At 37.5% G+C, this 57,671-nt stretch carries 45 protein-coding genes, 2 pseudogenes and 1 riboswitch (1 of these 48 running past the window's edge); of the genes and pseudogenes, 37 read left to right on the top strand and 10 right to left on the bottom strand.

Annotation, left to right across the window (positions count from 1 at the left end):
* From G8761_RS04975 to G8761_RS04860, 24 genes are all read left to right on the top strand, one after another.
* Positions 1-40, top strand: the final stretch of a protein-coding gene (locus tag G8761_RS04975) for an ATP-dependent helicase ComFA (protein ID WP_166024293.1). Its footprint begins 1,328 nt before the window's first position; the window shows 40 of its 1,368 coding nt (coding positions 1,329-1,368); the start codon falls outside the window, past its left edge; the stop codon is at positions 38-40.
* The gene (locus G8761_RS04970; RefSeq protein ID WP_166024291.1) at positions 37-738 is read left to right on the top strand and encodes a ComF family protein; all 702 of its coding nucleotides are present in this window, start codon (positions 37-39) and stop codon (positions 736-738) included. The genes G8761_RS04975 and G8761_RS04970 overlap by 4 nt, the downstream gene beginning before the upstream one ends.
* A 24-nt stretch (positions 739-762) precedes the next feature.
* Positions 763-1,176, top strand: coding sequence for a TIGR03826 family flagellar region protein (locus tag G8761_RS04965; protein ID WP_166024289.1), 414 nt, complete (start codon positions 763-765; stop codon positions 1,174-1,176).
* Positions 1,177-1,308: 132 nt separating this feature from the next.
* Positions 1,309-1,572 carry a flagellar biosynthesis anti-sigma factor FlgM gene (gene flgM, locus G8761_RS04960; RefSeq protein ID WP_166024287.1) on the top strand — a complete coding sequence of 88 codons (264 nt, stop codon included), beginning with the start codon at positions 1,309-1,311 and terminating at the stop codon, positions 1,570-1,572.
* A gap of 18 nt (positions 1,573-1,590) precedes the next feature.
* Entirely contained in the window at positions 1,591-2,067 is a 477-nt protein-coding gene (locus G8761_RS04955; RefSeq protein WP_166024285.1) for a flagellar protein FlgN, read from the top strand.
* Positions 2,068-2,088: 21 nt separating this feature from the next.
* Positions 2,089-3,630, top strand: coding sequence for a flagellar hook-associated protein FlgK (gene flgK, locus G8761_RS04950; protein ID WP_166024283.1), 1,542 nt, complete (start codon positions 2,089-2,091; stop codon positions 3,628-3,630).
* Positions 3,631-3,640: 10 nt separating this feature from the next.
* A complete protein-coding gene (gene flgL, locus G8761_RS04945; protein ID WP_166024282.1) occupies positions 3,641-4,531 on the top strand; it encodes a flagellar hook-associated protein FlgL in 891 nt (296 codons plus the stop codon).
* A 45-nt stretch (positions 4,532-4,576) separates the two neighbouring features.
* Positions 4,577-5,167 (top strand): DUF6470 family protein, encoded by a 591-nt coding sequence (locus G8761_RS04940; protein ID WP_166024280.1) that lies wholly within the window; start codon positions 4,577-4,579, stop codon positions 5,165-5,167.
* A gap of 12 nt (positions 5,168-5,179) precedes the next feature.
* Positions 5,180-5,608, top strand: coding sequence for a flagellar assembly protein FliW (gene fliW / locus G8761_RS04935; RefSeq protein WP_166024278.1), 429 nt, complete (start codon positions 5,180-5,182; stop codon positions 5,606-5,608).
* Between the two features lie 5 nt (positions 5,609-5,613).
* The gene (csrA, locus tag G8761_RS04930) at positions 5,614-5,832 is read left to right on the top strand and encodes a carbon storage regulator CsrA (RefSeq protein ID WP_166024276.1); all 219 of its coding nucleotides are present in this window, start codon (positions 5,614-5,616) and stop codon (positions 5,830-5,832) included.
* 133 nt (positions 5,833-5,965) lie between these two features.
* A riboswitch (cyclic di-GMP riboswitch) is annotated at positions 5,966-6,062 on the top strand.
* A gap of 163 nt (positions 6,063-6,225) precedes the next feature.
* Positions 6,226-11,526 (top strand): OmpL47-type beta-barrel domain-containing protein, encoded by a 5,301-nt coding sequence (locus tag G8761_RS04925; protein WP_243449895.1) that lies wholly within the window; start codon positions 6,226-6,228, stop codon positions 11,524-11,526.
* A 219-nt stretch (positions 11,527-11,745) separates the two neighbouring features.
* Positions 11,746-12,591 (top strand): flagellin N-terminal helical domain-containing protein, encoded by an 846-nt coding sequence (locus G8761_RS04920; RefSeq protein ID WP_166024273.1) that lies wholly within the window; start codon positions 11,746-11,748, stop codon positions 12,589-12,591.
* A gap of 68 nt (positions 12,592-12,659) precedes the next feature.
* Positions 12,660-14,528, top strand: a complete 1,869-nt coding sequence (locus tag G8761_RS04915) for a glycosyltransferase family 2 protein (protein ID WP_166024271.1) — start codon at positions 12,660-12,662, stop codon at positions 14,526-14,528.
* Between the two features lie 21 nt (positions 14,529-14,549).
* Positions 14,550-16,652 carry a glycosyltransferase gene (locus G8761_RS04910; protein WP_166024269.1) on the top strand — a complete coding sequence of 701 codons (2,103 nt, stop codon included), beginning with the start codon at positions 14,550-14,552 and terminating at the stop codon, positions 16,650-16,652.
* Positions 16,642-18,231: a glycosyltransferase gene (locus G8761_RS04905; protein ID WP_166024267.1), complete on the top strand. Its 1,590-nt coding sequence runs from the start codon at positions 16,642-16,644 to the stop codon at positions 18,229-18,231. Before G8761_RS04910 ends, G8761_RS04905 begins: the two co-directional genes overlap by 11 nt.
* Positions 18,232-18,274: 43 nt before the next feature.
* On the top strand, positions 18,275-19,345 hold the full coding sequence (locus tag G8761_RS04900; RefSeq protein WP_243449894.1) for a glycosyltransferase family 2 protein: 1,071 nt from the start codon (positions 18,275-18,277) through the stop codon (positions 19,343-19,345).
* Positions 19,346-19,424: 79 nt separating this feature from the next.
* The gene (gene fliD / locus G8761_RS04895; RefSeq protein WP_166024265.1) at positions 19,425-21,059 is read left to right on the top strand and encodes a flagellar filament capping protein FliD; all 1,635 of its coding nucleotides are present in this window, start codon (positions 19,425-19,427) and stop codon (positions 21,057-21,059) included.
* Between the two features lie 23 nt (positions 21,060-21,082).
* Positions 21,083-21,460, top strand: coding sequence for a flagellar export chaperone FliS (fliS, locus tag G8761_RS04890; RefSeq protein ID WP_166024263.1), 378 nt, complete (start codon positions 21,083-21,085; stop codon positions 21,458-21,460).
* Between the two features lie 6 nt (positions 21,461-21,466).
* Positions 21,467-21,811 carry a flagellar protein FliT gene (gene fliT / locus G8761_RS04885; RefSeq protein WP_166024261.1) on the top strand — a complete coding sequence of 115 codons (345 nt, stop codon included), beginning with the start codon at positions 21,467-21,469 and terminating at the stop codon, positions 21,809-21,811.
* A gap of 40 nt (positions 21,812-21,851) precedes the next feature.
* Positions 21,852-22,226 carry a flagellar protein FlaG gene (gene flaG, locus G8761_RS04880; RefSeq protein WP_420800227.1) on the top strand — a complete coding sequence of 125 codons (375 nt, stop codon included), beginning with the start codon at positions 21,852-21,854 and terminating at the stop codon, positions 22,224-22,226.
* A 177-nt stretch (positions 22,227-22,403) separates the two neighbouring features.
* The gene (gene hpf, locus G8761_RS04875) at positions 22,404-22,955 is read left to right on the top strand and encodes a ribosome hibernation-promoting factor, HPF/YfiA family (RefSeq protein ID WP_166024257.1); all 552 of its coding nucleotides are present in this window, start codon (positions 22,404-22,406) and stop codon (positions 22,953-22,955) included.
* Positions 22,956-23,121: 166 nt separating this feature from the next.
* On the top strand, positions 23,122-23,967 hold the full coding sequence (locus G8761_RS04870) for a DUF1028 domain-containing protein (RefSeq protein ID WP_166024255.1): 846 nt from the start codon (positions 23,122-23,124) through the stop codon (positions 23,965-23,967).
* Between the two features lie 104 nt (positions 23,968-24,071).
* The gene (locus G8761_RS04865; RefSeq protein WP_166024253.1) at positions 24,072-26,009 is read left to right on the top strand and encodes an SEC-C metal-binding domain-containing protein; all 1,938 of its coding nucleotides are present in this window, start codon (positions 24,072-24,074) and stop codon (positions 26,007-26,009) included.
* A gap of 805 nt (positions 26,010-26,814) precedes the next feature.
* Positions 26,815-27,282 carry a VanZ family protein gene (locus G8761_RS04860; RefSeq protein ID WP_166024251.1) on the top strand — a complete coding sequence of 156 codons (468 nt, stop codon included), beginning with the start codon at positions 26,815-26,817 and terminating at the stop codon, positions 27,280-27,282.
* Positions 27,283-27,394: 112 nt separating this feature from the next.
* Here the strand turns inward: G8761_RS04860 and G8761_RS04855 are convergent, their stop codons facing one another.
* The 7 genes from G8761_RS04855 to G8761_RS04825 all read right to left on the bottom strand — a co-directional run bounded on the left by G8761_RS04855 (position 27,395) and on the right by G8761_RS04825 (position 37,933).
* The gene (locus G8761_RS04855) at positions 27,395-28,717 is read right to left on the bottom strand and encodes a TIGR00366 family protein (protein ID WP_166024249.1); all 1,323 of its coding nucleotides are present in this window, start codon (positions 28,715-28,717) and stop codon (positions 27,395-27,397) included.
* Positions 28,718-29,166: 449 nt separating this feature from the next.
* Positions 29,167-31,380, bottom strand: coding sequence for a cytochrome c3 family protein (locus G8761_RS04850; RefSeq protein WP_166024247.1), 2,214 nt, complete (start codon positions 31,378-31,380; stop codon positions 29,167-29,169).
* A 356-nt stretch (positions 31,381-31,736) separates the two neighbouring features.
* Entirely contained in the window at positions 31,737-33,536 is a 1,800-nt protein-coding gene (locus tag G8761_RS04845; protein ID WP_166024245.1) for a cytochrome c3 family protein, read from the bottom strand.
* Between the two features lie 99 nt (positions 33,537-33,635).
* On the bottom strand, positions 33,636-34,607 hold the full coding sequence (locus tag G8761_RS04840; RefSeq protein ID WP_166024242.1) for a 6-bladed beta-propeller: 972 nt from the start codon (positions 34,605-34,607) through the stop codon (positions 33,636-33,638).
* Positions 34,608-34,624: 17 nt separating this feature from the next.
* Complete coding sequence (locus G8761_RS04835; protein WP_166024240.1) at positions 34,625-35,329, bottom strand: tetratricopeptide repeat protein; 705 nt, start codon at positions 35,327-35,329, stop codon at positions 34,625-34,627.
* A 26-nt stretch (positions 35,330-35,355) separates the two neighbouring features.
* A complete protein-coding gene (locus G8761_RS04830; protein WP_166024238.1) occupies positions 35,356-36,516 on the bottom strand; it encodes a cytochrome c3 family protein in 1,161 nt (386 codons plus the stop codon).
* Between the two features lie 34 nt (positions 36,517-36,550).
* Complete coding sequence (locus G8761_RS04825; protein WP_166024236.1) at positions 36,551-37,933, bottom strand: NapC/NirT family cytochrome c; 1,383 nt, start codon at positions 37,931-37,933, stop codon at positions 36,551-36,553.
* A gap of 917 nt (positions 37,934-38,850) precedes the next feature.
* On the opposite strand from G8761_RS04825, the gene secA reads away from it, so the two are divergent.
* Positions 38,851-41,361 carry a preprotein translocase subunit SecA gene (gene secA, locus G8761_RS04820; RefSeq protein ID WP_166024234.1) on the top strand — a complete coding sequence of 837 codons (2,511 nt, stop codon included), beginning with the start codon at positions 38,851-38,853 and terminating at the stop codon, positions 41,359-41,361.
* A 387-nt stretch (positions 41,362-41,748) separates the two neighbouring features.
* Positions 41,749-42,865 (top strand): peptide chain release factor 2 gene (gene prfB, locus G8761_RS04815; protein WP_166024232.1). Its coding sequence is split into 2 segments (ribosomal slippage): positions 41,749-41,820 and positions 41,822-42,865, totalling 1,116 coding nucleotides; the frame shifts between segments, so codons are not numbered across the junction.
* A gap of 511 nt (positions 42,866-43,376) precedes the next feature.
* On the opposite strand, the pseudogene G8761_RS04810 reads toward prfB, so the two are convergent.
* Positions 43,377-43,742, bottom strand: a pseudogene (locus G8761_RS04810) (DsrE/DsrF/DrsH-like family protein); the annotation flags it as partial.
* 191 nt (positions 43,743-43,933) lie between these two features.
* Between G8761_RS04810 and G8761_RS04805 the strand changes: the two are divergent.
* Positions 43,934-44,797 (top strand): YitT family protein, encoded by an 864-nt coding sequence (locus G8761_RS04805; RefSeq protein ID WP_166024228.1) that lies wholly within the window; start codon positions 43,934-43,936, stop codon positions 44,795-44,797.
* 50 nt (positions 44,798-44,847) lie between these two features.
* Positions 44,848-45,174, top strand: a complete 327-nt coding sequence (cccB, locus tag G8761_RS04800; protein WP_166024226.1) for a cytochrome c551 — start codon at positions 44,848-44,850, stop codon at positions 45,172-45,174.
* A 238-nt stretch (positions 45,175-45,412) separates the two neighbouring features.
* Here cccB and G8761_RS04795 read toward each other — a convergent pair whose 3' ends face one another.
* Positions 45,413-45,946: a YceI family protein gene (locus G8761_RS04795; RefSeq protein WP_166024225.1), complete on the bottom strand. Its 534-nt coding sequence runs from the start codon at positions 45,944-45,946 to the stop codon at positions 45,413-45,415.
* A 450-nt stretch (positions 45,947-46,396) separates the two neighbouring features.
* On the opposite strand from G8761_RS04795, the gene ftsE reads away from it, so the two are divergent.
* From ftsE to G8761_RS04765, 6 genes are all read left to right on the top strand, one after another.
* Complete coding sequence (gene ftsE, locus G8761_RS04790; protein ID WP_166024223.1) at positions 46,397-47,083, top strand: cell division ATP-binding protein FtsE; 687 nt, start codon at positions 46,397-46,399, stop codon at positions 47,081-47,083.
* Positions 47,073-47,966 carry a permease-like cell division protein FtsX gene (gene ftsX / locus G8761_RS04785; protein WP_166024221.1) on the top strand — a complete coding sequence of 298 codons (894 nt, stop codon included), beginning with the start codon at positions 47,073-47,075 and terminating at the stop codon, positions 47,964-47,966. The genes ftsE and ftsX overlap by 11 nt, the downstream gene beginning before the upstream one ends.
* Positions 47,967-48,114: 148 nt before the next feature.
* Positions 48,115-49,482, top strand: a complete 1,368-nt coding sequence (locus G8761_RS04780) for a murein hydrolase activator EnvC family protein (protein WP_166024219.1) — start codon at positions 48,115-48,117, stop codon at positions 49,480-49,482.
* Positions 49,483-49,697: 215 nt separating this feature from the next.
* Positions 49,698-51,149: a S41 family peptidase gene (locus G8761_RS04775; protein WP_166024217.1), complete on the top strand. Its 1,452-nt coding sequence runs from the start codon at positions 49,698-49,700 to the stop codon at positions 51,147-51,149.
* Between the two features lie 166 nt (positions 51,150-51,315).
* The gene (locus G8761_RS04770; protein WP_166024215.1) at positions 51,316-52,509 is read left to right on the top strand and encodes a PDZ domain-containing protein; all 1,194 of its coding nucleotides are present in this window, start codon (positions 51,316-51,318) and stop codon (positions 52,507-52,509) included.
* A 148-nt stretch (positions 52,510-52,657) separates the two neighbouring features.
* Positions 52,658-54,643: a TniQ family protein gene (locus tag G8761_RS04765; protein ID WP_166024213.1), complete on the top strand. Its 1,986-nt coding sequence runs from the start codon at positions 52,658-52,660 to the stop codon at positions 54,641-54,643.
* Positions 54,644-55,133: 490 nt separating this feature from the next.
* Here G8761_RS04765 and G8761_RS04760 read toward each other — a convergent pair.
* A pseudogene (locus G8761_RS04760) lies at positions 55,134-55,974 on the bottom strand (tyrosine-type recombinase/integrase).
* 265 nt (positions 55,975-56,239) lie between these two features.
* Here G8761_RS04760 and G8761_RS04755 point away from each other — a divergent pair.
* The 3 genes from G8761_RS04755 to G8761_RS04745 all read left to right on the top strand — a co-directional run.
* A complete protein-coding gene (locus tag G8761_RS04755; RefSeq protein ID WP_166024212.1) occupies positions 56,240-56,488 on the top strand; it encodes a hypothetical protein in 249 nt (82 codons plus the stop codon).
* 153 nt (positions 56,489-56,641) lie between these two features.
* The gene (locus tag G8761_RS04750; protein ID WP_166024209.1) at positions 56,642-57,415 is read left to right on the top strand and encodes a Cof-type HAD-IIB family hydrolase; all 774 of its coding nucleotides are present in this window, start codon (positions 56,642-56,644) and stop codon (positions 57,413-57,415) included.
* Positions 57,416-57,553: 138 nt separating this feature from the next.
* On the top strand, positions 57,554-57,671 hold a 118-nt coding region (locus tag G8761_RS04745; protein ID WP_207789115.1), incomplete at its 3' end, for a VOC family protein.

The following is a 57,671-nucleotide window of genomic DNA, read 5'->3' as shown; positions in this document are numbered from 1 at the left end:
GAATCGAGAGGCTGTAAAGAAGGGACTGGTCGATCCATGAACCTATTTCGAGCTGACCGCTGCCTCCTGTGTCATGAAATAATTAACTTGCCTGTGGGCTGGGTTTCCCTGTTCTCACCTGAAAAAGAAAAACTGTTATGTTCGGATTGCGAGGGGAAACTACAGCCGATTTTAGGAGAAACCTGCAGGTTATGCTGTCGCATACTGAATGAATTTAGAAGAGAGGACCTATGCATTGATTGCGTTCGCTGGGAAGAAGATCCTGAATGGCAAGGAGTGCTTGAAAGAAATATCTCACTCTATGTCTACAATGATTTTTTGAAAGAAGTAATTGCCCGCTTTAAGTACCGTGGCGATTATGTCATTGCAAAAGCATTTGCCAACCCAATAAAAGAAAAACTTATTGGCGATGTTTTCATTCCTATCCCTTTGAGTGAAGAAAGGCTTTTTGAGCGGGGATTTAATCAGTCAGAGGCGCTACTCTCCGGTGCGGGCATCCCTGCCACATTAGGTATCCTTACTCGAGTCCACACAGAAAAGCAGTCAAAAAAGACACGAAACGAGAGAATTCATCTTCCCCAGGTATTTCAAATAACGGAGGACACTAAAATTTACGGTAAAAAAGTTGTCCTTATTGACGATATATATACTACAGGGTCAACACTTAGGCATGCTGCTAAACTTTTAAAAGAAGCAGGAGCAAAGAGTGTTGAGTCATTTACATTAGCAAGAGGCTGAACTAAAGAAACAGGGGGAAATGGGATGGAGAATTTATCAAACTGTCCTAAATGCAATGAAATTTTTGTGAAAAGTCAGTTCAGGGATGTTTGTCAGAAGTGCTGGAAACAGGAAGAGACTAACTTTGAGACAGTCTTTAAGTTTATGCGCCGTCGTGAAAACCGTGCAGCCACAATTGAGCAGGTTTGCACTCAAACAGGTGTTGAGGAAGAATTAATCTATAAGTTTGTTAAAAAAGGGCGCCTGCAAACTGTGCAATTTCCAAATCTGGGTTATCCATGTGACAAGTGTGGTCATATCATTCGAACCGGTAAGCTTTGTGATAAATGCCAGGATGAATTAAGAGATGACCTTAAAAGCCATGCATATGAGGAAGAACGAAAACGAGAGCTGTCTAATCGTGAGAAAGCGACGTATTATACTTCGAGAGGAAAGTAAGCTGCATAAAACAATGCAGCGTATTTTTCTAGGCAATTTTTACTTAATCATATAAAATATTTAAAAAGTACAGTGATTTATCCGATAATAGTTATAGGGGAAAATGTCCGGGATGGAAGAGAGGTTATAACCATGAAGATAAATAATTTTGGAACTCAAGGAGTTAATCCCTACAAGCGCCAAATGAACAAGATCGACAATATCAGTAAATCTCCTGGAAAGACTGCTGATAAAGTGGAAATATCCTCTGCAGCAAAGGAGCTTCAAGGGGTTTCCCAGTTGGGCAAAGAGCGCCAGGCTAAAATCGATCAGCTAAAAATCCAGGTGGAAAACGGCACCTATAAAGTAGATGCTAAAGAAACTGCCAAAAACATGGTGAATTTTTTCAAAAAATAATAGCAGGGAGGGGATAACATGGATTCTGAAAAATTGATAGCTGTGATGGAGAAGCTTTTAAAGCTTCATCAAAGCCTTTGCAGCCTGGCAGAACGGAAAACTGACATCGTAAAAAAAGGAGATATGGATGCCCTTACCCAGCTATTAAAGGAAGAACAGGCCCATATAGCGGCAATTAAGAAATTAGAAGGCGAGCGGGAGAGCATCGCCTCCCGTATTGTTCCTATCCTGGACAAGCCCTCTATTTCAGATTGCCTTAATTTTCTGGAGGGTGCGGAAAAGGAAAAACTTCAGCAAATCCGTTCTGAGCTTTTTGAAACCGTTCATCAAATCAAGGGAAAAAATGATTTGAACCAGCAGTTAATTTATCAATCACTGCAATTCGTAAATTTATCATTGAACTTGATTGCTCCGCAGCCAGATACGATCAATTATGGTCCTGAGGCGGGAAAACGAAAGAGTCAGAGCTCAGGAATGTTTAATAGCAGGGCATAATATTAAAATGGAGGAACGATTATGCGTTCAACCTTTATGGGATTAGAAACAGCGCGGCGGGGTATGTTTACCCAGCAGAGCGCTTTATATACAACAGGTCAAAACGTTGCTAATGCCAGTACACCAGGCTACTCAAGGCAGCGTGTGAATTTTTCTCAGACAGAACCATATCCTGGAGCTGGAATGAATATGCCTCAGTTGCCCGGCCAAATGGGTACAGGGGTAAAAGCTGATTCTGTTCAGAGGATTCGTGAGAGTTTCCTTGATGTCCAATATCGCAACGAAAATAATAAACTGGGCTATTGGCAAACTCGTGCAGATTCCATGGACAAGATGGAAAGCATTATGAATGAACCGTCCGATTCAGGTTTATCAACGGTAATGGACCAATTCTGGCAGTCGCTGCAAGATTTGGCTGTTGATCCAACAAACTCAGGCGCTCGGTCTGTAGTTCGTCAGCGTGGAGAAGCAGTTTCAGAAACCTTTAATTATTTATATAGTTCTCTTTCTACTGTAAAACAGGATCAAAATGACCAGATTGATGTTACTGTAAAAGAAATAAATTCTATTACATACCAATTGGACCAGGTTAATAAACAAATTGGTAGTGTCGAGCCTCATGGTTTATTGCCTAATGATCTTTACGATGAAAGGGATAGGTTGATTGATCAGTTATCGTCTCTAGTAAATATTAAAGTTGAATATGAACCCTCCAAAGGTAATGCGGATCCAAAAGCAGAAGGAACAGCAACTGTCAAACTTATAAATGATAGTGGTTCAGAGCTTGGTATTCTCTTAGGTGGTTCAAGTTCCAATCAGCTGAATGTGAATTACAACGGAGTTGATGGATCTGTAAAAACTATTTCTATTGGCTCAACAAATATTGATTTTTCAAACTTGAACTCATCTGGAAAATTGAGTGCTTTAATTGAATCTTATGGATACGAGAGTAATGGATCAGAAACAGGTGTCTATTCAAAAATGCTTAATGATCTGGATAATTTGGCGTTTACTTTCGCAATGGAATTCAACGATGTTCACTCCAAAGGATTAAGCCCAAATGAAATTGCATCTGGTAAAACAGAAGAAATTCCATTTTTCTCTGGTGCAACACCTACTGATGTTCAAAAAGGTTATGCAGCAAGAATTGGTCTATCAGATCAAATTAATGCAAGCCTTGATAATATTGCGACCGCAGGCGGAACGGATCCAACCAAAGCAACTTTAGGTGATTCTACTAATATTACTGCTTTGGCGAATGTCATAAATCAGAAGCTGGAATACAGTCCTAATCAAATGTCTGACTTTAGAAATTATTATCAAAATGTAATTGGTGGAATGGCGGTAATTTCACAAGAAGCAACGCGACTTGCTGCAAATACATCGTCACTCCAACAGTCTGTGGATCAAAAGCGTCAATCAGTTAGCTCAGTTTCATTGGACGAGGAAATGACAAATATGGTCCAGTTCCAGCACGCTTATAATGCTTCGGCAAGAATGATTACGATTCAGGATGAAATGCTTGATAAAATTATTAACGGTATGGGAACCGGTGGAAGATAGGTGAAATGAAATGCGTATTACACAATCAATGCTCGCCTCCAACTCGCTTCGCAACCTTAGTAATAGCTACTTGAAAATGGGTAAATACCAAGACCAGCTTTCTACTGGTAAAAAGATAACAAAGCCCTCCGATGATCCTGTTGTAGCTATGAAAGGTATGTTCTACCGTTCTGATTTGACAGGGATAGAGCAATATAAAAGGAACTTATCAGAACTTCATTTATGGATGGATAATTCTGAAGCAGGATTATCCCAGGCAAATAGTACATTGCAGCGTGTAAGAGAGCTACTGGTGCAGGGACAAAATAATACACTTAGCCCCTCCGACCGACAGGCAATCGCAGTGGAAGTCGGTCAATTAAATCAGGATTTAGTAAAAACAGCAAATACTCAAGTGGCCGGAAGGTATATCTTTCATGGAACAGATGTAACAAATCCGCCTGTTGCTCAAGAGGATCCACCCCAGGTTGTAGCAAATTTAACCGATCCAGCAATTAATAGTTACAATGTAGAAGTTTCTAAGGGAGTTTCCTTAAAAGCAAATGTGAATCCAGCAAATACTTTCAATCAGGAACTATTTGATGTTGTAGGAGGCATTCAGGCGGCACTTCAAAATGATAATTCTGTTGACTTAGAGGGATTTACAGCAAAGCTGGATAAAGTGATTACCAACTTGTCTACAGAGCGCTCTGAATTGGGTGCTCGAACAAACCGCCTCGATTTAGTTGAAAACCGTATAGACCAGCAAGATGTTCTGGCTAACAAGGTACTTTCTGATAATGAAGATGCCGATATTGAGAAAGTCATCATGGATATGACAACTCAGGAAAGTGTGCACCGTGCAGCTTTAAGTGTAGGTTCGAGGATTATTCAGCCAACATTAATGGACTTTTTAAGATAGAAGCTATTCGAATAAGAATAGCTTTTTTTACTAGGAGGTGGAAAGATGAGGCTTCCACAAATAAGACTGGAGTCAACGAATGCTGCGATCCAGATTACCACTCAAAATGCTAAAGTGGAGATTGAACAGCCGCCAGCAGATTTAAATATCCAGCAGCCACAAGCTGACATGGAAATTAATCGAACTCCTTCAAGGCTGACAATTGATCAAACAAAGGCAAGGGCAGATGTTGATTTAAAAAGTACACCTCAAAGGATAAGCGAAGCTGCTCAGAAGGGACAACAAGATCTCCTTGAAGGAATCGCACGACGTGCACAAGAGGGCGATGAACTTATGAGGATTGAAAATGGGGGGAAACCTATTGCAGACCAAGCTAAAAAACATTCTTTTCTTCCCGAACATGAATTTAGACTTGGGTGGATTCCCTCTATAGGAAGTGTTCAAATTAATTATGATCCTGGAAAACTGGATATTCAATGGAAAGTAAATAGACCAGTCATAAACGTCCAGAATAATAAACCTATACTCAATTACTATCCTGGAAAGGTTGAAACGTCTCTAAAGGATTATCCATCAATAAAAACCGACTTTGTAAATTTAAAGTATGTCGGACCCAATTATGAACAAACTATTTAAGGTTGTGATTGAATGATTATTAATACCAAATATCACGGAGAATTAGAAATAAACCAAGGTGAAATCCTCCATTTTGAAAAAGGAGTACCAGGATTTCCGGATGAAAAAAAATTCATTATGCTCCCGTTATCAGATAAACAAACCTATTTAATTATGCAGTCTGTCTTAAACTCTAATGTCGCTTTTGTAGTGACTAGTCCTTTTAACTTTTTTCCTGATTATGATTTTGAATTAGAAAATTCTGCTGTGGAAGAATTGGAGTTAGCATCTGAAAAAGAGATTCAAGTATATACAATTCTAACTGTTTCGGATCCCTTTAAAGAAACAACAGCAAACCTGCAAGCTCCTATTATTATTAACAATACAAATTTGAGTGCAAAGCAAGTCATATTGAATGATGGAAAATACAAAACTAAACATCCCATTTTTCCGAAAGGGTGAGTTCATTGTTAGTCCTAACCAGAAAAAACGGCGAATCCATTAAAATAGGGGATGATATAGAAATTACTATTATTTCAACTAAAAATGATCAGGTGAAAATAGGAATCAAAGCTCCTAAAAAGGTGGAAGTTTACCGGAAAGAAATTTACGATCTTATCCAAGGAGAAAACCAGCTAGCTACCAAGGACATATCAAACATGCTTAATATAATAATTAATGAATAAAATGACACGAAAAATCCTTTATTTTTTACATTTTTTTATTAAAAAGAAGAATTCGCGCAATGAATGGGTACAAATACCTATTAATTTTTTAGGTTAAAAGAATTAATATAAAATAATAAAGTTATAAATTACCAAGTGAAAAAGGCAAATCATAGGAAACTATGAGACGCAAAGCCAAGGGCCTGACCCATTAGAACTACTATTCTTTTGGAAGGCAGCCGGTTGCCGCAAGGAATCATAGCCCGATTTCTATGAACCTTGTAAGAGGTTCTTTTTTATGGGCCTTTTTCACCAGGAAAGGTGGAGATTAAGATAGAAAGGTATCGAAAGGTAAGTTCAATATTTGTTTTACTCCTGCTTTTTTTTCAACTCTTTTATCCTCTAGGAAATGCTTTGGCTGCAGATAATGGTGTCCTGCTGCCGCCTAGCAATCTGGCATACCAGGTTATATCTCCGGATGATGGAAAATTAACATGGAGTTCTGTGTATGCTGCCACAGGATACAATGTATATCAAATTACAGAAGGTCAGTTGGTTTTTGTTGGAACAACCAAGACAAACTCATATTCCTTAAACAATCAGGCAGAAGGCCAGTACAGCTACATAGTTTCAACCTTAAGTACAGATGGTGAATCGGGACCATGTGCCCCAGTAGATGTCAATATTGTATATCCCACCATGGCTGCGCCTTCTACTTTAACCAGTTCTATTCAAAATGGAAATGACATTGTCTTGAATTGGGGAACAGCCCAATATGCAGATAAATATAATGTTTATCAAATTTCTGCTGACGGGTCAAAGAAACTTTTAACCTCTACCACATCACGTACATACACCATACAAAATGCAAGTGAGGGTAATTATGCGTTTTCTGTTTCTGCAGAAAACAATCTTTATGGAGAATCTGCCGCTAGCACTCCAGTGGATGTAAACTTAGTTTATCCAGTAATGAAGGAACCAACTAATCTTACTTTTACGATAACAAATGGTAATGATGTGAATTTAAAATGGCAAGCAGCAAGCTATGCAAACAGTTACTTGATATACAAAGTAGTTGATGGCCAGGAAATTTATGCAACCGCAGTAACAACAACAAACGCTGTTTTTGCCAATGTGCCGGCATCAGATTATGAATATAAGATTTATTCTAAAAGTGATCGTTTTGGAACATCGGAAAATGGAGCTTCTGTGTCTCTTACAGTAAGCCCGGTTACAATGAGTCCGCCAAGTACTATAAGCTATAAACTTCAGAACGTTAACGATGTAGTACTAAACTGGTCAGCATCATCTTATGCAACAGGTTATAAAGTCTATCAGATTAATGATGGGCAGCGAATTTTAAAAGGAACCTACACTGGAACAACGGTTACATATCCTAATCAGTCTGGCGGAGATTATGTATATGAGGTTCATTCATTTAGTGATCGTTTTGGAGAATCAGAATTAGGTACGCAAGTGAAATTAACGGTTAGTACAGTGACGATGAATCCTCCTGATAATGCAGCCTACAAAGTTCAAAATCTTAATGACATTGTGTTGACTTGGAATTCAGCGGCCTATGCTGAAAGCTATAAAATTTACCAGATAGTAGATGGCCAACGAGTGTTAAAAAGTACTGTAACTGGTACTACTGCTTCTTTTACCAATATGCCAGCTGGAAATTATAAATATGAAATCACTTCCTACAACAGTCGTTTTGGTGAATCAGAGACAAGCAGTGATGTTTCATTAACGCTGGATCCGGTTATCATGGAAAAACCTCCTGGTATTAGTTATAAGATTCAAAATGGAAATGACATTCTTTTAAGCTGGGATGCATCGCCCAATACAACCAATTATAAAGTTTATCAAGTTGTTAATGGTCAAAGAATACTAAAAAGTACGGTCACTGGAAATTCAGTAACTTATACTAATATGCCAGAAGGCGACTACTCTTATGAGGTCCATTCATACAATAGCAGATTTGGAGAATCTGCTGAAGGAGCTGCTCTGTCATTCTCTCTTCTCTATCCTTCAATGGAATCTCCAGGGAACCCGGAAGCTTCCATTACAAGCCCTACAGCTTTTACATTAAACTGGGATCCTTCACCTTATGCTACATCCTATAAGGTATATCAGGTAGTGAATGGAACTAAAAATTTAAAAAATACTGTTACAGGTACCTCAATTAACTATAGCAATGTGCAGCAAGGTGACTATGTATATGAAATTCATTCCTATTCTTCCCGATTTGGCGAATCCAAAGATGGCAGTTTAGTTACTGTAAAAATGACAGGGCAAGCAATGGGAACACCTACCAACTTGCAGTATACAATTCTAAACGGTAATGATATTAAATTAACGTGGGGTCCGGTTCAGTATTCGACAAACTATAAAGTATATAAAATGATTGATGGTTTTAAACTGCTTCAAAGCACTGTAACCGGGACAAGCGTAACATACACAAACCAGGCTGAGGGAGATTATGATTTTGTAGTTGATTCCTATTATTCTCTGTTAGGGGAATCTCCTGAGGGCGCTGAGGTTCAATTTAATTTAACCTACCCGATTATGGTCAAGCCGGCAAATTTAACTGGAACAATCCTAAATATTAGTGATATTAATTTGAAGTGGAATTCAGTTCAGTATGCAAGTAGTTATAAAATTTATGAAATTATTGATGGAGTGGACGTGCTGAAAGGTACAATAGCTGGAACCTCCTTTCAATTTTCAAAAGTAACTGAAGGAACGCATGCTTATGAAGTTCATTCAGTTAGCTCTCGTTTTGGTGATTCGTTAGAAGGAAGCGTGGCGGAGTCTACAATTACTTTTCCCAAAATGCTGCCGCCGACCAACTTAACCAACACGATTGTTAACGGCAATGACGTTGTATTAAAGTGGGATGCCGCTCCTTATGCGACAGGCTATAACATCTATCAAATCATTGATGGTGAAAAGCAATTTGTAAAAACAGTAAGTGGTACAACTGTTACTTTCTCTAATATGGCGGAGGGCGATTATACTTATGAGGTTTATACCATTAGTGACCGTTTTGGAGAATCTGAAGAGGGAAGTTTATTCACTCTTACTGTGGATTTTCCAGAAATGAAGCCGCCTGCAAATCTAACAAAAAGTATCCTTAACGGCAATGATATAAAATTAAGCTGGAATGCTTCACTATATGCTTCTGCTTATAATATTTACAGGGTAGAAGACGGAAACAAAACATTTATAAAGACCACAACTGCTACTAACCTTACTTTTGTAAACATGCCAGAAGGTGATTATCAATATGAAGTTCACTCTTACAGTCCGCGTTTTGGAGAATCCAAAGATGGCAGTATATTAGACTTTTCATTGGTTTTCCCAATAATGCAGTCACCGACCGTGTTCTCATATTCGATTCTAAATGGGAATGATATAAAATTAAGCTGGAATAGCTCAGCCTATGCCACCGCTTATAAGGTATACCAAATTATTAATGGTGAGAAGGTTCTCCAAAGGACTGTGACAGGAACTACAGTAACCTTTAGTAATATGCCAGAAGGTGATTATCAATACGAGATTGACTCCTATAGTGATCGTTTTGGTGAATCTCCTGTTGGAAATACTATAAGCTTCAGCTTAAATTGGCCTATTGTTCAGCCGCCAGTACTTCAGGGAACGATTTTTAATGCAAACAATGTAACTCTGTCCTGGAATTCAGTTTCATGGGCAAACGAGTATCGAGTATATGAAATTAACGAAGATAATAAGGTATTAATCTACCATGGTACTGCATTATCCTATAAAATTTACAATTTGACGGAAGAAACGCATACTTATCAAGTAACTGCTTACAGCAGCCGCTTTGGTGAATCTGTTTTATCAAATCCCGCAGTTGAAAACATTATATATCCTGAAATGCAGCCGCCGGTGGCAGCTGTAAAAGTAACTGGACCAGTAAGTGCGGTTATTTCATGGAATTTTGTAACTTACGCAAATGGTTATAATATATATGAAATGGTAGATGGGACTCCGGTTCTTCTGGTCAAAAACGTGAATAACCTTTCCTATACCTTTTCTAATCTTTCTTACAAAAATCATATATATTATGTAACATCCTATAGTAATTCATTTGGGGAATCTCAGCCTTCCGATTCTGTTTGGGCTAAACTAATAACTGACACAACTCCACCAGTAACTACTGCAAATGGTAGAACTGATTGGACAACTTCTAGTCAGACAATTACACTTACTTCTACTGACGATGAAACTGGTGTAGATAAAACGTATTATTCAATTAACGGGTCGGATTATAAAGAGGGAACATCTTTTACCGTTGAACATGAAGGTGTTAACTTTGTTTCTTTCTACTCAGTAGACAAGACAGGAAACAAAGAGGAAGCAAAAACCATTGAAGTGAAAATTGACAAAACAGTCCCAAAAACAAGCATCGATGCTCCAGAAACATGGTTGAGCTCAGATGTAACAGTACATCTAACGGCCATCGATAGGGAGAGTGGAGTGTCAAAAACTTATTACTCTATCAAAGGTTTAGATTATGTAGAGGGGACATCCTTCACTGTGGATCAAGAAGGAGTATACCAGGTTGCTTACTATTCAGTCGACCAGGCAGGTAATAAAGAAGAAATCCAAACAACTGAAGTGAAAATTGATAAAACGGCACCAGAGACAAGCTCCGATGCTCCCAATTCGTGGGTGAATTCAGACGTCACAGTAAATCTGACACCTAACGACAGTGAAAGCAGAGTATCAAAAACGTATTACTCAATCAACGGTTCAGATTATGTAGAGGGAACTTCTTTTACGGTGGACCAGGCGGGAGTAAACAAAGTTGCCTACTACTCAGTCGACCAGGCAGGTAATGAAGAAGCAAAACAGACAGCAGAAGTGAAGATAGATAATACAGCTCCGGAAACAAGCTCTGATGCGCCGGAAACATGGGTAAATTCAGACGTCACAGTAAATCTGACACCTAACGACAGTGAAAGCGGAGTATCAAAAACGTATTACTCTATTAACGGTTCAGATTATGTAGAGGGAACAACCTTCACTGTGAATCCAGAAGGAGTAAACCAGGTCTCCTATTATTCAATCGATCAAGCGGGGAATAAGGAAACTGTACAAACTGTTGAAGTGAAAATAGACAAAACACTTCCCGTTATAACAACAAACTTTAACGACTTATATGAATTGGGCAGCCAATTAAGTCTCGATTACAACACAAGTGATTTATTATCAGGTGTTGTAAAGGAAACAGTAATTTTATCTTCACCTAATGATCCAATAGGAACAGTAGTAAATAAATTCAACCAGATTCAATTGGATCAGCCCGGCGTTTACTCATTGACAATCTTAGCAGCTGATGCTGCCGAGAACACCCAAACAGTAAACACAAAATTTACAGTATATATCCCGGCATCGATCGAAGTAACGCCAAATGTAATTAAGGGAAATAAAGGGGTATTTACCGTTCGGGTTCAATTGCCAAAATCATTTGCGGTTAACCAGCTGGATTTAAATAGTGCAAAAATTAATGGAATTGCAGCGTTAAACAGTAATAATGGCTACTATAATCAGGCTAAGCAGGGCCAGTTCAAATTTGAAAGATCCAATTTCACCTGGACAACAGGTGAAAAAGAATTAGAGTTCCGTTGTAATTTGAATGGATATTTGGTAATCGGTAAAAAAGTTGTAAAAGTTATTGATTAATTTTTTAAAAACCCTTCCGAGACAGGAAGGGTTTTTCATATTAGTAAAAAATTTATTTTAGCAAAATATCCTATAAAACTATTAACAATTTCGCAGAACGGCCGATATAAGTTATGTAACAAGGCGTCAAAGAGGACGGCCGACTCTGAGCGACTTGTAGCCTATACTGATTTCCACAAGGATGTGGATTCAGCAAAATAATTCATGGAGGAAACAAAAATGAGAATTAATCACAATATTTCTGCTCTTAATACTTACAATGCATTATCTAAAAACACTGATGCCACTTCTAAATCTATGGAGAAGCTTTCTTCTGGATTACGTATCAACCGTGCCGCTGATGATGCAGCTGGTCTTGCTATTTCTGAAAAAATGCGTAACCAAATCAACGGTTTAGAGCAAGCGCAACGTAACTCCCAAGATGGCATTTCTTTAATTCAAACTGCTGAAGGCGGATTGAATGAAACTCAATCAATGCTTCAGCGTATGTCAGAATTGACTGTACAAGCAGCTAACGAAACGTTAACTACTTCTGATACATCAAAAATCCAATCTGAGATTACCCAATTAACTAATCAAATTGGTGATATTGCTTCTCAAACAAAATTTAACACAAAAAACATATTAAATACCACTTCAGACATTACTTTCCAAGTTGGGGCTAACGGTGGAGAAACAATTACTATGTCTCTAGTTGATGCAACATCAAGTGCATTAGGACTTATCGATACAGCATCTGCATCTGGATTAACTGACTTAGGTCAAGTGACTTCTAACTTCAATGCTGTAGCAAGTGCCAACTTAGCAATAATTCAATCAGCGATTAATGTGATTTCTGAGGATCGTGCTAACCTTGGAGCAGTACAAAATCGTTTAGAGCATACAATTAACAACCTTCAAACATCCGATGAAAACTTAACAGCTGCTGAGTCTCGCATTCGTGACGTTGATATGGCTAAAGAAATGATGACAATGACGAAAAACAACATCCTTTCTCAAGCTGCACAATCAATGCTTGCACAAGCAAACCAACAGCCACAGGGTGTTCTTCAATTACTACGTTAATAATTATATTGAGGGGGATCTTAGAAATTCTAAGGTCCCCTTTTAAAATGAAGCAGGAGCGGAAAATCATGTCGAAATATTCTATTTCATTGTGTATGATTGTAAAAAATGAGGAAGAATTCCTAAGAAGATGTTTAAAGAGTGTTAGTAAAATAGTCAGTGAGATTATTATTATAGATACGGGTTCAACTGATTCTACTATACAGATAGCAGAGGAATTTAACTCTAAAGTTTATAATTTTAAATGGAATGGAGATTTTGCAGAAGCTAGAAACTACTCAATTAAATTTGCTTCTTCAGATTACATCCTTGTATTGGATGCTGATGAGTATTTAGATGAGAATAACTTTATTCTTTCCCGTAATCTTGAATCTGGGAAAGATTTTTATATTTTTAATATAAAAAACTACTTGGATAGCCAAACATTCAATCACCAAGCCATCCGTGTTTTTAAAAATCATAGGGGCTTTAAATATAAAGGTAAAATTCATGAACATATAAATATAGAGGACTTTAATGGACTCACAAAAGAGCAAGCTGATACCTGGATTTATCATACAGGTTATAAATCTAATACTTATAATAAAAAAAATAAACATAACAGGAATTTAAAACTTCTTTTGGAAGAAGTAAACAATAATCCTACTGGATACAACTATTTTAATTTAGGAAATCAATATAGGGCAAATGGAGAATTTGATAAAGCGTTAAGTTCTTATAAAAAAGCATATTACTTAAGTAAAGATAGAGTATATTTATCCTATTTACTTAATCAAATGGGCAAATGCTTATTGAATCTTGAAAGGCATGAAGAAGGTATAGAATTAATTTTAAACTCAATAGACAACTTTCCAACCTATACAGATTTATACTTTACTCTTGGAGAACTATATGAAGCACTTGGATATTTAAAAGATGCAGAAGCATTCTATTTGAAATGCCTTGAATTAGGAGAAGTGAATGATCAACAGACAACAGAGGGTGTAGGGAGTTACCTTGCTCGTTTAAATTTAGCTAGGGTGTATCAACAATTAGGGGATTTACCTAAAGCACTGGAACAAAGCTTTGTTTCACTGCAAAAACATAAAGGTCATCTCCCGACGCTTATAAATCTTATTAAGTTATTAAAAAAAGGTGAAGTCAATCCAAATGAAACTAGAAAATTCCTTGATAGCTCTTATCCAATTAGAGAACAAGTAGATATAAATAATATTTTCATCACCCTTTTCTTAACACGTTCTCAACTTTTATTACATTATATAGAGACCTACAATCTTAAAGTGGAAAAGGAAATTTATACAATAGCCCTTCAATACGGCAATAGAGAAATGGAAGCATATAATAAGTGGAAACAAGCATCTAATGTAACTTATGAGCTTGCTGAGGATATAGTTGCACTATCATTTAAACTAAATTCTACTGAGTTATTAAATTATACAAAAGATCATTTTAACAATAATGATTTTACAATCTTAAATGGCATCCTTTCTAAAAAAGATAACATTGAGTTATCAACAAGGGTAAAAAACTTCTTAAGAAGAGTTATTATTAAAGCAGGCCTACTAAATGATCGAGAAACTGTCATTGGTTTGTTGAATATTTTGACAAACCATAACACAATTGAAGATGTTGACTTAATCAAAGACTTGACTGATGCAGGTTTAAAAGATATTACAAGGCAATTTATCACAGATTATTTAAATAATTATTGGTCCTCTAAAGGATATATTGAAATTTTAGGGTCTTTAAAAGAAAGAGACGGATCTATAAAAGAGGCATTGAAGTTATTTAAAAGATTACTTGAAATTGAGCCGAAGTATAGGAATTATGAAAGACTATATAATACTTACATGAAGAAAAATGATTATAAATCAATGGATATATTAAAAGAGGAAATAAAGTGCAAATTTCCGTTAGTGAAATGGGTTGTAAATTAAAGGAAAATGGTGAACCTTCTTATGTTGACTAGCATAATTATTCTCACATATAACAAATTAGACTTTACTAAACAATGTATAGAAAGTATCAGAAAACACACTGCTAAAGAAGACTACGAGTTAATTATTGTGGATAATCATTCAACCGACGAAACAATTGAGTGGCTCCATACACAAGAAAATATTAAATGTGTATTTAACGAAGATAATGTAGGGTTTCCCAAAGGGTGTAATCAAGGAATTGAAATAGCTAAAGGGAATAACATATTACTTCTAAACAATGATGTTATAGTAACTAAAGGCTGGTTAACAAACTTAGTGAAAGCTTTATACAGTAATCCATTGGTTGGAGCGGTAGGCCCTGTTACAAATTCAGCTGCATACTATTCAACAATTGGGGTTTCATATAATTCCTTGGATGGGATGCATGAGTTTGCAGAAAAGTTTAATCAACCAGACTCTTCAAAGTGGGAAACACGGTTAAAATTAATTGGATTTTGTATGTTAATAAAAAAAGAAGCAGTTGACACAATAGGTATGTTAGACGAGCAATTTTCTCCAGGGAATTTTGAGGATGATGATTATTCTATCCGATTAAGAAAAGCTGGATACTCATTACTTTTGTGTAAGGACACCTTCATACATCATTACGGAAGTGTTTCGTGGCGAGAAAATGCAAATGAATATTCACATATTCTATCAAATAACGAACAGAAATTTATGGATAAATGGGGCACTAATTTACAGTCGTATATTATCCATTTTGATTTGATTGATCAATTAGAATTTTTTGAGGATCAAAATTTAAATATTCTTCATATAGGTTGTAATTCGGGTGGAACCTTACTTGAATTAAAAAACCGTTTTAAAAATGCGGATTTATATGGTTTGGAATCTAATACATTTGAAGCACAAGAAGCTCAATCTTTTGCTAAGGTAGTTAGTGGAAATATTGAACTATCTATAAACGATTATGATGATCAATTTTTTGATATTATCATTGTTAGTAAATGGGAACAAATTGAATATCCAGAACAGTTGATAAAAAAGATAAATAATAAACTTAAAGACAATGCTGTTTTTTTAACCTCAATGTTTAACATATCTAATTATAAAATAATCTATAATATTTTAGCAGGAAACAACCCTGTTAGTGTAAAGTGTTTCTCCTTACAAGAAATACAAAATATTTTTAAAGAAAAAGGATTTTTGTATAAAATAGATGAAATTTCTAATTCCACATCTCATCCTGAGAACCAACAATTAATAAACAATTTATGTATAATCTCTTCTAATAACAGACGAAACCAATTTGAAACGTATAAATATATAGTCCGGGCAAATAAATCAAATAGTGAAATGATACAGGCAATAACTAATCTGAATGAAAACCTCCAATTAGAGAAAAGCACTTTTTATATCAATAATCAATCTCCAGATAAAGTTATATCATTTATAAAAAGTTATTACGAAAACTCTATTGAAGTACTAAACACAATTGCCATTATTAATTTTCAAAAGGAAATACATGAGAGTATATTTCCATATCTTTTAGCGGCATATGAAATTGATTCTACACATAAAGATACAATTTATAATTTAGCTTTTATCTTAAATGCCTATGAACAAAATGAATTGGCAAAGAGTTATTTAGAACCATATATTTCACAAGATCAAGAAATTTTAGAGTTATATAATAAAATTATGAATGACCTTATAGTTTCAAGAAGGGAACTGACCTTTTTAGTAAGAAGATTGGAAAATAAGATTGACTTTATTGATACAAGGGAATTATTAGTTTCTAAAATAAAGTCGAATGTTATAACGGAGAATAATATTTTAAATATAATAGAAAATGATATTGTAAATAAAGAAGATGTTTTAAATCAAATAGCTAGTATTTGCTATGAAAACACTCTTAATGACCTAGTTCTCCCATTATTAAACTATGCATTTGAAATAAACTCGAACAATGACGATACCTTATTCAATCTGGGTTATGTTCTAATGTCTATAGGAGAAAACGACTTAGCACTGGATTATTTGAATAAAATTAATAATAAAGATAAAGATGTTATAGCAATAATAGAAGAGATACTGGGAGCTATTGTTAATGAACGATAAAAAGATATCCTTCATCTACTGTGTGAATAATTTTCATATTTATGATGAATCAGTAAAATATATTAAAGGTTTAAATGTTCCTGATGGCTATGAGTTTGATATTATACCTATTGAAAATCCAACAAGTATAACATCAGGTTATAATAAGGCTTTGGCCTTGTCTGATGCAAAATATAAAGTATATTTACATCAAGATGTATTTATTCTAAACAAGAATTTTATTTTTGATATCCTTGATATTTTTCAACAAGATTTGAATATTGGTCTTCTTGGTCTTACAGGGTCCAAGGTTATACCAACAACAGGGATTTTAAATGAGGCACAAATAAAATACGGAAAAATATATGATAATCGTACAGGCCAAATTAATTTGTATGAATTTGAAGATATACTAAATAAATATGAAACAGTACAGGCTATAGAAGGCTTTATAATGATAACTCAATATGATATATCATGGCGCGATGATTTATTTGATGACTTGTATTATTATAGTACTTCTCAGAGTGTTGAATTTCTAAAAAAAGGATATCAAGTTGTAGTTCCAAAACAAGCAAAACCCTGGTGTCTTCATGATTGTGGGATTAAGGAATATGAATTATCGAAAAATTGCAGAAAAAATTTTTTAGAGGAATATTCAAATGAGATTTACCCGCTAGTAAGTATTCTTATACCAACTTATAATAGACCTGAACTTTTTCAGTTAGCATTAGAGAGTGCAATTAATCAAACCTATAAAAATATTGAAATAATAATTGGGGATGACAGTACCAATGATGAAACTGAAGAGTTAATAAGAAAAAATTACTTAAATAAGTATTCAAATATAAAGTATTATCATAATAAATCAAATTTAGGACAATTTAAAAATGATATAAAATTATACAATATGTCCAGTGGAGAATTTGTTAACTATTTGATGGATGATGATGTATTTGAATTCACAAAAATAGAGAAGATGATGGATTACTTTATAAATGATGTTAATCAGGAAATTTCATTAGTTACCTCTTATAGAGGTACTCTGGATTATCTGGGGAATAAAAAAGGTGTATTTGGAGATATAGATAAAATATTTAAAAGTGATACAGTTCTTGATGGAATTAAACTCGGAAACTTAGTTTTAATAAATAATTTTAATTGTATTGGTGAGCCAACAACTGTCCTATTTAGAAAAAGTAAATTGGAAGAACCTTTTGGTGTGTTTAATAATAGAGAATACGGGTGCAATGTTGATCAAGCAACTTGGCTAAATTTATTATCAAATGGGAAAGCCGTAATAATAACTGAGATTTTAAGTTATTTTAGGATACATGATTCACAACAGCTAAGCTCTCCAAAAATGAAATTATTAGGAGCGGTTGATTACGCGCATGAAATATTAACTGCAAATAAAAAAGGGTTTATTCAGAATACCAATGAAGCTAGGAAAGCTTTATCAAGGAGTATCTTATATTGTGAGAAGATAATCTCTGAGTTTAATTACTCTGATGAGAAAGAACTAAATCAAGAATTTAATAATCTTATATACTATTTTAATAAATTACAAGAATGTTATTACACTTATCAAGTCAATTAGATTTTAAACTTGTATATTATGTTTTAAGAAAGGGCAAAGTTTAATGACTCTCCTTGCTTTAACAATGATTACCAAAAACGAAGAAAAGAACCTTCCCGTATGTTTGGAAAGCGTCAAGAAGTTGGTTGATGAAATTATAATTGTCGATACAGGATCAACTGATAATACAAAACATATTGCCTTACACTATGGAGCGAAGGTGTATGATTTTGAATGGAATAATGATTTCTCAGCTGCACGAAATTACGCTCTTTCAAAATCTACTTCCGATTGGAATTTAGTTTTGGATGCTGATGAAAAAATTATAAATTGGGATTCGGATAGACTTGAGAAGTTCAAGTCTAATCCTTTTGCAATTGGGCGGATAAAAATAATTAGTAGCTTTGTGCAAAACAATGAAAAGAGATTGTCGCAAGATTTTATTTCTCGCCTTTTGCCAAAAGGTGTTTTCTTTACTGGAAAAATACATGAGCAAATCGATTCGAATTTTCCCCGAATGGACCTTCCTATTGAGGTTTTTCATACTGGTTATCTTAGTACCGACAAGAGTGAACGGAACCTTCAGCTACTTCTGTTAGAAGTGGAGAAGAGTCCCCAAAACCCATATATACTTTATCAATTAGGCAGGCAATTCCGGACAGATAAACAAATCGATACAGCCAATATTTATTTTGCTAAGGCTTATAATCACATCAACCGCGATGAAAAATATGCCGTGGACCTCATAGTTAATTATCTTTACACCCTGATCTATATAAAACAATACCATGAGGCTTTAGAGATCATCGTTAATGAAAGAGACTGGCTAACTAAATCACCGGATTTTCATTTTGTTTGCGGAATCTTTTATATGAATTATGTATTGGTTGACCCTAGACATAATCTAAGCTACTTAAAAAATATAGAAAAATCTTATTTAAATTGTTTAGCCATACAACAAAATGGTTGGGAAGAGATTGTGATTGGTACATCCAGCTTTTTGGCAGCATATAACTTAGGTGTTTTTTATGAAACAACTGGAAATTTAATAAAAGCAAAAGAATTTTATCAGTTAGCTGCAAATGATTCTTATAAGCCGGCTTTTAATCGATTAGATTTGCTTAACAAGTACTAAAAAATATACAGGGAATTGTCGATATAATAAATAAGCAATTATAGATAAAAAAGGAAAATGAGCAGGGTGGTGAAATAATATGGTAACTCCAGTAGATGGAACAAGTAGTACTTCCAATAGTCTAAGAATTACCGGTTTGGCTTCAGGGATGGACACAGAAAAAATGGTTTCTGATTTAATGAAGGCAGCAAGAATTCCAAGAGACCAGGTTTATCAAAAACAACAATGGGTTGAATGGCAACAGGGTGCCTATCGTGATATAAATTTAGCAATGAAGACCTTCCAGAGCGCGGAAGAAAATTTACGCTTTCAATCTTCATTTAATCCATACAGCGCTACATCTTCAGATACCTCCGCAGCAACGGTAACAACAGGTTCGAACGTTCTTCAGGGGACCTATAAAGTGACAATTAACAGTATCGCGTCAGCTGCCACACTGATTTCAGGAGGTGCGGTAAAAAATAGTTTGGGAACATCTGCTCAATCGGGGGATACAGTACTGGTTGCAGGAACTTCAGCTGCATCCTTTCAAATACAGCCTCCAACTCCTGCCGGGGGGAACACGCCGCCACCGGTTAAGATAGATGTGGGTACGAGTGATACATTTCAAGATATTGCTAATCAAATTACAAGTAAGGTAAGTGGATTAAAAGCATCATTCGATAGTACTACTTCGCGGTTTGTACTTACAGCAACAAGTATGGGCGACCAAGGAAACTTCACTATTTCAAATGTTTCGGGAAATGTAGCGGAAGTGATTGTTAATGGTGGTACAGTGAATGCTGCTACTTCGACATTTTCAGCATCTTTCAAGGGAACTGATGCAAATGTAGATATTACTGCACCAGGCTCAACGTCTGCCATAAAGGTTACTCAGTCAACAAATAATATTAGCGCATTGGGCTTAAACTTAACATTACTCAAACCAACCGGCAATAATTCAATCGATATTAATGTGAAAACGGATACGGATACTGTTTACAATAATATTAAGGGATTTGTTGATGCTTATAATACATTAATAGATTCAATAAATACAAAGCTGAATGAAAAACGTTATCGCGACTATCCGCCGTTAACAGACGAGCAACGCAGTTCGATGACTGACAAACAAATCGATTTATGGGAAGAGAAAGCGAAGAGCGGCCTTTTAAACCACGACCCTACACTAAATGATATTGTTAATCGTCTTAGAAGCTCTATAGTTTCACCAGTACAGAGTATAACGGGTAGCATGAGAACTCTCTCATCCGTTGGTATTGGTACAGAGTTTTTGAAATCTGATGGAACTTTAGCGAAGGATTATGATAATTCCGGGAAACTGCAAATAGATGAGACAAAACTTCGAGATGCAATTGCAAATCATCCTGATGATGTAATGAATTTATTTACAAAAGATGACCCAAGTGCAAATTATACAGCTAATCCACTTATTAAAGCCCGGACTGATTATGAAGGTATTGGAACCCGGCTTTATGATATTGCAAATGAGTCTATTAGTAAATTGAATGATCGTGCTGGAATTCCAAATCTATTAACAGTTGATACTAGCGCTCTTGGACAACAAATTAAAGACTTAACCGATCAACTTTCTCGATGGGACGATCGATTAAGCTTATTACAAGATCGGTATAATAAAGAATTTACCGCGATGGAAACAGCCATTAATAAATTTAATGCGCAGGGCGGTTACCTTTCTCAATCATTAGGATAAAACGAAAAGCGAGGTTATAGAATATGTCAGTAAGTAATCCATATCAAACTTACCAAGAAAATTCTGTGTATACTGCAAAGCCAGCAGAATTAACCTTAATGCTTTATAATGGATGCTTAAAATTTATTGCATTAGCTAAAAATGCCATAGAAAAGAGAAATATAGAAGAAAAACATACTAATATTACAAAAACCCAAAAAATTATAACAGAACTTATAATTACCTTAAATTACGATTATGAAATTTCAAAAGAAATGAAACAACTATATGAGTATATGAACAGGCGATTAGTAGAGGGTAATATTAAGAATGACTCTTCGATTCTAAACGAAGTAGAAGATCTTGTAAGAGAATTTCGTGATACATGGAAAGAAGCTATGCAAATAGCAAAAAGGAAGTAAAAAGTAATGCCTTCATTAAAGGAGTTAATCTCTATTACAGAAAAATTAAATAGTCTGCTGGATCAAGTAAAGAAGAGCAATAGACTTGAATTAATTGAGGAAGTAAACATATTGTTGAATGAACGAGGGGTTATATTAAGAGGATTAGATTTTTCAACCCTTAAAACAGACCCACTTGTTAATCAACTTTTATCAGATGAGAAGGATATTAAACACAAGATGCAGCGAATATTTACTGATATTAAAAATGATGTTAGGTTGATAAACAAAAAGCGCAATTCCGGAGAAAATTATATCAATCCATACCAAAGTCTGCAGGTTGATGGAGTCTTCTTCGATCGAAAAAAATAAAAAATGGACTTAGTGAAAGCTATGGATAAGGGGGAAAATGATGATTGATCGTGTTTCTGCGCCAATCATCCCAAACCAACAAAGAATTGCAACTAGTGAAGGGGTAAAATTAAACCAAAATAAGTTCGAAGATAACCCATCTTTAAAAAATCAATTGCAAAATCAGCAGCCTTATCAACTTGGTCAGAAACAGAAGGAAAAAATAGAAGAGGTTGTTAAGGGATTGAATGATTTTCTGCAGCCCGCACACACCTCTTTAAAATTTAAGCTGCATGAAAAATTAAATGAATATTACGTCACCATTGTGGATGACAATACAAATGAAGTAGTTAATGAGATACCATCAAAGAAATTGTTAGATATTTTTGCAGATATGAAAGAACATCTCGGACTTCTGATGGATAAAAAAATTTAATATTGAAGCTCGTGGGACCGCCATTTATATTTGGCGGTTATTTTTTTGTCAACATTTGTCACTATTTCCCTGTTGTTTTTGTCAATAAATCGACAAATTTTTTGGTCTGTTTTAGCAGGAATCACATAGGGTAGAATAGAATTGTATTTACATAGTCTTAACAAAGGAGGAGTTCGCATGAATTACAACATTCGTGGAGAAAACATTGAGGTAACTCCAGCAATCAGAGAGTATGTAGAAAAGAAGCTTTCCAAATTAGAGCGCTATTTTGGAGAAACACCTGAGGCTAACGTAAACGTAAACTTAAAATTTTATCAGGATAAAACATCAAAAGTAGAAGTAACCATTCCAATGCCGCACCTGGTGCTTCGTGCAGAGGAACAAAATGTTGATATGTATGGAGCAATTGATCTGATTACCGACAAATTGGAGCGCCAAATCCGTAAGCACAAAACAAAGGTTAACCGAAAGTTCCGTGAAAAAGAAAACTTTACTGCTATGTTCTCCAATTTTGAGAGTGTAGAGCCTGAGTTTGAGGAAGAGGATCAGGACCTTGAAGTAGTACGTACAAAGAGCTTTGACCTTAAGCCAATGGACAGCGAGGAAGCCATTCTCCAAATGAACATGCTTGGCCACAATTTCTATGTGTTTACTAATGCTGATACAAACCAAACAAACGTTGTTTACAAACGTAAAGATGGCCGTTACGGCTTAATTGAAGCTCAATAATATTATGATGAAAAACACAGTCTGGTTTCAAATAAGGGCTGTGTTTTTCATTATGCCGCCTTTTCAGAAATTTAATTAAACGTTTGATTAAATTTAAGTAATGAGGCAGGATTTTCTTTTCGCTGCTCGAAATAAGTATTAATTAAATTTAGGAGGATAAAACTACATGACTTTCTCAATTGTAGGGTATGACCCACAGGCAAAGGAGTGGGGAATCGCTGTTCAATCTAAATTTCTCGGTGTTGGAGCCGTTGTACCGTGGGCAAAGGCAGGAGTTGGTGCAGTAGCAACCCAATCTTATGCGAATACAGCATATGGACCAGATGCTTTGTCATTAATGGCTGAAGGGAAATCCGCAGCAGAAGCACTCGAAATTATTCTTGCTGATGACAAAGATAAGGAAATGCGCCAGGTTGGTCTAATTGATGCAAATGGCAACCCAGCCACATTCACCGGTAAGGAATGCTACAGCTGGGCTGGAGGCATCCCAGGGCCTCACTTTGCAGCACAAGGTAATATTTTAGTAGATGAAAAAACAGTAGAAGCAATGGCATCTACCTTTACCTCCACAGAAGGAACTCTTGCAGAGCGCTTGCTTGCAGCCCTAAATGCAGGACAGGAAGCAGGAGGGGACAGCCGAGGTCAGCAGTCCGCAGCATTGCTTGTTGTTAAGGAAGCTGGTGGATACGGCGGCTATAATGATCGCTTTGTTGACTTGCGTGTGGATGACCATCCTGAGCCAATTAAAGAGCTGATTCGAATCTATTACCTTCAGCAGCTTTACTTCGCTCCTTCTAAGCCGGAAAAGGTCGTTCCAATTGACGGAGAAGTTGAGACTGAACTTGCTGCAGAGCTTGCCCGACACGGCTATTTGCATTTTAATATTGTTCAGGAAGAAGAACTTCATAAAGCTTTAACTGCATATCTCCACACAGAAAACTTCGAAATGCGGGAACAGGAAAAAGGGTTTATCGATCTCGAAGTATTGGAATTTATGAAAAAACAAAATTAATTTCTTAAAACAGCTGAAAATTGCCCTTCAGCTGTTTTCTTTTTGAAAGAAATGTACAGAATGGTAGTATAAAAGAAAGAAGCTTTGATCGGGGAGGAATTATTTTGAATGAGAAAATAAATAGAAACGATCCATGCCCTTGCGGCAGCGGAAAAAAGTATAAAAAATGTTGTGGCCTTAACGAGGTCGTATCCATTTCCAATGTTATTGAGGATGAAGTTGTAAGGCTGCAGCACCAGCTGGTAGATTACGCTCTGCAGCATTATGAACGCGAGATTGAACAAGATTATGAACAGCTCGAACCGCATCTTAATCTAGATGATGAGTCAGAACAGGAATTTTATTTAACGATTCATACGATCTGGTTCACCCTTTTCAAAGAAGTAGACGGTGAGGAGACCATTCTTGAAAAATTTATTCGCTATGAATCAAAAAATATTAAGCGGCCGAAGCTGAAGGATATTTTGAATACATGGACAGATGTCCGGACACTTGCAGGGGAAGCAATCGACATTGATGGAAACATCCTTAAGCTTAAAAACTTTTTTACGGGAGAAACAGAAGAAATTTCTCTTATAAATAGCCATAAAGTGGAGGGTGGCAAGAACTCGTTTATCTTTGGTATGGCGCTGCCTTACGAGGACAAGCTGATCTTTATTCCGTCATTGATAGAACTCACAAATCTTCAACCTGACATTGCCTATCAATTTATCGAGGAAAAATCTGCTCAATTGGGATACGATTCACCAGAGGAAGGTTTTAATGACTTTTTTATGGAAATCATGAACGACCTTCCTTCGGCTGGGTTCACTGTTGAGCCGGACAACTTTGAATGGTCGGCTCCGGTTTATCAGGAAGTAGCCGAAGTATTTCAAAAGAAAATGAATGAACTTAACGAGAGTCCAACCCTTATTGATTTTGGTATTCTCGTTTGGCATAAATTTTGCGAGAAAAGGCAAAAGCAGATTAAAAATCCGGCTGTTTATGCTGCTGCTCTTCATTATCTTATTTCATTCATATTCCCAGAGGATTTCCCAAACACGCAAAAGAAAGTAGCAGAGATTTATGGTGTATCCGTAGCGAGTATATCAAGCCGTTACTATGAATTGGATGAGGTGCTGCATGATGACATAGTTCAGATGTTGGAGGAAAGTGCAGGACCGGCCGAGGCTGGCATCAATCCTTTAGCCTCTGAACAGATGCTGAATGATGTATTTGCCGAAATACAGGAACAGGGCCTTGAAAGCATCGAAGAAATTGAGGAGTTTTTAAATAAAAAAATAAATCAGCCGCAAAAGCCGGTGAGAAAGACATCCCGAAGCAATAAGGAACATGCCCAAAACCTAATTTACGAAGCATTTGAAGCCCAAGGTGTTGATCGCTATAAGCTGGCATTGGAGGCCCTAGACCTTGACCCATCCAACGCAGATGCTTATAACCTTGCCGGTGAATTTGCCGACAGTCCTGAAGAAGCAGCCGAAATATATAAAAAGGGAATGGAAGCAGCTGAAAAAGAACTTGGAAAAGACTTTTTTCTTGAAAACAGAGGTTATTTCTGGGGGTTAATAGAAACGAGACCATACATGCGGGCAAAAAATAAATATGCTCAGACACTTGTGGTTATCGGAAAAAGCGCAGAAGCAGCCAGCGAATACGAAGCCATACTCGAACTTAACCCAATGGACAATCAGGGCATCCGCTATGATCTATTCCCACTCTACCTTGAGTTAAAACAGTTTGATAAAGCAAAGGCTCTCCTTAAGAAGTTCCCGGAAGATTCAACGCATTGGCTATTCAATGAACTCCTGCTCGAACTTCTTGAAAAGGGCAAAACGGCTAAAGCAACCAGATTGCTGAAAAAAGCCAATGCACAAAACAAATACGTCATTGACTATATCACCGGCAAAAAACGCCTGCCAAAGCAACTGCCTGAATACTATGGCTGGGGCGACCAAAACGAAGCCATTATCTATGCGATTTCTACAATTGATCTTTGGAAGATGGTAGATGCACTGAAAGAATGGATAGAGAAGAAGAAATAAAAAATTGAGAAGCTTGATTTGAAATAACCACGAGATAAAAATAAGACGCCTCTAAAAGTATTTAAATACTATGGGGTGACCATAGAAAATGAGACAAGTATAAAACACTCCCTATGTGGTAGTTAGTAAAAATACTATTTGAGGGTGTGTTTTTTTTTGGAGAAAGAGGACTCATTAAGTGAAACTTTGTCCAAAAAAGAAATCATCGGAAAATACGGAATTAAGAATATCCCCCAAATTAAAGCTTGGGTGAATTCGCTTAGAAATAGGGAGGAACATCGATTTATACCATCAATAAGAAAACAATAGCCTACGGTAAGGGGGCGGAGGAATTAGCAGAAATGCACAACCATTTTTTTACTAGAATGATGCACATTGGATGTCACCTATTTTTGCAGCGACCATAAGACTTATGATACCTACCATGGAAAAAGATCCTGCAATTATACACCTTAAGGGGTTCGATAAGCTCAATTTCAACTTCTTGGACCATCTCCTTTCGATTTTCTGGCACTTTTTTGGAATTTTCACTTTGATTTTTTTCATATAATTATTTTGAGCGGGACTCCACAAAAAGTTTGTGAGGTCTCCCAAACTTTTATACTCATTTTTGGTTCCACTTGGTCACAAGGTGAGACTCTATTTTTTTATGTAGGAGCGGGTGCCTCTTGATCTATTTCTGCAATAAAAAAATACTTTTTAAAGTCAGCTTAGTTTTGCTATAAACTTAGTTTTTTATCTCCTTTATATTGTTGTTATAATACTCTTATACTAATTAAATTTGAAAGAAATTGGGAAATATCAGATGAAAAAACTTTTAAGCTGGTCTTTAGTGATTTTATGGATGCTGGTTATTTTTACTCTATCAAATCAGCCCGCCACCCAATCAGATACCTTGAGTACTGGTGTCACTAAGTTTGTTATGGAACTGCTGCAAGTAATTACAAATGGAGCAGCCGATTTGAAGAGTTTCAATCATATCATCAGGAAATGTGCTCATTTTTTTGTTTACTTTGTTCTTGGAATCCTTGCATTAAACGCCTTAAGAAGAAGCGGGGTTTTTGGGTGGAGAAGTATAGGGTTGACGGTGCTCATATATGTGCTGTACGCCACTTTAGATGAGATTCATCAAATATTTGTACCTGGAAGAGGACCAGCAGTCAAAGATGTTCTCATTGACAGCAGTGGGGGGACGTTGGGGGTTATCATAAACTTGCTGCTCATAAAACTTTTAAAAGTAAGGGAATCAGTAAAATCGTTATCAGCGAAGTAACGGATTCCTAAAAACTGCCCTCCATAATCATTTTGTTATAGTAAGAAAAATAATGTTGATTAAATAAGGACCGGATAGAAACCGATCCTTTTGCTTTCAACAGTTAAATAGATTAGAAGAAGTATAGACCTATACAGAAAATAATGCCTGAATAGATTAATGCTGTGATACAGAATCCCATAATATCGCGGGCTTTAAGTCCGGCGATTGCCAGTGCAGGCAGTGCCCAGAATGGCTGTGCCATGTTCATCCATGCTTCACCGTACGCAACGGCCATAGATGCTTTTCCAAGATCAACTCCTAGTTCCTTTGCAGCAGGAATAACGAATGGACCCTGAACTACCCAGTGGCCGCCTCCTGAAGGAACTGCCAGGTTGACAAGGCCTGAGCTAAAGAAGGTAAGGATTGGGAAGGTGTGAACATTGGAAATGTTTACGAATAAGTTCGTAATTAGTCCACCTAGCCCGGATCCATCCATCATTAGCTGAATCCCCGCGTAAAATGGAAACTGCGCAATAATTCCAGCTGTACCAACAGCTGCTGCTTTTACTGCTCTCATATAGGACATTGGTGTGCCATGCAGAATGATTCCAAGAACCATAAAAATAAGGTTTACGATGTTGATATCAATTTTGGCACCATTATTTATGAAATAAATAATAATATAGGCCAGGCCCAGGACTCCAATAATATAAGCAAGAACTCTGCTTTCCTCAAGTTTTTCAGCAAATGAAGCATTTGGCGGAAGCTTCCTTAATGTAGAAGGCTCTTCTCTTAAAAGGTCAGAGTCAACTGCAATAATTTCGTTTTCGGGCCGCATCATTAATCTTGTCAAAAATGGCAGAGTGACCAGTAGAACAAGAGTAATAAAGATGTTGTAAGGTGAGAATATTGTTTCAGAAATAGGAATAATACCAGCAAGCTTTTCCATTGGGTTTCCTTTTGTTGCGGCTGCTAAAGGAATGGATCCGGAAAATCCACCATGCCATGTCAGGAAGCCGATATAGGCACTCGCAATTAATAAGCGATAGTCTGATTTTGGTACCCTGCGGGCAACTTCGCGTGCAAAAAGCGCACCAACTACCAAGCCAAATCCCCAATTAAGAATACAGGCAAACGCAGAGACAAACGTTACCAGCAAAACACCCTGTACAGGTGTTTTGGCGATTGAGGCTACTTTTCCCATCCATCTCCTCAAAAGCGGTGAGCTTGCCAATGCATGCCCTGTTACGACTACGAGTGCCATTTGCATTGAAAAAGCTAAAAGATTCCAAAAACCATCCCCCCAAAGCTGAACAAGATCCATCGGTGATTTTGGAGTTAAAGCAAACCCTAGGACAAAGATAAGAAGAGTTAAGATCATTGCAAAAACGAGTGGATCTGGTAAATACCTATCTACCATTTTTGTGAAAAACTTTGAAATAGAACTAACCACTGTTGGTCCCCCAATCAAGAAATATAGAAATTTATTTAGTAAACGTTTACATTTCACTATTTTACCATTTAACAAATATTTCGACAAATTGCACGATTTTTCTTGCATGAGGTGCCATACAGTGCACTAATACCATTTATGACTATATTTGATTTTTTATCAACTTGAATAATTTATGGGATAATAATCGTAAATAAAGCTGAATTGGGGAAGGAAAATACTTATAGGTGAAAGTTCCCATTCGGTATTTTGGATAATATTGATTTTCAGTTGTTGAGGAATGACTGATCCTGAAAATTTTTCGGTTAATCTGTGAAAATTTAGTTAATCAAACGTTTGATTAAATTGGATTCAACCCATATAGATCAAAGACTTTTATATGTCGAAAAAAATTTGGGATGTCCCGAGAAGATAACATAAAAAACCGAGAGGAAAATCCTCTCGTTTTTTTATGGGGTTCCTGTTTTAGGTGCGTGGGCTGCTTCTATAAAGGATTTTGAAGCACCACCATGGCACAATGAACATGCCTGCTTACCTTTATCAGTTGAAGGATCATGGCCTTCCGACTTGGTGATATCAAGTGCCCTTGCAGTTTTTCCGTAAATATCGGTTGATCCATTATGGCACTTGGTGCAGAAATTTCTTTCGTTTGTTGCATCCCAAGTTTTACCCGAAGACACAAACTTTTTAGAAGGATCAGTGATTCTTAAATTTCCCAATTCATCTCTTAACATTTTAATATTATTGGACCCATGGGTTTCATGGCACTCAGCACAAGGGAGTGTACCGTTTAATTTACTGCCATCGTCCTGCATCGATTGGGAGCCTGCCAGCATAAATAGATGTTTAGAGTTTTGGTCAGTATAATATGTTTCAATATCAGATAGGACTAGTTTAGCTGTTGCTTTTTCAGCATTATGACAGCGAAGACATAAAGAGTAGTCTGTAACAGTTGGAGCTAATTTATCAGTATGGTCAAAATTAACATCTACTTTCCTGGAATCAATGGTACCGGTAGCAGTTAACGTTTTAGCATATTGTAGGGCTTTATAAAATCCGTCTGGATAGGTTGTTCGATTAAAGATGGAATAATCGTCATGACAGCTTTCACATGCAGTATCCAAACTATCAACGACTAGAGTAGATAATCCCTTTTTATTCCGATCGGCTTCTTTATGAGTATAAACATAGTGATCCTTTAACAAATTCGGATTATCAGATGACCACTCAAGATGAGGATTATGGCAGCTAGTGCAAGCTTCTGGCTGTTTTAATGTATTCGACGCATTATCCCCATATTCAGCAGGATTATTGTGATGGTACTCTTTCTCTATATTGCTTATAAAAGGTGCATTTGTCGTTCCGTCATGGCAGGCCATACAATAATTCCGTGAAGCATCCTGTTGTAATTTGTCATTATACTCAACTAGATAAGAACCTCCCTCTGCCTGAGACTTTACAGGATCCAATTTTTGCATTGGATTGTTAACATGCGTACTATGACAAGCAGCGCACATATTTGTATTCAAATTATAATGGCCGTGAGGATTGGAACTGGTCTTACCAGACGAGTTATCATCAAAGTCATCCCAATCAGTGTTTGTTTTTGTACTAAATTTAAAAAACTTCGCAAATACAAGATTGTTATTATCATCGGATAGAGAAGGGTCCAGATATACTAAATAAGTTTTATTGTTTTCCAAGTCTTTACTTGGTTTAAAGGTAATATCGTAAGCATATTTTCCGGCGGGAGGATCTGCATTCACTGCTACGGTGGAATCCCCAGAAATCTCTACAGGAGATTGAGTCTTTGATATAGGCATTAATAAGACATTTATTGGGTTATTTGATGTAACCTTAGAATCAAGTTCGGTCATTGGTTTATCGTCAACCAATGTTATTTTTATTTGGGCATTTACAGGCACGCTTGTTAAATCTTCGGCATTTAATTCCTTATCGGGTGAGCCAGGAATCATAATTACTGATTTATAGATATAGGGCCTGGTTGAAATAGTAAAAGAAATACTTGATGTATTGGATGTATTATCGGTGTTCGTATTGTCTTTGATTGTAATCACAATTTTATGCGGACCTTCATTAGAATAAGTGTGAGTAAAAGACCATGTTCCTTCATTGCCAGTGGTGCTTGTTATATTCCACTCTGAAGTGTTACTTTCAGAATTTGAGAATTCATTGATAGCTCCATTTATGTCTTCTGAAGCGGAAAAAACCAGGTTAGAGTTTTGAATAGTTGGATCGGTATTTGTATAGGTTCCTGAAAGATTAACCTTAAAATTATGAAACTCTTGATTATTAAAAGGGTTATTTACAGAGACAGTTGGCTTTACTACAGTTGATTCTACCGTTACAGTTTCAACAGCAGTGGTTTCGGTAGTTGTATCAGTTGTGGTGCCGGTAGCTGAATCTGTAGCTATGGAATCAGTAGTTGTGGATCCAGTTGCAGATGTTCCTGTTGTTGCTGGTTCCGTTGAAGGTGTTTCGGTAGTTGGCTGAGTAAATGTTGGATCTGTAATAGTTGTTGTTCCAGATGTTTCTGAATAAGCAATAGAGGGTGGTAAGTACCATACAGAGGATCCAAGTAAAAATGCAGCTAACAAACAATAGAGGAGAGAGGGCTTTTTTACTCGAATTAGTTTTTTCATGATCTTCATCTCGTTTTCATGTGAATTTATGTAGGTAATTTGTATGATTGTTTATTTATATATAGGGATTATATGTATATTATAGCAATGAAAATGGGGAAAAGATGGGGCGAAAATGGAGCATTTTATTGACAGGTTTGTGTCATGGTGGAATAATTATTAGAAAAACTTGGCATTCGCCAAGTTCCCTTGGCGGATGCCCTAGTTTTGCTTATGCGTTCAGAATTTATGGATATAAATTCTGATTAGCTAAATAAACAAGGCAGCAATTTAATTGCCGCCTTGCTCGACCTTCTTTAAATTAAATATCTTTTTAAAAGCTAACAAGTAGTGGCGCTATTTGTTGGCTTTTTTTATTAATGTGAAGGAGTTTCAGTTCTTGTTGCTCCAGGTTGACCACCTAGAGGATGATCTACGTTATTTTGGTTGCTCAAGAATTGTTCGCCTTGGCCGTGACAGGCATAACATACAGCCATACCGGTGTAACGTTTAAGAGCAGAAGATGGGTTTGGATCTTTTAAGTAGTCAATTGCAGCTGTTGGAGTCATTGGAGTAGTTCCTTCAGTTGTTAAATCGTAATAAGTCTTATCATTGGCAGTTTTCATGATTTGGGCTTCAGTTCCGTGCCCGAAGTGGCAGCGTACGCATGTTAAAGCATCTGTACCAGTTTGGTGACGGTGTGCTTGTGAATAAACACCAGTGTTGTTTGTACGTGTTGCAGATAGATAGTCAGTATGACAAGCAGAGCAATATTTGCTCATTTGAGTACCGCTATCTTTAATGAATTTGCTATTTGCACTATCAAATAACGATGCAATGTCGTCAGTTGTTTCAACATCTACACCGATTGAGATAGTTGCTTTTGTAACATTTGCTATTTGAGTTCCATAAGCGAAACCATCGCGCCAGACAACCGTCATTCCTGCTGCTCTTGTAATATCAGTTGTACCATTGTAAAGGATAGTATCTGCTTTATAAGGATAGCCTTTTTCTTGAAGCCATAGAGAATAATCAGCTACATATTTTGAACCATCCCATCTATATGTCTGGATAACATCAACAGGACCAGTTACTGTTCCAATTGCACGTTTATAGAAGAAGTTTGCATCTACAGCTGCTTGGTCAGCCAAAGTAGATTTAACAAGGATATATGGTGTATCTTGTGTGGTTGGAACAGTGGTTTGAATTGTAAGATCTTTGAATAATTTACCGTTTAGTATATCTTTGTCAGTTGATCCTTTAACGTATACAACACCGCCCCAGCCTAATGGGTCAATGTTCAGGTTGTTCTCACCGGATGCACCAGCAGAGCCGTTACCGTGTGCTGCGTGACAGCTTGCACAGTCAAATTCTTGCCCCCATTGTTTATTAGTATCTGTAGCACCAGTGTTACCACCAGGAGCAGCACTAACTTTCAAAGATCCATCGGCTGTATGGAGGGAGCCATTGTGGTTAGCAGTTTGAACGTTGAATGTACCAGCAATGCTATGTGCATTTTCTTCTGAAACCGGAGCAAATGAGTTATATGCGCCTGTTGTACCGTCGTGGCAAGCGGAACATGTGCTGTATGCTCCATCTTTGAATAATAGGTTATTGTCAGCACCTGTATGTGTTTGGTGACAGCTAGCACAGGAGTTTGTATTATTTTGATAGAAACCGTGAACTTTTTGTCCGGATCTTTGTTTTCTTGTATTGTTAAAACCTGTTTGGTTAGCGTTTTTAAGACCACTTCCATCTAAGTCAACATGAGTATCAGGTGTTTGAAACATATTTGTGTTATGTGCGTCACTAACCAATGCAGTTGACTTCGATAGTAATGTTGCATGGGCAGTATCGTCTGAATGGTATAGTTCTACAACATAATCTTTACCAGGTGTTAAAACACCCGCAGCATAGGCAACTTTCCCTTTTTTAGTGGCATCAAGTGTTGCCGCAGTTGTACTAACAGTTGTTGCACCATCTTTTAAGACTAAATCAAAAGATCTGCCTGCGATATCAGAAGCATCTGCTGAGTTTCCTGTAAAGGGAACATCAAGGCCAAGACCATTTTGTACGGGCTTTAATCCATAAGGATCTTTCGCAAATGCAGCAGTGCTGAGGATTCCCACCAAGAAAAATGCAATGATAAGTGAGAAACTCATTTTTATCTTACTCATTTTCAAAAACCTCCCTGTTACTTCTCTCTTTTTTTATATCTGCAAAGCTTTAAAACCTCCCTTTCTTTAGGCATCACCTCCCTATATTTAAAAAATATATTAGTAATAAAGGGCAATCCTTTGGTTAACGGTATCAGTGATGAAAACTTCACCTTTATCATCTACAAATAAACCGTTTGGAAGATAAAATTGCTCTTTATCGCTGCCTAAACCACCGAATTGGAAGACCTGTTTGCCGTTTTTATCAAAGCCATAAACAAAGTGAGTCATGTTATCTACCATTAGCAGGGTACCGTCTGATTTAACACCAATTCCTCGTGGATTAACAAACTTGGAATCTCCTTTTCCATCTGTAGAACCATTTATAATTCGGAGGAATTTTCCCGATTTATCGTAAATAACTAGTCGCTGATTTCCAGTATCGGAGACATAAATATTGTTTTCACTATCTATTGTGACAGCATTGGGCGCGTTCAAGATGTCATCCTTGGAAGTTGCAGATGTTAAATCCATTAGTTTTTTTCCACTGTTTAAATCGTATTTCATTACTCTGTTTGACTGGATATCGGTTACATAAAGACTATTTTTGTAAATACGTAAACCGCCAGGGGACTTTAAAAAGTCCGCCTTTGTAGATTCGTCGGTAAAATATTTAATAAATTTGCCTTTAGAAGTAAAGATTGAAATTTTTCCGTTGTAAAGATCGGCAACATACACATTGCCTTTTTTATCTCCGTCAATACCATAAGGAAACTGGAATTCGCCCTGGCCTGTTCCTTGCTTGCCAAATTTAAAAATAGGGGTTCCTGAAGTATCAAATACTTGAATTTGTTTGTGATTTGTATCTGTAACATAAAGGAACTGTCCGATCTTTGAAACGTCCATTGGTTTTTCCAAAGGAGTACTTAAATCACCCTGGATAAAATAGCCGAGAGCAGGGGGGCCGCCTTTAACAGTGCTTGCAACTTTAATTGCGTTATCCTGAAGATGGAAAAAGTAGATGACGGTGAAGAGTACCGCAGTCAAAGTTACAATGGTGCCCATCCATATATAAGTAGTTTTTTTCTTCATGGGTTTCCATCTCCTTTCTAATTGTCTTTTCCGTTAAGTCGATCTAGTGCCGTTATTGCCGGTTTAAAAGTAGGGTCATAAGTCAGGGTTTCTTTATAGATCTTTTCTGCTTCCTTTTTCTTTCCTTGAGCTTCAGCTGTCATCCCCACTTCATAAACCACATCCGTATTTCCAGGTTTTAGGCGAGCAGCCTCTTCCAACGATTTTGTTGCTTCTTTATACATCTTTAATTTTCTGTAGCTTCGTCCTAATAATAAGTGACTTTTATAATCTCTAGGGGAGAGTTTAACTGCTTTGGCTGCCATTTGCAGAGCATCATCTGTACGTTTTTCTTTATCATAAGCAATACTTAAATTCAGATAAGCTTCATAGAAGTTTTTATCAAGGCTTTTGGCTGTTTGGTATTCCTTGATAGCGCTGTCGGTATCACCTTTAAGGAAGTAGGTGTATCCCAACTGGACTCTCAATGTTGGATCATTCGGCTTTTCGTTTACCTGCATTTTATAATAATCAAGTTGTTTTTCAATCTGGTCTGCATTCTTATTCCATAGATATTTATTGCTGAAATAATAACCAGCAGAGAGGCTGATTGCCAAGGTTGCAACCAAGAGTATAAGAGATTGCCAACATTTGAAGCGGTTCTTTTTTTGTTTCTTTGGTTTTTTATTTTTCTCTGTGCTTGATGCTTCTTCTTGTAGGTTAATCTGTACCTGGCTTTCCATAATAGCCCTCCTTTTCTAATGGGACATTATTGTTTATGGCATGATTCACATTTTTGCCTGTTATGGCAGGTGTAGCACATTTCAACTGGCTTTTGTCCCTGCGGCAGCAAGATAGGATGGGTGGCTCTGAAGTCTTTATCCTCATGACTTGCAGGATGGCAGCTGCTACAGGTAACATTATTTGTTTTATTAAAGCCTGTTTTTTGATAATCATGGCACGTCAGGCATTTTTTTGTGCTTTGTTTGGCTAATCCTCCATGCCGGCTGACAAAACTTTTGCCATGGCTGGGAGGACGCTTGGTATGACAGGCTTTGCAAAATGTATTTTCTTTTGTGTATTCCTGAACGTTATTTGGAGTTTTCTTTACTGTTCCCGTCCCTAAGAATTGCTCAGAAGCGGGGACTTCTTCCATGACGGGTATATCCTTATCTGACATGTACTGATGGCAGCTGTTGCACTGTTTAACATCCTTTTTGGCGAGACTGCCATGGTTTTTATATTTAAAATTCTTTTGCTTATGAGATTTTGGAACCATTCCTGTTGTATGGCATGTAGTACACTTGGTAGAAATACCACGTGCTTCGTGACATTCCATGCATGTTTCCATTTTGGGACTGGTAAATTTGACATCACTCATCATTGATTTACCGAGAGTGTCATCCCATTTGTCATAATCAGTTTTAAAGGTAACGTTCCGCTGTGCTATTTTGCCATGGGCTACACCACTGTGGCACTGGATACATTTAATATCCTTTGCTAGATGTTTATCATGGGGAATGATAAGGTCCCCGGACGGAGTAACATCTCGGGTTCCGATATTGTGACATCTTTCACAAGTGGAATTTGGTATGTCCTTGGGCATCTGGATAGGTGCTGAATAAGTGTTAGTTGCTTTTTTGAAAGCCTGGAGAAGACCATTTGCTTTATCTTTTGCCAGGTTTTTGGCTCCCGGTTCGATATGGCAATTAACGCAATCGACTTCGCTGTGCGTGGATGCTTTCCAAGTATAGAACTCCGGTTTCATCTCATGGCAGGATGAGCAGAACTTCGAGCTTGATGTTGCTTCCAGCCCTGTAAATCCGATTACGAAGAACAGGGCCAGAAATAACACAGTAAGAGTCAAAATTTTAATCAGTTTATATCGAAAGCGGGGAGGGGACGGCAGGTTTTTCTGCTCTTCATCCATTTTAAATACCCTCCTGTTTCAAGACATTTGCAGTCTAGTCTTTTTTATCCATTTTAAATCCGGTTCTGTGGCAGAATTGGCAATAAACATCTGTTGGTGCTTTCGCTCCTGTTGCTGGATTCACAACTGGCTTTTCACGATCATGACAGACAAAACATTGGGCTTTATCTCCATCTGTTTTTGCGTGACTTGCGTGAGCTGTCAGCCATTTATCGCTCTGCATATGTCCTGGAGGACGTTTGCTATGGCAGGCGCTACAGAATTTATTAATGCGTGATTGATCCTTAACAACTGTAAGATTAGGTGTGTATTTGATTTTTGATGTTCTCATATTGAGAAGGGAGATAATATCTTCTTTTGGAATTTCTCTTACCCACTTGGAATCCTGGTGGCAGTTCATACATGTGTTAAGGCTCTTAATGGCTGTACCACCGTGATTGTGATTCCAATCACCTGTTTTATGAGATTGTGGGACCTTTAATTTTTTATGGCAGGTTCCGCATTCCATGGATATTTTTACATCGGATTTTTGTTTTCCGATAGCCTGAAGGATAATACCCTGAGTTTTTTCATCGTGATCCGCTTGTACAGCTTCAGTATCTGTTGCCTCGGTCTGGACAGCTTCAGTGGTAGCTACTTCAGCTGTTCCTTTAGCTTCGGTTTTTTCACTTTCCTCAGGATTTGGAGGAACAATATAGGCAACATCTTTCCAAGGCTTTTCACCTTTGTTAACCTTGTCATGACAGTCGATACAGGTTCCCATATTTGGTGCAAGGTATTTCTTTTCCATTAACTTTTGAGCAGATTCAGCTGTCCACTTGCCACGAACCTGATCAACATTTATACCCCGGGATGCCATTTTAGCGTGAACGACACCAGCGTGGCATGTGACACAAGGGATGTTTTTCTCGATATGTCCTTTATGGTTTACCTTCAAGTCACCTGATGCGGTTACAAGGCGATTCTTGGAGTGGCACTGCAGACAGTTTTGATTGGAAACCACTTCTTCCTCTGTCTGGACAATTTGGTTAGGCACCCCGGTAACATGGTAGTAAACCTCTTTCATCGATTTCATCTTGTGCGTGATCATGTTTGTGAATCCGGGCTTGATATGGCACTGCACGCAGCTGATTTGATTGTGTGCGCTTGCTGTAAAACTGGTGTATTCCGGCTGCATTTCATGGCAGCTGGAGCAAAACGTTGGTGAGTTGGTAAAGGAAAGGACTCCGTATCCTCCGCCGAAAATGACAATGGCCCCTACCAGCCCTGCAAATAGCAGCTTCCAGCGGTTGACCGGGTTTTTCCAATCTATATTTATGACGGTTCGCCAGAGTCTGCGTATAAGGCCTGTTTTTTTTCTGTTTTCTCGGGTCTCTGTATCTATATCTCTATTTTTCTTTCTCCCCCAAAAGGCCACGATGCTCACCCTTTCTGTTTTGGATTCAATCTACTTTTTTTTCCATTTTAACCTCTCTAAAGGTAGTATCTAATATTGATGGCGCTTTTTCCAATGTACAATTTGTGAATAATTTCCCCTTGGAAAAAATCCAAGTTTCCCCCTAAAAACAACACGTAAATGTTGAAAAATAAAGGACTTAGTTAACATCTTTTCTATAGTGTTAAAGTGTATAAAATTTATATTTATACAAAATAAATGAATTTCATACAATTGTCACACACCTTCTTTCATGAATCGTGGAGTGTGTAAGTTCACTATCAAAAAGATATTCAGGAGGGGATGGGATACTACTGCAATTTTTGACAATAATGGAACAGTCAAAGGCAAATGCCAACATGGATAGTCGGCATTTGTTATTAAGGATATTAGTCGAAGCAGTTGACATTAGCAGGTGCTTATAATTGCCAAAGAAAGAGTTGTGAATCTTTTTTAACAATCTGGGTGGTTAATTGTTAATAAAATGGAAAAAGTGGTTTCTTTTAAAACGGTTGTGTTAAAGCATATTGTCGTTTTTCTACTATGTCATTGGAGCGGAAGGTGCGAGACTCCAGCGGGAAAAGCGGGCCATGGGAGACCCCGCAGGCGCAAAACGCCGAAGAGGCTCCCGGATCGCCCGCGGAAAGCGAGCGCCGGGAGCGGAAATCAACAGGCAACTTTAACTGAGCCATTTTGAAAAAGATAAAGTTAAATTTATGTAAAGCAGAGAGTACTAAGGCTTGACCCGTCTAACATAAGTTGTCACTCCATGGAGGAAGTGGTAAGATGTATAAGAGAAATTGACGAATGTTTAAGGAAGGATTCTGCCGTCATAGAGCGAATCTTTTTCTTTTAGGGCAACTGGAACTTTCTATTTCGATTTAAAGGAGCGTAAGTTCATGCTTGGAATTTTAAATAAAGTGTTTGACTTAAATAAACGTGAAATAAAGAAGCTATCCAAGCTCGCTGATCAGATTGAAGAGCTTGCTGGCGATATGGAAAAAATGACGGACGAGCAGCTTTGTGAAAAAACAGTGGAATTCAAAGAACGCTACCAAAAGGGCGAAACCCTCGATGACCTTCTTGTTGAAGCTTTTGCGGTTGTCCGTGAAGCAGCAAAACGTGTACTTGGATTGTATCCTTACCACGTTCAGCTTATGGGGGGTATTTCTCTCCACGAAGGTAATATTTCTGAAATGAAAACAGGTGAAGGTAAAACGCTGACAGCGACCATGCCGGTTTACTTAAATGCCATTTCCGGTAAAGGTGTTCACGTTGTAACAGTCAACGAATACCTTGCCAGCCGTGACGCGACGGAAATGGGCGAGCTTTACAATTTCCTTGGTTTAAGTGTCGGATTGAATTTAAACAGTATGGATAAAGAAGAAAAGCAGGAAGCTTATGCCTGCGACATTACCTATAGTACAAACAATGAGCTCGGCTTCGATTACTTGCGCGACAACATGGTCGTATATAAGGAACAAAAGGTACAGCGCCCGCTTTTCTTTGCGGTAATTGACGAGGTTGACTCCATTTTGATTGACGAAGCGCGTACTCCATTGATTATTTCGGGTACAGCTCAAAAATCAACAGCTCTTTATATGCAGGCGAACGCATTTGTTCGCACCCTGAAAAAAGACACTGATTACACTTATGATGAAAAAACAAAAGGCGTTATGCTGACAGAAGAAGGAATCAGCAAATCAGAGCGTGCTTTTGGGATTGAAAACCTGTTCGACATGTCGCATGTTGCCCTGAATCACCATATCAACCAGGCGCTGAAGGCAAATGTCAGCATGCACCTGGATATTGACTATGTTGTTCAGGATGGCGAAATTGTGATCGTTGACCAGTTCACTGGCCGTCTGATGAAGGGCCGCCGCTACAGTGAAGGTCTGCACCAAGCGATCGAAGCGAAAGAAGGTCTAGAAGTACAAAACGAGAGTATGACTCTTGCAACCATTACCTTCCAGAACTACTTCCGTATGTATGAAAAGCTTTCCGGTATGACTGGTACAGCGAAAACGGAAGAAGAAGAATTCCGTAACATTTACAATATGAACGTTATTGTGATTCCGACAAACAGACCGATTATTCGTGATGACCGTCCGGATTTAATTTATGCTTCCATGGACGGTAAGTTCAGAGCGGTTGTTGAGGATATTGCTGAGCGCAATCAAAAAGGCCAGCCGGTCCTTGTAGGTACTGTGGCTATTGAAACATCTGAATTGATTTCAAATTATTTGCAGAAAAAAGGTATTCGCCATAATGTATTGAATGCGAAAAACCATTTCCGTGAAGCAGAAATCATTGCCGAAGCAGGCCAAAAGGGATCAGTGACCATTGCAACCAACATGGCCGGCCGTGGTACGGATATCAAACTGGGCGAAGGTGTAATTGATCTTGGCGGTCTTGCTGTTCTTGGTACAGAGCGTCATGAATCACGCCGTATCGACAACCAGCTTCGTGGACGTTCCGGTCGTCAGGGAGATCCAGGGGTAACCCAATTCTACTTGTCTATGGAAGATGAACTGATGCGCCGATTCGGCTCTGATAATATGAAAACAATGATGCAGCGCCTTGGCATGGACGACACCCAGCCAATTCAAAGTAAAATGGTTTCACGTGCCGTTGAGTCTGCTCAAAAACGTGTTGAGGGCAATAACTTTGATGCCCGTAAGCAGCTCCTGCAGTATGACGATGTTCTTCGCCAGCAGCGTGAAATTATTTACGGACAGCGTAACGAGGTTCTTGAGTCTGAAGACCTTCGTGATATTGTTGAAGGCATGATCAAAAGAACGCTTAAGTATGCAATTGATGCTCATACTCCTCAGAATGAAGATGAAGAGGTTTGGGATCTTGAGGGACTTATCAATTATGTAAATGCAAATCTTCTTCATGAAGGTGACATAACTGTTGAGGACCTGAAGGGTAAATATCCTGAAGAAATGGCTGAGTTGATTTTCGCAAAAATTAAAGAGCGCTACGATGAAAAAGAAGAAGTCCTTTCTTCTGAACAAATGCGTGAATTTGAAAAAGTTATCGTACTTCGTGCGGTTGATACAAAGTGGATGGACCATATCGATGCGATGGACCAACTGCGTGAAGGTATCCACCTGCGTGCATACGGTCAGATTGATCCTCTTCGTGAGTACCAGCATGAAGGCTTCGCGATGTTTGAAGCTATGATCGCTGCAATTGAAGAAGATGCAGCCCGCTATATTATGAAAGCGGAAATCCAGAACAACCTTGAGCGCCAGGAGGTTGCCCAGGGACACGCAGTAAATCCTAAGGAAGACGGCGAAGTAAAACAGAAGCCGAAAGTGAAATCTATTGATATTGGCCGAAATGCCCCTTGTCACTGCGGCAGCGGCAAAAAGTACAAAAACTGCCACGGGAAATATGAGTAATAGATGAATTAAGGAGAGACCGGCTCCGTCCGGCTCTCTTTTCGTTTTGATGTAAAGGAAAGCAGCCATTTGTTGGTCAGTGTTACAAAAAATTTTGTTTTTCCGCCGAACCGAGCAACTTATCCGCCAAGTTTTGTGGTTTATCCGCCAAATCGATAAACTTATCCGCCGACTCATGATTTGTGCTGAATTTGGAATAAGAGTGCCCGCCAACCAGTTTGGCTTTCAAGAGAAGTTCGAAAACTGTTCGTCTATTACCTGTGCCAGTACACCAATTTCTTACGATGTTTTGAATTTATCCGCCCCAAACCGTTATAATAGATGAGGAACAATTAAAACCGATCGAATAAACTGTGATACAGAAATCTTTATAGAGGTGACTTAGAAATGGAATTAGCACAAATACGTAATGAACTTGAAAAATCAGCTAAAATTTTAGCGGACTTTAGGGGGTCTCTTTGACCTCGAAAATAAGGAAGCCAGAATAGCTGAGTTAGATGATATCATGCTCCAGCCTGATTTTTGGAATGACCAGCAGGCTGCACAGACTGTTATCAGCGAATCAAACAGCTTAAAGGACCAGGTAGTTGAGTTTAAAGATTTATATGAAACATACGAGAACATCGAACTCACCTATGAACTGGTAAAAGAAGAAAGCGATGCGGAGCTGCAGGAAGAGCTTGAAACCGAACTTGCACAGTTAACCGAACGCTTAAATCAATTCGAACTGAATCTTCTCCTTAGCGGGGAATATGATAGAAACAATGCCATCCTTGAACTTCACCCAGGTGCAGGCGGAACGGAGTCCCAGGACTGGGGTTCCATGCTTTTGCGCATGTACACACGCTGGGGTGAGAAGAGAGGCTTTAAAGTAGAGACCCTTGACTATCTTCCAGGTGATGAAGCAGGAATCAAGAGTGTTACACTTTCCTTTAAAGGCCATAACGCCTATGGTTACCTAAAGGCGGAAAAAGGCGTACACCGTTTGGTTAGGATTTCACCATTTGACTCCTCTGGCCGCCGCCATACCTCCTTCGTTTCCTGCGAGGTTATGCCGGAGCTAAATGATGATATTGAAATTGACATCCGCACTGAGGATTTAAAAATTGATACGTACCGCGCCACTGGTGCCGGCGGTCAGCACATTAACACAACTGATTCTGCTGTCAGGATAACACATATGCCGACTGGGGTTGTAGTAAGCTGTCAGACTGAGCGTTCTCAAATTAAAAACCGTGAAACAGCAATGAAAATGCTGAAAGCTAAGCTTTATCAGCGTGAAATCGAGGAAAAGGAAAAGAAGCTTGCCGAAATTCGTGGCGAGCAAAAGGAAATCGGATGGGGAAGTCAGATCCGTTCCTATGTATTCCACCCTTACTCCATGGTAAAAGACCACCGTACCAATACTGAAGTCGGCAACCTTCAGGCAGTAATGGACGGCGACATTGATGTCTTTATCAATGCCTATCTGCGCTCTAAACTCGCTTATAAAGAAGAAGAGTAAAAAATAAGGCCTTTGCCATTTCGGCAAAGGCTATTAATTTATGCACTTTTTTTGTATTTTTTTGATCGTTCGCAAAGCACCTTTAGGATAAACTGCTTGTCCTGGGCGCTTAGCATTTTCCAAGATCCCGCTTTAATTTTCATGAGAAAACACCCCTTCTATTAAAATTTCGATTAATAATTGAATTTAAGTCGATGGTGTTAACACTGGCTGGGACGTTATAATCTTTATTTATTTTATACCTAGATAATACCGCCATTCACACAAAAATAAACAATAAAATTTCCAACAAATTCCGCAAAGCCGCTCGCTGTATGTGCCGAAAGATGGCGGTTATTCCAGGCGAATCCCTGTATTTCGTTAAAAAATACCTACAATTCTAGGTGAAAATACTATATCTTGAAAACTTCTCTTTGTCGCTATATGTCATACGAAAATTAAATATTTTTAAGGGTTTTCCGCCAAATTATTGTTTTATATGTAAAAAGCCGTCCGAGGGCGGCCTACACGATTAAATAAAGAGGTTTAAACCTGATTCCTCAGCGTCTCCCAAATAGGATGCGACACCCCCAATATCAACTCCATCGATCAGTTCCTCCGGTTTAATGCCCATAATATCCATGGACATGGAACAAGCGACAATTTTCACTTCGGCATCCATAGCGTTTCTCATTAAAGTCGTTATATCGTCCACATTTTTTCTGTGCATGACTTGATTGATCATTTTTGCTCCCATGCGGCCCATGTTCATTTTAGAAAGCGGCAGCTCATTGATGCCTTTAGGCATCATCATACCAAACATTTTTTCCATCATATCTTTTTCAACATGCGGGGCATCCGCACGCCGCAGGACATTTAAGCCCCAGAAGGTGAAGAACTGATTTTTTATATATATAAGGTGGTGTCTAAAATCGTTCACACTTTGCTTCAAAAATTAGACACAAATATATACTTTTACCCCTTTAAAGCATTAGTTGAATGGCATTTACAGCAGTTACATGCCGTGCTATACTCACTTTCGGTTATTTCGGACAACATATAATATGAAGGAAATAGGAGAGTTTAAAAATGAGACGAAAAGCGGTTCTTCCGGCTGATTCCCGGGTCGAAGTCATTCTTGAATATATTTATGTACTTATTGGATCAGCTATTGTGGCCCTGGCCTTTAACTCGTTTCTGCTTCCAAATAAAATTGCTTCGGGCGGAGTTAGTGGTATAAGTACCATTCTTCACGCCACATTAGGATGGGAGCCTGCATATGTGCAATGGGCATTTAACATTCCATTATTTATTGCAGGTGTTATATTTCTGGGGAAGCAATTTGGGGTAAAAACACTCGTAGGAACTATTTTTCTCCCTGCAGTTGTATTTCTTTCAAGTGGAATTGAACCTTGGACACATCAGCCTTTGCTTGGAGCATTATTTGGCGGAATAGGTGTCGGACTAGGGTTGGGGATTGTATTTCGTGGAAGAGCATCGACAGGCGGAACAGACTTGGCGGCGCAAGTCATCAATAAATACACTGGATTAACGCTCGGTACCTGTGTTGTTTTAATAGATGGTTTTATTGTATTACTTGCTGCAATTGTTTTCGATATTGAAAGGGGATTGTACGCACTAATTGCTCTTTATGTAACAAGCAAGACAATAGATGCTGTTCAGGTTGGATTTGGGCGCTCTAAAATGGCTATGATTATTACCAACAAGCAGGAAGAAGTCCGTGAAGGTATTTTGAATAAAATCGACCGTGGTGTGACTAAACTATCTGCATACGGTGGTTTCACCGATAATGAACGGCCTGTACTGATGTGCGTAGTTGATCAGACGGAGTTCACAAAATTGAAACAACTGGTAAAAACCCTTGACCCATCTGCCTTTATCGTAGTTATGGATGCCTCCGAGGTGCTTGGTGAGGGTTTCAAAAAAGCGTAGGATTGGTATAATTATCTAGAAATTCACCTTTAGAAAGGGGGAAATAATTAGTGAAGAAAAAATTAGCTGCATTGTTTATGGGAACTTCACTTGTTCTTGCGCTTGCTGCATGCGGTGGAGGCGGAAGTGATGATAAGGGAGGAAAAGAAAGTGCCTCCGCTGGAGACCCAGCCAAAATTTTCTCTCAAAAATGCTCCAGCTGCCATGGTGAAAACCTTCAAGGCGGAATGGGACCTAAATTAGCTGATGTAGGCTCACGTTTATCAAAAGATCAAATTAAAACAACCATTCAAAAAGGGCGCGGTGGAATGCCTGCAGGCCTAATCCAGGGCGACGAACTAGAAAAGGTTGCAGACTGGCTCTCCAAGAAAAAATAATGATTTATTAAAAACGTTCTGTACTTTTGTATAGGGCGTTTTTTATTGTTAGTAGGATAGAAGGCGATGTGAAAATACGGAATATTAATCTGATAAAAAAAGTTAGTATTTTACTTAAACAGGCACGAGCGAGGAGGCTTGCGAGTTCGTCCGCGGAAAGGGAGCGGATTCCCTCTCATTTTATGCAACTCAAATAAAAAACACAGGAACCGCAGCCCCTGTGTTTAATACAAAAAAATTATTCAGCTCTTGATGCTTCAATTTGAAGAGAAACTTTGATTTTGTCTCCGATTAACACGCCGCCAGTTTCAAGTGCTGCATTGTATGTTAAGGCATAATCACTGCGGTTCACAGTTCCTTCTCCGCTGAAGCCTGCTTTTTCATTACCCCATGGATCTTTCCCCTGGCCTTCAAAAGTTACTTTGAAAGTTTCTTGTTTTGTCACTCCATTGAGTGTTAAATCACCAGTTACATCGTATTCGCCTTCATCAGTCTTTTCAATTGAGGTGGACTTAAATGTCATGTTTGGATTTTGTTCAACATTAAAGAAATCCCCTGATTTTAAATGGTTATCGCGATCTGCATTGCGAGTATCAACACTTGATAGATCGACAGTAAAAGTGATATCAGCTGTTGTAAGATCTTGAGGATCAGCTTCAACTTGAGCCTCAAATTGATGGAAAGCACCCTTTACATTGGCGATCATCATGTGGCGAACGGAAAAATCAACGCTGCTGTGAGTCGGGTCCACAGTCCATTTTGTTTTTGTCATTTTATATTCCTCCTATAGTTATCTTGAATTTGAGATTATTTAATTCAAGATAAAGTATAATTGATTATTTACTCATTTGTCAAATGATTATTCTGAAAATTGTTAAGTATTTTTCGTCATTTTTCCGCCATATAATAAAGATTTATTTTGTCATTTTTTCATTACATACCAGAATAATAGTTTTTAAAGTGTATCCAACAAGATAATGGATTTTCCAAGTGAAAATACTATTTATATATAGAAAATGGTGATTTATTAATAATGGATTAGTTGAAAGTAGGTCTATATTACTGTTTTTGAAAAGAAACTGTAATATTTTTAACCCACTTTTTGATAGATTAAGATGATATAATGGGTTTGTGCGAAAAAACACACATTTTGTCAATTGGGAAATTTCTATCCAAACAAAATGAAACCTTTTTAGGTAATACAAACCTCAGGTGATTATAAATGATAGAAATGCAAGAAGTAATGAAGAAGTACCCTAATGGTGTAACCGCCATTAATGGTATTAACGTCCAAATTGATCAGGGCGAATTTGTATATGTAGTAGGGCCAAGTGGAGCAGGTAAGTCTACCTTCATTAAAATGATGTACCGCGAGGAGGTTCCAACTTCTGGCGTTATTTTAGTGAATGGTGTCAATATAGCAAGGCTTAAAATGAAAAAGGTTCCGCTCTTCCGCCGCAATATCGGTGTGGTTTTCCAGGACTATAAGCTTCTGCCAATGCTGACGGTTTATGAGAACGTAGCTTTTGCACTTGAAGTAATAGAGGAAAATCCGAAGTATATCAAAAAGCGGGTTATGGAGGTTCTCGACCTTGTAAACTTAAAACACAAGGCCAGAATGATGCCGACTGAACTTTCAGGAGGGGAACAGCAAAGGGTTTCAATTGCTCGATCAATTGTTAACTCCCCAAAAGTGGTTATTGCAGATGAGCCAACAGGAAACCTCGATCCTGAAACATCTTGGGAAATTATGAACATCTTTGAAGAAATAAATACACGCGGTACAACAGTAGTCATGGCAACACATAACCGTGAAATCGTAAACACAAATAAGCACAGGGTTATTGCCATTGAATCAGGAAAGATTGTACGTGATGAGCAGCGAGGTGATTACGGTTATGAAGGTTAGAACTCTCGGCCGTCACGCACGTGAAAGTTTTAAAAGCATTAGCAGGAATGGATGGATGACATTTGCTTCTGTTGGAGCGGTCACCGTTACCTTAATATTAGTCGGCGTCTTTTTCGTTATTATGATGAATCTCAACAAAGTGGCACAAACCATTGAGGAGGACGTGGAAATTCGCGTTCACATCGATGTTGCTGCAAATAAAGCAGATCAGCAGAAATTACAGAATCAGATTGAGCAAATTCCGGAAGTTAAAAGCGTCAAGTTTTCATCTAAAGAACAAGAATTAAAGAATTTGATTAAGAGTCTTGGGGATGAAGGAAAAACGTTTAAGCTTTTTGAACAGGACAATCCGTTAAACGATGTATTTATCGTAAAAACGAAAAAACCGACAGACACCGTGTTTGTGGCAAACCAAATTGAAAAAATGAATTATGCTTACAAAGTTAAATATGGAAAAGGCCAGGTTGAAAAGCTCTTCAAGTTTATTGGGGCGAGCCGGAATGTGGGTCTTGCTTTAATTGTTGGATTGCTGCTGACAGCAGTATTCCTTATCTCCAATACAATTAAAATCACGATTGTAGCGAGAAGAAGGGAAATACGCATTATGAAACTTGTAGGGGCAACCAACTCCTTTATCCGCTGGCCGTTCTTTCTCGAAGGGCTTTGGCTTGGAATTTTAGGCGCCATCTTGCCAATTATACTAGTTTCTACAGCATACTATTACGCTTATGATTACCTAGAGCCAAAATTAAAAGGCAACTTCATGCAGTTAATTCCATTTGAGCCATTTATATATCAGGTTTCAGGTCTGCTTGTTTTAATGGGTGCCATCATTGGGGTATGGGGAAGCTTAATGTCCGTTAGGAAATTCCTTAGAGTCTAGCAAATTATCTATTTATCTGGAGGGTTGGTTAATCCAGCCCACCAGATGTAATAAATTAGACTTATTTTCACCATAAAAAGTTTGAATTTATCAATAAAGAAACGATTTACCTATACATAGGCTTACAGTGGAAAGGAGAAATCGGAAATTGAGAAAATCATTAATGACACTTACCGTTGCGGCAACGGTAAGTATAGGGAGTTTATTTGGAGGCTATTCACTAAAGACAGAGGCAGCCTCAGGATCACTTAAAGAGCAACAAAGACAAATTGAAAATAAACAATCAGATGTAGCTAAGGGTATCAATGAAAAGAATGAAGAGATTAGCAGATTGCAAAATCAACAGGACGATGCTGAAAAACAAATTGAAAAGCTCGGACTGGCAATTGCTGATACCAGTGATAAAATAACCGAAAAAACAAATAAAATTGCTGAGACTAAAGCTCAAATTGTAAAGCTTAATGGCGAAATTGCAATATTGCAGGACCGCATAAAAAAAAGAAATGAATTGTTAAAGGACCGGGCCCGTAATTATCAGGAAAACGGCGGGGTGGTTAATTATCTTGATGTTTTAATGGGATCTCAAAACTTTAGTGATTTTGTGGATCGTGCAAATGCGGTTGCATCGCTGATTGAAGCTGACCGTGGCATTGTAGAGCAGCACGAACGCGATAAGGCTGAAGTAGAAAAGAAAACTGATCAGGTTAAAAGTGATCTTGCCAGCCTGCAAAAAATGGTAAGTGGACTCCAAACACTTAAACAGAAGCTGAACGGTCAGGTAGATGAACAGAACCGTCTGGTAGCAAGCTTAGAAAAACAACAACATGAAGCAGAAAATGAAAAGCTTGGCATGGAAGAAGAAAGCTCGATTCTTGCTGCTCAGAAAGTAGCTGTCCAGCAAGCCATTCAATTAGAACAGCAAAAAGCAGCCCAGCGTGCAGCAGCAGAAGCAGCTGCTAAAAAAGCTGCAGAAGAAGCTGCAAGAAAAGCTGCTGAGGCAGCAGCAGCGGCTAGGAGCCATCATAGCAGCAGCAACAGCGCCAGCAGCAGCGAATCATCTGATCCAGCACCAGCAGCGCCAGTTGCTTCAGCTCCAGTTGCTTCAGCCCCAATATCTAGCGGTGCTTTTACGAAGCCAACCATTGGTGTTCTTACATCAGGCTTTGGGGGCCGTTGGGGAAGAATGCATTTTGGCATTGACTTTGGTAATAGTGCTCCAAATGTACCGGTATTTGCAGCAGCTGATGGAGTTGTTATCAAATCATACCTTTCCAGCAGCTATGGTAATTGTATCTTAATCTCTCACTATATTGATGGTCAGCAATATACTACACTGTATGCTCATTTGCAAGCCCGTTTAGTAAATGGCGGCTCAGTTTCTAAGGGCCAGCAAATTGGTATAATGGGTAATACCGGAGATTCAACAGGCAAGCACTTGCACTTTGAACTTCACAGAGGCGAATGGAACGCCGCAAAATCTAATGCAATCAACCCAGTTGGGATTGTTCCAATTTGATAGGTAACCTCAGGAAGAAGCATTTGCTTCTTCCTTTTTTATTTACCCAAGTTTATCAAAATAAAAAACTATAAATTAAGATTTCCAGAAAGATACAAAAGATGAAAGTTCTCATAACTCGTCCCCTTTTTACATATATGTTAGTAACCAGGCATCGCATTTTTCGGCTGATGCTTTTTATTATTTAAACAGGAGTTTAAAAAGGAGGATGGAGAATGAGTCGAAAATGGATTACCCTGATGATGACAGGTTCCATGCTGGCAGGTGCAGGTGGAACCTACGCAGGGATAAAGTGGACGGAGACAGAGGCAACTGCATTAAATAATGCTGTTGTACAAAGCGATAAGCTGCCACAAAGTAAGCAGACAGATACGGAAAATCTTGATAAAGTAACTCAGGCATATGAACTCATCTTAAGCAGGTACGTTGAAAAGGTTGACCGTGAACAGCTGACAGAAGGAGCTATCCAGGGAATGCTCGCTACACTGAAGGATCCTTATTCCGTTTATATGGATAAAGAAACTGCCAATCAATTTAACCAGGCACTAGATTCTACCTTTGAAGGAATTGGAGCGGAGGTGGGTAAGGTGGATGGAAAGATTGTTATTATTTCCCCATTTAAAAATTCACCCGCTGAAAAAGCAGGCTTAAAGCCTAATGATGAAATTTTAAAGGTGGACGGGCAGAGCCTTGATGGCCTCGATCTTACCCAGGCAACATTAAAAATCCGGGGTAAGAAAGGTACTTCAGTAAAGCTTGAAATAAAACGTAAAAGTGTAACTAATCCCATCGGAATCAGTGTTAAAAGGGATGAGATTCCATTGGAAACCGTTCATTCTAAAATTAAAGAAGTGAATGGAAAGAAAATCGGTTATATCCAAATTACTTCATTTTCGGAGAACACATCTGCTGATTTCAAAAAACAGTTAGGAAAGCTTGAGGATGAAGATATTAAAGGGCTTGTGCTCGATGTTCGAGGCAACCCTGGTGGCCTTCTTTCAAGTGTTGAAGAAATAATGCGCGAACTGGTAACAGATGAAAAGCCAATGGTGCAAATTGAAAAAAGGAATGGTCAAAAAGACCGATATTTTACTACCCTGAAAAAAGAAAAGGCCTATCCGGTCGCGGTTCTGGTAGACCAAGGAAGTGCGTCTGCATCTGAAATCCTGGCGGGTGCCCTAAAGGAAGCGGAGCACTATCCGCTTGTAGGGGAAAAAACCTTCGGTAAAGGAACAGTACAGCAGGCAGTCCCTATGGGTGACGGCAGCAATATTAAATTAACATTATTTAAGTGGCTAACACCGGACGGAAACTGGATTCATAAAAAGGGAATTGAACCAACAGTAAAGGTCCAACAGCCAAAAATTTTTGATACTCACCCTCTTGAAGTGGATAAAAAGCTTGAACAGGATATGAATAACGAACAGGTTAAAAACGCCCAGCAAATTCTAAAGGGACTTGGTTTTGCACCAGGCCGGACCGATGGCTATTTTAGCGTGGAAACAGAAAAAGCAGTTAAAGCGTTCCAGCAGGAAAATGGTCTTAAGCCTACCGGAGAGATAGGCCCGAAAACAGCTATAAAGCTTGAAGATGAAGTCAGAGCCGAGATGAAAAAAGAGAAGAATGATCTTCAGCTGAAAACAGCTTTGAAGCTTGTATCCAAATAGAAAATAATAGTTTTAGAAGAGGCAGGAGTTTTTCCTGCTTTTTCTTTTTGTTTTCTATAACAATCAATAGGTTTTATTAAAGCATTTTGATAGAATAAGATAAAGCGAAGTAGCCGGCAAAAGTGCCTGCTATTTTAAAAATTCAAGTTAGAGGTTGGTGGCGGGATTGCTGCAGGATTGGCTTGTAGAAATAGTAAAAGGGACAGGCAGAATGTTTCTGCATCCCGTTTTGTATTATTTAATCGTTTTTGCTGGAATACTGGGAGCCGCTAGGGTAAAACGGGAACGGAAGAACTTTCATGTTCGGGCGTTTGATGCGTACTTTGAATTGAGACAGCTTTTTCCTCTTGGAGTATTAATAGGATTGGTTTTATCGGTTATAGTTTTAGCAGCAGGAATTGCAGTGCCATTTGCAGCAATATTACTGATTGCTGTATTTACACTTCTTTTAAATCTAACAGCTAGTCTAAGGCTAATGGCTCCTGCTTATGCAGTAGGGACAGCATTTTTTGCCTTAATAATTATCTCAGAAAACAAATGGAATATTCCTGTTTTTACGAAGTCTTTCGCTGAGGCGGACAAGGTTATTTATCCTTCTGTGGCCATTATATTGGCTCTGTTATTAATAGCTGAAGGTATTCTTATTTTTAAAAATGGAAGCTATGGAACTTCCCCTAAGCTAATAACTAGTAAGAGAGGGCAGCGTGTCGGTGTTCATGAGGTTAAACGCCTTTGGATTCTGCCAATATTTATGCTAATACCAGGAAATGTGCTTCATCTGCCTTTTGATTGGTGGCCTGTTTTCTCTCTTGGTGAACATAAATTTTCCCTTCTTTTAGTTCCCTTTGCTATTGGTTTCAATCAGCAGATACAGGGGATGCTTCCAAAAGAAGCTGTACAAACACAGGGTAAGAGAGTTATAGCTTTGGGAGTACTCACATTGCTCATATCTATTGCAGGGTATTGGTATCCTGTTATATCCATAGTGGCGGTTTCGGTTGCTGTAATAGGAAGAGAACTATTAGCATTGATCCAGAGAGTGAAGGATGAAAATCTGCCTTTTTATTTTTCGAAAAAGAATCATGGCCTGATGATTTTGGGGATCATCCCAAACAGCCCAGCACATAAAATGGCGCTTCAGGTGGGTGAACTGGTTACCAAGGTTAATGGAGTAAACGTGCGGGATGAACAAAGCTTTTATGAAGCCCTTCAGAAAAACCGTGCTCACTGCAAGCTTGAGGTTATTGATACAAACGGGCAAATCCGTTTTGTGCAAAGGGCTTTATATGAAGGCGATCATTATGAGCTTGGAATCCTGTTCGTACTGGAAGAACGGAAGCTATTGGAGAAAGTTCAGTAATTGTGATTATTCATAATTAGTTAGAATCTTTTCATAATAACTTAGAATCAAATTTCACAATTAATTAGAATGATCTGGACAAAACGTAACGCCTTTAAGGATTTCTTTAAGGCGTTATTCTTTATAGAAGAGGATGGTGGTTGGTTACATGAGTAAGTGTAGAAGTTTATTAATGACTCCAAAGCCATTTGACGACGAAAGCTTGGCAGGATACATATTAAGATTAACTGAAGCAAATTTTTACGAAAAGATAAGTGATATCTATCTTTTGTCAAACTTGTGGGAAATTTTAAAAGGGAGAAGTAAAAATGGGAATTTATTGAATCCTTTAAATGATAATATGCAAAAACTAAGTGAACTTATAAACTGCTCTTTAGATGATTTGGTGGAATTAACGTTTGCCTCCAATGATACCAATTCACCTTTTTTCCAATACAGAAATCAACCAATTCCACGTCAAGCCATACATACCACGAAAACAAAAATTTGTCCAAAATGTTTAGCAGAGACTGCATATTATAGGAAAGCTTGGGACTTGGTGCCTGTTTCAGCTTGTTTAAAACATCAAACAATTCTTATTGATAGATGTCCGAAATGTGGAATGGAACTTTCTTGGTCTCGCTCAAAAGTTTTAGAATGTTTATGTGGCCAACTCTTATCTGAAATCCCATCTAAAGATATTACAATTATGGAAAGCCCGATTAGCATTTTGTTTAGTAAATCAAGCAAAAAATATTTAGGTCAAATGCACCAAAATCCCCTTATAAATTTAAACCTTTTTGATTTATTTGAAGTGCTAGTATTTTTCTCTTGGTTCCTATCAAAAAATGAGAAATGGAAATTGAGAAATAAATATATTGGCAAATCATTAAGTAATCAAGAAATACATCAACTGTTTTCAAACGTATACAAAATATTTAGTAATTGGCCAATAAATTTTATAAAATTTGTTGATGATATCCAAGAGTCTGCACTAAAGCTTGAAGATGACAGTTCAATTGAAAACAGCTTTGGATATTTTTATACCGCTTTGTATAAACATTTAGATACTGAAAACACAAAGTTTATAATTGATGAATTTGATGAGTACTTAGCAAATAGATGGGACGGCGGATATATTGCTATTTTGAGAAAAGCTTCATCAAAGAGTTTAAATAAAAAATATCTTTCTGCATCTGACGTATGGAAATTGTACGGTATTCCAGTAGAAACTGTTAAAAAATATGTCAACAAAGGGATTTTTAAAGGGTTTATTAAGAAAAGGGGTAATACCTCGTTAATTTTAGTTGAAAAAATAAGCGTTGAGAAATATAAACAAAGAATAGAGGATACTTTTTCTACAAAAGAAACAAGTAAATTTCTTGATGTGTTTGATAGAAGGTTGCATGAACTCCGGAAATATGAGTTTATTAAAGCTATAAGAGGGCCTAAAATTGATGGATATCACTCCTATCGATATTCTAAAGAGAGCGTATATGAGCTCTTAGAAGAAATACTTAAAAAAGTTCCTTCAAATGCTTTATATTTGAATAAAAATAATTTAATTACTTTCAGAATAGCCCTTAAGATCGCTGGAAATTTAAAATCTGGACTGGGACAATTAGTGAAAGGAATCTTAGAGAATGATATAAAGCCTATGAGACTTGGCAAGGGAGAAGGTTTAAATCAACTAGGGTTCTTAAGAGATGAGGTTCGTAACTATTTTTTGAAATTGAGTACAGAAGAGGACAATAAATATGCAACTATAAGGGAAATGGTAAAAATAACTGGAGTAAAAAGAGAAAATATTGCCGATTGGATGAAAAAAGGATTTTTGGTATATGAGGTAGGAGAGACAAATGAATTTAAGTCCACAAAACAAGAGTTTAAACGCTTTCTTAAAACATATGTACCCTTATCGGTTGTGGCTAAACAGTTAAACACTAATTCAAAAAGTTTGTATCAAAAACTATTAAATAATAATATTGTAGCCCTTTCTGGGCCAAGAGTTGACGGTGGGAATCAATATTTGTATTTAAAAGAGGAAATTGATAATTACATTGTCCAGGTAGAGGGAACAGAATTAACTATTAGGAAAATGTACAATTTAGTTAATAACGACAATTATTTTGACCCTATAAAACAAGAATATTAATTTCTTGATGTTACTTAAGATAAGGGATTGCTGAGAAATATAGCTTATCAGCTAATCAGTACATTCTTTTTGACAATTCCTGCTGAGCAATACTTAATATTCTTTTATAATGAAGGTCAAACAATTTTCCAGCCGAAAAAAATCATAGCTTTTATCGAATCATTTAGTAAAGGTCTTTTTTTGATAAATATTTTCTATTATTCTTCTGGAAGCAACAAGCGCAATTTAATTAACCGTTTGCTTACTTGTATGTCTACCTTGCTGTTTCCGAATCATTTGTATACTGCTCTCATTACGCCATGATTTGATTTAACAGACAAGAAAGTGTTTAGGGGTTTTTATTTGTTTCATGAACCAGGCATAACTTCTATTAACACGAATTACAGGGATATTCTGTGCTTTTTATGGGTTTCCTGCTAATTCAGGGTAAAAACTAAAAAGAACTGTTGGATATAAATTAAAGTACAAGTTGCAAGATATTTCATTTTAGTTAGAAAAATTTTTGATAAAATTCCTGTCTCAGCCTCCCACTTAGTTGAGCATAAATACGAGTGGTTTCACTTTTTTCACGGCCCAAAAGACTTTGGATTACCTCAACAGGTGCTCCATTATTTAGTAAGTGGGTGGCATAGCTGTGTCTAAGTTGATGGGGATGAATTTCCTTGTTGATACGAGCACGACCTGATATTCGCTTGATCACATATCTCAATTGGGCAATGCTCATTCTGTGAGGACTCCGTTCTGTTACAAATAAGGCTGGATCCTTATCAAGACGTCCCTCTATGTATCGCTTTAGCCAGATTTCAGCTCTTATATTAAAATAGACCTCCCTTTCCTTATCTCCTTTTCCTCTAACGATTACTGAGCGATTAGACCAATTAATGAAATGAGAATCAAGTGAAGCAATCTCTCCTATCCTACATCCTGTAGAAAACATAAATTCAAATAGGGCCTTCTCTATAGGGCTAGTACAAGCCTCCCTTAAAAATTCAATCTCCTTTTCGGTTAGAAACTTCGGGGATTCTCTTTCCGCTTTTTGGTTCTTTTATCTTCGCAGCTGGATTAAAGGATATATGACCTTCCTCGTGGCACCACCGGAACAATGACTTCATGAATCGGATTCTGTGTGCCAAACTTGAGGGTTTTAAGTTCTTCCCTGTTTTCGCCAGAAAATCTTTGAGATTATGTGTATTTAAAGTAATTATGTTGGAATCATTGAAATAACGTGTTAGCAGCCTAGCCTGTATTCCATAGGCTTTTAGTGTATAAGGAGAGAAACCCTCAATTCGTTTATTTGCTTCGTACGTATTCCAAGCTTCAGATAATAACAAGTGAATTCCTCCTCTTATATAGCTTCTAAGTGGAATTATTGCCAAAGTTATAGAATTATAGACTTAATAAATGCATTAAAATGTTCAAGAAAGTGAACCCTCTTGAACAAACGAGGCAGGCTAGTGAAAAAAGAATAGGTTATTAATTTTCCTGAAAAATCCTCGGAACAACATATTAAATAAGAAAAGGTATAAATATCAAAAAATGGAATTATAATTTGAAAACAAATTAATCATTCCTAATGAAAGTAAAGGAGAGGGGATAATGAAATCTAAAGGGCTTTTTGGGTTACGTCTTTTAATTGCAGTAGTTTGTTTCATTCTATCCCTATATAGCTTTTTCAGTAATACAGATTTACTTACAATTATGTTTACATTAATGTCTGTTTTATTTTTTTTGCAAGGTTTGGATATTGCTAAATATAAAAACCAACCTAAGGAAATGGGCTACTTTTATTTCTTTGTGGGAAGTTTTATGCTAATTACAACTATTGTTAAAACCTTATTCAGCTAACCGGTGCGATGATTCAGGTAGGATTCTCGCACTTTTTTATTGAATTTGTTATTAAACAAACGGGGCAGGTTAGCTGAAGAAGGATTCTCTGTTCGGAGGTCGAATATTAGAAAAGTATTTACTTTTATTGGAACTATATTAAGGGAGTTCTTTATGAGTTATAAAATTGTTTTTTTCGATGTTGATGGGACTATTACAAATCACAAAGATGGCAGTATTCCTATATCTACAATTGAAGCTATAAAAACTTTGAAAAGCAGAGGGCTGAAAGTTGTGGCTGCAACAGGAAGACCACTTTCAATGTGTAATGAGCTGCAAGAATTAGGTATAGAAACATTTATAACAGCAAATGGTGGGTACGTGAAGCACATTCAGAAAGTTATACATAAAGTACCAATGAATAAAAGTATTATTAAAGAAGTTATGGAATTTGCCAAATTAGAGAATAACGGTTTGTCATTCTATACAGAAGGATTCAGTATGAATGGCGTAACAGAGGAGGAAATCTTAAAAGCTTTAAAGGAAACTTTGTCTCTAGATGAGTATCCTGAAACTAATCATCTAATTCATAATGAAGACATATTTTTATTGTGTTTGTTTGCAAATGATGAAGCAGTTGAGAAGTATAAACTAAAGTTTCCACAACTAACATTTAAAAGATGGCATCCTTATGTGTTAAATGTTTTGCAGGAGGATGTTTCAAAATCTTTAGCTATAATGAAAACTTTAGAATTCTTTGGTATCAATAAATCGCAAGCTATCGCATTTGGTGACGGCGAAAATGATATTGATATGTTGGAATTAGTAGGGTTAGGTATAGCAATGGGGAATGGAAACGAAAAATTGAAAAATGTTGCAGACTTTGTTACTAAACCATCAAGTGAAGATGGAATTGACTATGCATTAAAGAAGTATGGAATTATTTAAATTATTAATACCTGGTTCGGACAGCGATCGTTCAATTTAGAATATCGTTGTTTTTCTTTTTGAACAAACGGGCAGTTTAGTTCAACAAGAAAATCAACTATAATAAATTTATTACATAAAATTAGGAGGTGGATAAAAATGGAAAAAGTAACACCATTTTTAATGTTTCAAGATGGCAACGCAGAAGAAGCGATGAATTTTTATACATCCATCTTTGAGGATTCTCAAATTACAAACATTGTTAGATATGGGGCTA

The sequence above is a fragment of the Neobacillus terrae genome (assembly GCF_011393025.1).
GTDB lineage: Bacteria > Bacillota > Bacilli > Bacillales > Cytobacillaceae > Neobacillus_A > Neobacillus_A terrae.
The sequence above is the reverse complement of the archived record's forward strand: the minus strand, read 5'-3'. Positions and strand labels throughout refer to the sequence as shown.

Excerpts from the sequence above, each read along its gene's own strand:
- G8761_RS04970 (WP_166024291.1), top strand. The coding sequence starts at position 37 with ATGAACCTATTTCGAGCTGACCGCTGCCTCCTGTGTCATGAAATAATT.
- G8761_RS04965 (WP_166024289.1), top strand. The coding sequence starts at position 763 with ATGGAGAATTTATCAAACTGTCCTAAATGCAATGAAATTTTTGTGAAA.
- flgM (WP_166024287.1), top strand. The coding sequence starts at position 1,309 with ATGAAGATAAATAATTTTGGAACTCAAGGAGTTAATCCCTACAAGCGC.
- G8761_RS04955 (WP_166024285.1), top strand. The coding sequence starts at position 1,591 with ATGGATTCTGAAAAATTGATAGCTGTGATGGAGAAGCTTTTAAAGCTT.
- flgK (WP_166024283.1), top strand. The coding sequence starts at position 2,089 with ATGCGTTCAACCTTTATGGGATTAGAAACAGCGCGGCGGGGTATGTTT.
- flgL (WP_166024282.1), top strand. The coding sequence starts at position 3,641 with ATGCGTATTACACAATCAATGCTCGCCTCCAACTCGCTTCGCAACCTT.
- G8761_RS04940 (WP_166024280.1), top strand. The coding sequence starts at position 4,577 with ATGAGGCTTCCACAAATAAGACTGGAGTCAACGAATGCTGCGATCCAG.
- fliW (WP_166024278.1), top strand. The coding sequence starts at position 5,180 with ATGATTATTAATACCAAATATCACGGAGAATTAGAAATAAACCAAGGT.
- G8761_RS04920 (WP_166024273.1), top strand. The coding sequence starts at position 11,746 with ATGAGAATTAATCACAATATTTCTGCTCTTAATACTTACAATGCATTA.
- G8761_RS04915 (WP_166024271.1), top strand. The coding sequence starts at position 12,660 with ATGTCGAAATATTCTATTTCATTGTGTATGATTGTAAAAAATGAGGAA.
- G8761_RS04910 (WP_166024269.1), top strand. The coding sequence starts at position 14,550 with ATGTTGACTAGCATAATTATTCTCACATATAACAAATTAGACTTTACT.
- G8761_RS04905 (WP_166024267.1), top strand. The coding sequence starts at position 16,642 with ATGAACGATAAAAAGATATCCTTCATCTACTGTGTGAATAATTTTCAT.
- G8761_RS04900 (WP_243449894.1), top strand. The coding sequence starts at position 18,275 with ATGACTCTCCTTGCTTTAACAATGATTACCAAAAACGAAGAAAAGAAC.
- fliD (WP_166024265.1), top strand. The coding sequence starts at position 19,425 with ATGGTAACTCCAGTAGATGGAACAAGTAGTACTTCCAATAGTCTAAGA.
- fliS (WP_166024263.1), top strand. The coding sequence starts at position 21,083 with ATGTCAGTAAGTAATCCATATCAAACTTACCAAGAAAATTCTGTGTAT.
- fliT (WP_166024261.1), top strand. The coding sequence starts at position 21,467 with ATGCCTTCATTAAAGGAGTTAATCTCTATTACAGAAAAATTAAATAGT.
- flaG (WP_420800227.1), top strand. The coding sequence starts at position 21,852 with ATGATTGATCGTGTTTCTGCGCCAATCATCCCAAACCAACAAAGAATT.
- hpf (WP_166024257.1), top strand. The coding sequence starts at position 22,404 with ATGAATTACAACATTCGTGGAGAAAACATTGAGGTAACTCCAGCAATC.
- G8761_RS04870 (WP_166024255.1), top strand. The coding sequence starts at position 23,122 with ATGACTTTCTCAATTGTAGGGTATGACCCACAGGCAAAGGAGTGGGGA.
- G8761_RS04860 (WP_166024251.1), top strand. The coding sequence starts at position 26,815 with ATGAAAAAACTTTTAAGCTGGTCTTTAGTGATTTTATGGATGCTGGTT.
- G8761_RS04850 (WP_166024247.1), bottom strand. The coding sequence starts at position 31,380 with ATGAAAAAACTAATTCGAGTAAAAAAGCCCTCTCTCCTCTATTGTTTG.
- G8761_RS04845 (WP_166024245.1), bottom strand. The coding sequence starts at position 33,536 with ATGAGTAAGATAAAAATGAGTTTCTCACTTATCATTGCATTTTTCTTG.
- G8761_RS04840 (WP_166024242.1), bottom strand. The coding sequence starts at position 34,607 with ATGAAGAAAAAAACTACTTATATATGGATGGGCACCATTGTAACTTTG.
- G8761_RS04835 (WP_166024240.1), bottom strand. The coding sequence starts at position 35,329 with ATGGAAAGCCAGGTACAGATTAACCTACAAGAAGAAGCATCAAGCACA.
- G8761_RS04830 (WP_166024238.1), bottom strand. The coding sequence starts at position 36,516 with ATGGATGAAGAGCAGAAAAACCTGCCGTCCCCTCCCCGCTTTCGATAT.
- secA (WP_166024234.1), top strand. The coding sequence starts at position 38,851 with ATGCTTGGAATTTTAAATAAAGTGTTTGACTTAAATAAACGTGAAATA.
- G8761_RS04805 (WP_166024228.1), top strand. The coding sequence starts at position 43,934 with ATGAGACGAAAAGCGGTTCTTCCGGCTGATTCCCGGGTCGAAGTCATT.
- G8761_RS04795 (WP_166024225.1), bottom strand. The coding sequence starts at position 45,946 with ATGACAAAAACAAAATGGACTGTGGACCCGACTCACAGCAGCGTTGAT.
- ftsE (WP_166024223.1), top strand. The coding sequence starts at position 46,397 with ATGATAGAAATGCAAGAAGTAATGAAGAAGTACCCTAATGGTGTAACC.
- ftsX (WP_166024221.1), top strand. The coding sequence starts at position 47,073 with ATGAAGGTTAGAACTCTCGGCCGTCACGCACGTGAAAGTTTTAAAAGC.
- G8761_RS04775 (WP_166024217.1), top strand. The coding sequence starts at position 49,698 with ATGAGTCGAAAATGGATTACCCTGATGATGACAGGTTCCATGCTGGCA.
- G8761_RS04765 (WP_166024213.1), top strand. The coding sequence starts at position 52,658 with ATGAGTAAGTGTAGAAGTTTATTAATGACTCCAAAGCCATTTGACGAC.
- G8761_RS04755 (WP_166024212.1), top strand. The coding sequence starts at position 56,240 with ATGAAATCTAAAGGGCTTTTTGGGTTACGTCTTTTAATTGCAGTAGTT.
- G8761_RS04750 (WP_166024209.1), top strand. The coding sequence starts at position 56,642 with ATGAGTTATAAAATTGTTTTTTTCGATGTTGATGGGACTATTACAAAT.